This window comes from Mucilaginibacter polytrichastri (genome assembly GCF_001911425.1).
GTDB classification, from domain to species: Bacteria; Bacteroidota; Bacteroidia; order Sphingobacteriales; family Sphingobacteriaceae; genus Mucilaginibacter; species Mucilaginibacter polytrichastri.
In genome coordinates this window covers 1,380,318-1,437,473 of record NZ_MPPL01000001.1, presented here as the reverse complement: position 1 = coordinate 1,437,473, position 57,156 = coordinate 1,380,318, and the positions used below count along the sequence as shown (strand labels likewise).

Here is a 57,156-nt window from a genome sequence, read left to right as displayed (position 1 = left end):
AGAAAGACCCGGAGGCGGGGCTGCGCCGGATGTAGTAAAGATTGGTGATAGATACCTTATGGCCTATGGCGCAACTGGTGGTGGCTTAGGGGGCGGGCATAACGGAAGAATACTTACCATGTGGAATAAAACGCTTGACCCAAAATCTCCTGATTTTAAATATTCAGAAGCCGTTGTAGTTGCGTCGTCTGATGGGGTTGAGGATAATGACGCCATAGATCCGGGGCTTCTTCTGGACCCAAACGACGGACGATTATGGCTATCCTACGGAACCTATTTTGGGTTCATTTGCCTCGTTGAACTTAACCCCCAAACAGGAAAACGTGTACCGGGTAATAAGGCAATAAATATAGCCATTGATTGTGAAGCCACAGATTTGATGTATCAGGACGGATGGTATTACTTATTAGGTACACACGGAACATGTTGCGATGGCCCCAATTCGACCTATAATATTGTGGTTGGCCGCTCCCGGAAAGTAACTGGCCCATACCTTGATAATATGGGAAGAGACATGTTAAAAGGCGGTGGTAAGATGGTAGTTGCAGCTGGTGAAAGAGTTACAGGTCCCGGACATTTTGGGCGCCTGATAGTTGGCGATGGTGTTCAAAAAATGTCTTGTCATTATGAAGCAGATTTAGATCAAGGTGGCTTTAGCGTATTAGGTATTCGTCCATTACTGTGGAAAAATGGATGGCCCGTTGCAGGAGATAATTTCAAAGAAGGAATATATGAAATTGAATCTGAGAGAAGAGGATATGCCTTAGAATTGGTAGTTGACTTTGTACGGATGGCAGGCGGTATGCGTTGGTTTAATCGTAAAAATGATGAGCCGGTAAAACCCGTTCCATCTCAGGAATTAACAGATATAGTAAAAACCTGGCCAGCCGGAAACATTGGTGTAAGAATAGGAGATTACATGTTTCGGCCGCATCAGAAATGGACAATTACAGCAGCTCCCGAAGGAGACGGATATATTGGCGGCCCATATTACAAAATAGTAATAACAGGAACAGATAGGGCATTAGCAGCAACAGCAGAAGCAGAAGTAATAACCGTTCCAAAATTTACCGGCGCGCCGGAACAATTATGGCGAATAGATCAATTTACCGATGGAACATATAGAATAATGCCTAAGGTGGTTCCAAATTCAAAAGAGAAGTTAGCATTAGTATCTTCAGGAGATAGTACACCAACACTTGCAATATATGATGCGAATAGTGACAACTCCAAATGGAATTTTAAGGCTCATTAATATATTTTATGTGAATACGCACCTTTAGTTAGCTGCTTTTTCGCTTTAATTACGCCATTTTTGGTATTTTTAATGACCTAAATAGAATGTTAAAACTAAACTTTTTTATGAAAAAATACTTGCTGACTTTATTTGCATCCCTCATTTTGAATGCAACTTCTGCACAGAACCTGCCCGTTAGTTTAACGCCATTTGCACCGTCTTCGCCGCGTATTAACGGGCCGGCTGTTTTTGGCGTAAGGCCGGGTTCGCCGGTAATTTATAATATACCAGCTACAGGTATCCGCCCAATTAAATTTGAAATTGAAAACCTGCCTAAAGAGCTAACTGTGGATGTTGCTACCGGCATGATAACCGGTACGCTAAAAGCCCGTGGTGAATACGCCCTCACATTAAAAGCCACCAACCAGTTTGGCAGTGCTCAAAAAAAGTTTAGTATAATTGTTGGCGACCGGATTGCGCTTACCCCACCAATGGGATGGAGCAGCTGGAACGCCTTTGGTGAAACCATTACCCAGGAAAAAATTGAGCAAACAGCCCGCGCAATGGTAAAAAGCGGCTTAAGCCAGCACGGTTTCGCCTACATAAATATGGATGATGGATGGCAGGGCAAAAGAGCAGGGAAATACATGGGTTTGCAGGGAAACGAAAAGTTTCCAAACATGGGGGCATTGGTTGATACTATTCACAAATTAGGCTTAAAGGCTGGGATTTATTCAACCCCATGGGAAACATCTTACGCCAAATTTGCAGGCGGAAGTGCCGAGACAACAACTGGCGAATGGAAAAAAGCAGGTAATAAGTTTGGGGCAATTTCATTCGCGAAAAACGATGCAATGCAATGGGCCGCCTGGGGTATTGATTACTTAAAATACGATTGGCCAATAGATGTAATACATACCGAAGAAATGAGCAAGGCATTGCACGCTAACAAACGCGATATTGTTTTCAGCTTATCAAACAGTGGTAAAATAGCGGATGCGGAAGCTTATGGCAAACTTGCAGAAAGCTGGCGTACAACCGGCGATATTTATGATTCCTGGCAGCAAGGAGAAGCATTTTGGCATTTTTCGGTATCTGAAATAGGTTTTTCACAGGATAAATGGGCACCTTATGCTGCACCCGGCCATTGGAATGATCCGGACATGCTGGTAGTAGGCCAATTAGGTTGGGGGCCTAAGATAAAACCTACACGTTTAACAGCCGATGAACAATATAGCCATATTTCGCTTTGGTGTATGCTTTCTGCGCCATTGATATTAGGTTGCGACCTTGATAAACTGGATGATTTTACGATCGGCCTGCTTACTAACGATGAAGTTTTAGATATCAATCAGGATAAATTGGGCAAACAAGCTATACGGACGGGCAGTAATGGCCCGATAGATTTTTTTCTAAAACCCCTTTTCGACGGAGCCTTTGCACTCGCTGCGTTTAACCGGGGCGATGTTGCCAAAACTACTACTTTGAATAAGGTAAGCTTCTTTGGTGTATCAGGCAAAATAACCAGGATGCGTGACCTATGGCGGCAACAGGATATCGCCGAATTTAACATTGATAAATCTACCCTTACCATACCGCCGCACGGTGTTATATTGTTAAAAGTTTGGGCAAGCAACTAAAAAAAGAGCCATAACATTTACCTTCTTCCCAAAAAAGGTAAATGTTATGGCTCTTTAAGCTGTCGGTCTGATTAAAGGTTTGGTACACGGCTGAATCAGTAAAAAAAAATTGCACCTATAACGTATATGTAAAATTGAAAGCTATTTACTTATTCAATCCCTTTATACCCTTTACCGTTGGTATTACGCGTTTTATACTTCCATCTGCATTAAATTCCAGTTTATCAATGCAAACCTCCCGGTGATAGCCGGCAGTATTACCCATAGTTATGCCCTTGGGGCGGTTAAAACGATGATAAATTATATACCATTCGTCTTTACCAGGGATTTGTAGTACAGCATTATGGCCGGTTCCATAAATGGCATTTTCAGGATCTTTGGCCACCACAAGGTTATCTGCCGGAACCGAGATCGGCCCAAGCGGCGAGTTAGAGGTACCATACCTCACTTTATAGTTTTCACTACCGGTGTCATCTTCCGACCACATAAAATAATATTTGCCTTGTCGATAGAAAACTTCGGTGCCTTCCCTAAAAGACTGGTTAGGCGTCATTACTTTAATCGAAGTGGTATCAATAGAAAGCATATCTTTATTAAGCCGTGCACCTGCCATATAGCCATTACCCCAGTATAAATAACTTTCATTGGTTTGCGGATCGGTAAACACGTCCGGATCTATCTGCTGGCCGCCGCTTACACCAGCCGGGCGCTTGTAAATAAGCGGAGTGCCGCTATCTTTAAACGGGCCTACCGGACTATCAGCCGTAGCCACCCCTATTTTTTGAGCAGCACAGAAATAATAATAGTATTTATATTGACCATTAATTTTTTGCTCAGTTATGGTTGGTGCCCAGGCATTGTTTTTGGCCCAACTCACATCCTTCGGCAAGTCGAGAATCACACCCTCATCTTTCCAGTTAACCAGATCGCCCGATGAAAAGGCTTTAAAGTAAGTACCACTCCAACCTGTAAAGCCGTCGCTGGTTGGATAAATATAATACTTGCCGGTTTGCCTGGCATATAATATTTCCGGATCAGCATATTCTCCCTTTAAAACCGGGTTATGGTCGCCTGCCCCACCCCATTGAGCCAATAAACGGTTCTCTTCTTTAGTAGTGATCGGTAATACCGTACCATGTCTTGGGTGAAAGTCCATTGTAACATCCTGATCGATCACTTTAAAATGTTCCAGATCACTGCTCCGGGTAAATTGGTAACGTCCCTTGGTGTACAGGTCATACATTAAAATATAATCATTGCCCACGTTCATTTTAAACACCCCAGATCCTTCTACCGGGTCGGCTGTTTGCTGCAAGTACTTATCCTGTAATATGTACCCACCAGTCAAATTTTCAGACACGGCCTTTCTGATCCCATTGCCCGCCCCTTCTGTTTTAAAGAACAAGTTATATTTTCCGTTTGCTAAAATAATGTCAGCATCAATACAAGAACCATTGGTTGGGCTGAAAAACAATTGTTTAGGTTCGCTATCGAGGCCGGTAAAATCTTTATTGGCATAAGCATAATAGATCATGTCGGGCTGGTTGCCAAACCGCATAGACCAGTACAACATGTACTTTTTTTGCTGCGGATCAAAAATGGTTTGCGGAGCCCATACTCTATTTACACCTGCAAATGGTTTAAACAGAGCAGGTATATCAACAATTGCCGAGGTCCAGCTAATCAAGTCGACAGATTTGAGCATCACCATAGCGGTATTTGGTCCCCAGCCATTTTTTGCAACCTGCATATCAGTTGCAACCATAAAAAATGTTTTACCATCTACGCCTCTCAAAATATGAGGGTCGCGCACCCCGCCGGTAGAACTTATTTTGGCCGAATTAATTACCGGCGCGTCGTGATTTAATGCTTTATAATGATAACCATCATTACTTATAGCGAAATGAATAGCTTCTTCTGACTTACCATTACCCGTGAAATAAGTAAAGAGGTAAGCGGTTGGCTTTTGCGCCAGGGCGATTGGGATTAACAGCGTAGTTATTAATGCGGTTAGCAATAACCGGCACTGGAGATATGGCTTTTTTTTCATCTAATTAAGTAGTACATTTTTTATCGGAACTGATATTCCATGAGTTTATAATTATATCGAAGTGGAAGCTGGCTTTTTATGCTTCAGCTTAAATATTAAATTCTACCATCGCCTTAATTACCCCATTGGCAGGGTTTAGCCAGCTTTCAAATTCAGCTTTCACGTCATCAAACTGTACCCGGTGGGTTATGTAATTGGTAGGGTCAACCAAGCCTTTTTTCATAGATGCTATTACATGTTCAAAATCGGCCCGTGTAGCGTTACGGCTACTCATTAGCGTAGCTTCACGTTTATGAAACTCGGGATGTATAAAGCTAATCTCGCCTTTTTGCAGGCCCACCAATACATACCTGGCACCATGCGCCATATACTGAAATCCGTTATTTATAGCGCGCAAACTGCCTGTACAATCTATCACAACAGTTGGCATATCGCCATTAGTAATTTCGCTTAGCCTGGCCATTACATCATCGGTGGTTACATTAATGATGTGGTTTACCTTCAATTTATCTTTACAAAAAGCCAAACGGCCTTCGTTCATATCCATCGCTATTACTTCCCCACCGGCTATGCGGGCAAATTCCATTGTGCCTAAGCCAATAGGCCCGGCACCTATTACCAGCACAAATTCGCCGGGTTGCACCGCAGCCCTGCGCACGCCATGCGCGCCAATAGCCAAAGGTTCAACCAATGCCAGTTCATCATAGCTTAAGCCTTCGCCATGCACTAATGCATAGCTGGGTACAGCCAGGTATTCAACCATGCCGCCATCAACATGTACGCCACATACTTTAATACTTGTACAGCAATTTGGTTTACCACTACGGCAAGCAATACAATGCCCGCAATTAAAATAAGGTATAAAAGTTACTGCTTCTCCTTGTTTAAAGCCTTCGGCCCCATTAGGATCAACCAAATCGCCGGCTAGTTCGTGCCCTAAAATACGAGGATAAGTAAAAAATGGCTGCGTGCCTTCAAATGCATGCAAATCTGTACCACAAATACCAATGCGTTTTATTTGTATCAGCGATTCGCCGGGTTGTGCTATTGACGTTTCTTTTTCGCCATAAACTAATAAACCCGGTTCTGCGCAAGCTAATATTTTCATTATCGTTTTTTAAAGATCAAAAATTTTATCCATTAAAACCCATTTTTCCCCTTCGGCTGCCCAGGGCAGCGGCTGTTGAAATTTCGACATCAACTTTTCCCATTCTAACACTTTAGGATTTTCTGCATCCATTTTAGCTTTTTTCAGCAGATCAAATTGTTCCCCAACCTCCATAATCATAAATAAACGGTTGCCGGTACGATAAATCTGCATATCGGTAACATTTGCATCCAATATGCTTTGCCTTATCTCGGGCCAACCGTTTTCGGCTTTATGCCAGTGCTCATATTCCGCTATCAGGGTAGGATCATTCTTCAAGTCTAATGCTAAACAATATCTATCCATCCTTTGTAATCCCTTGTTCATCTATAAATATTTATAAGCGTAATTTTCATCTATTAATCCTTGCTCCTTCATGTCTTTCCAGAAACCTGATGGCACTTTTACTGATGCCATGACAATATTGTCAACCACCCTGTCCGGATTAGTTGTACTGAGGGCGATACTGGTTACCCCTGGCGAGTTTAAGCCAAATTGAGCACAAACCTGAGCTGGTTTAAGCTGATATTGCGCACATAAAATGAAAAAACGGGCACGCCACTGGTAAAGCTCAGAATGGCTTTCAGGACTAACTGCCTGATAATTATAAAAATCTGAACCGATTAAAAACCCCCCATTAAAAACAGCTGAATTAATAATATCGATGCCTTTTTTTTCTAATTGCTCCATAAATACCACCAGTTCCGGCGGATGGCTGTGCACCGTCATGCTGTTAGCTATCATTACCCAGTCCAATGGCACCTCCAGGCTAACCCGCTCAATCATTCGCCAGTCTTTTGAACCGATGCCTATCCCTTTTACTTTACCCGAGCTCTTTAACTCGTTAAGCGCTACGTAAGCACCCAAAATATCCTGAAACCGTTCTTCTTTTTGTACCTTGTTAACCGCGCCGGCCATATATTCATCCGGGTCATGTACAGATACCAGACTGGCATCATACCCATTCAATAATTCGTTGCCCTGGTTATAGCATTCCAGTATCCCATGGTAACTGATTTTTTGAATAGCGTCGTATTTCAAATCTTTCCAAACCCCGGGCTCAAATGTGGGTTCTGGCGTTTTTAGTTCGGTACGTAACCAACCCAATTTATTGCTGATAAGTACGTTTGACGGATGGGCAGCCAAATCTTTCAAACACTGACCTAAAGATTCCAGCGCTAAGCCAGCACCATATTTGCCGGCCGAGTCAAAAACAACCGGCAGTTCTGCATGCCGAAGGCATTGGGCTACGATGGCACGTTTTTCCGTGTAGCTTTGGACTACATACAAATTACCCAATCCGCTGGTACCAAATATAACTTTGGGCAGTTTAACGTTTTGCATTATATAAAAGTTAATATATAGTTGATACGGGTAAATCTTCTGCTGTAACGCTTCGTACTTTGTGCCCTTTAAATCCAAAATAAGCAACCACCGCGAAACAGGCAGCGGGTACTATGTAGCCATGCTGGATATTACCAGTTACATCGCTGATGTAACCAAAGGCCCGTGGTAATATTGCACCGCCTACAATAGACATGATGATCAAACTGCTACCGTATTCGGTATCGCCTTTTAAATTTTTAATACCTAAGGCAAAAATGGTGGGAAACATAATTGACATAAAAAAGCAGATGCCAACCACCGTATAAATAGTGATAATACCGTGTGCGGTAATAGCGACTACACAAAGCAGGATATTAATAACGGCGTAAATGGCCAGTAAGGTTCCTGATGATACATAACGCATGAGGAACGTACTGATAAACCGGCCGATTAAAAAAGCCAGGCCGCAAATACCTAAATAATCTGCCGCTTTTACCTCACCTATTGCTGCTGATTTGGTGGCGTACAAAATGAAAAGACTAAATACACATACCTGGGCACCAACGTAAAAAAACTGAGCTGCAACGCCCCAGGCCAGGTGCCGGTGCTTAAAGGCGTGAAGGATATTTTTACTGGCCACATGGCCGTCGGCATGTTGAATTTTAGGTAAACGTGTAAACGCGAAAAGTGCCGCAATAGCTACCAAAACGCAACCTAAAATAAAATAAGGGGTTTTAACGGAGGAAGCCTCTGCCGCTAAAGCAAACTTACGGGCGCTCTCTGTCATGCTGCTTAATTGCGCAGCGCTATACCCCTTGGTAAGTATCATCCGGGCACCGATAACAGGTGCCAGAAAGGTAGCCAAGCCATTAAAAGCCTGGGCAAAATTCAGCCTTTGCGTGCTGGTAGCTGGGTCGCCCAGGGCTGTGGCATAGGGGTTTGCAGCGGTTTCTAATATGGTTAAACCGCAGGCAATAATAAACAAGGCTACCAGGAAAAAGGCATATTGCTGCGTATTAGCAGCCGGGATAAATAAAAAACAACCCGAAGCAAACAAGAGTAAACCCGTAATAATTCCGGTTTTGTAGCCATATTTTTTCATGATAAAACCAGCGGGGAGCGCCATCATAAAATAGGCAATAAACACAGCCGAATCTACCAATGTAGCTTGTACAGTGGTTAAAGTGAATGATTTTTTTAAATGTGGTATCAGTATCGGATCAAGATTATGGGCAAATCCCCATAAAAAGAACAAACTGGTGATCAATATAAATGGGAATACCTTACTGCCGTTTGATGTTAGTGTTTTTTTAACCATGATTTATTAAAGTTCAAAGATTTGCTTTGCCGCCCTTTCACTTAAGTAAAGCAAATGCTATAATTGGGTTGCCGCTATGCAATGCATAAATTAACTGATTATAAGTTAAATAATAGCTCCTTCTATCCTAAAAACATAGGCATCCTTGCAAGGCGCCTCGTCTGGTAGTTGAATTTTTATACCTTCGGCTGTTTGTTGGAAATTTAATTTGGTTTGATGTCCTAATAAACTAATGGCCTCAATTTTTCCTACAGCAGCACCTGTAGCCAATTTCTTTATCAAGGCTGTTTTATTAGTCGGCCAGCCTAAAATAAAGGCATATAAGGTTTTGCCTTTGGTTGTAAAGCGAATGTCTGCCGAAGTAAATGGTTTGCCTTTACCTTCATTAAAACCCTGCGCACTCAACGGCGCAGCTGATTCCGAAGCCGGGCCTTCGCCAAATGTAGTCCACGGGCGTGTGCTGTAAATTCCCTCGCTGTTAATATGCATCCAGGCTGCGATGTCTTCTACCACCGCCCGTTCTTTTTCATCAATACTACCATCTCCCCTCACCGGGATATTTAGCAATAGGTTACCATTTTTGCTAACTACATCAATTAGTGTGTGAATAACCGTTTTGGCTGTTTTATAATTGTTGTTATCATATATCCGGCGGTCATAATGCCAATCGCCTATACAAGTATCCGTTTGCCATGGCAAAGTTTCTATTTGGTTGCTTTGCCCGCGCTCTATATCCCATACCATAGTTTTGCGTTGTTGCTCATCCAGTATCTTGCCGTTAATCACTGCGCGTAGTTTTCCATGTTTTTTGATACTGCTGTTATACAGGTAGGCTGCTACCCTAAGGCCTGCATCACTAACCGGCCAAAGTGGTAACGCGGTGTCGTCAAAATACATCAGTTCGGGCTCGTATTGATCAATCAGTTGTACCATGCGGTTATAAAACTTTTCGCAATAGGCTTTAGATGGCGGCGTTACGCCATTCCCCCAGTTCCATTGCTTGTGTATCATGCCGTTGTCTAAACTATTTTCACTTAAAGGGTGATTTTGAGCATAAAGCTCCTGCGGATCGTAATCGTCCCACCACTTACCGTTACCATCTGCTTTAGTGATCTTGCCGTCATACGGTATGCCGGCCAGCGATCCATTTTTATCAGCGCGTTGTGCCGTTTCCATCCAGCTCCAGGTATGTGCAGCATGTACGCTTACGCCAAATGCCAGCCCCTGATGTTTGGCTGCTTTGGCCCATCCACCTATCAAATCCTTTTTAGGCCCTATTTTAGTAGCATTCCAGCTTTGATACTTACTGTCAAACAGGTCGAAATTATCGTGGTGGTTTGCCAGTGCTACAAAATATTTGGCCCCGGCTTTTTTGTATAATGCTACCAACTCTTCCGGGTTCCAGTTTTCGGCTTTCCAATCGTTAATTACATCTTTAAAGCCAAACTTAGAGGGATGCCCATACTTTTGACAATGGTATTTATATTGATCGCTACCCTCCTGATACATGCCTCGGGCATACCAATCACCACGTTCTGGCTGGCATTGGGGGCTCCAATGTGCCCATAACCCAAACTTAGCATCCCTAAACCACTCCGGAACCTGGTATTGCGTCAACGAATCCCAGTTGGGTTTAAAAGGGCCGGATACGCTACCGGCCACATTATCATAAGGCCGTAATAAGCCCTGGCCAGCTAACCGGGACAGGTACAAAGAGGAGAATCCTGTTAATGCGCCTTTAATTAATATTCTTCTTTTCATATATATTATAATTACAGATAATAGAGCTTAAAATAAACCGTGAGACAGTAATCCCTCCAGCACCTTATTAATAGGCGGGTATTAATACCTTAAAGGGATTAGAAGCTTGCGTGATACAACCACGCTCGCTATCGTTAAATAGGTCTTTGCGTTTTTATTTCTTCATACTGAATATGTTTTAGGTTTAACAATAATTGGTAAATGTACTTTGTAACTTAATTTCCCCATCTGTTACAGGACATTTTAGTTTATTAATTATTTGTTGGTATGTATCACAAAATCAGGCAAGTTATTGCATGGTTTTACATTCATTATATAATTAGCTTTTCGTCTGATTAATAAAATATAAACTTTAAATTGGTTGGTTAGCAACCAGAAGTACTGATATGTTAACATCCAAATTTAGATGCATTTTGCAGCTAAACATTAACCTAAAGAGACTTTCTTTTATACAAAACCGATTTTTTTAAAAATCTTTGGTACTCAAACAACATAAAATTATGCTGACTATTGTAGAACTGTTAACGTTGCGCGATGATAAAAAGAGTTTTAAAGCACAATTTCTCCTTGCTGAATGCAGATCATGTACATCTCGGCATAAAGTGGAACTACCAAAACGTGATAAGCCCTTATTACAGGCTATATTACATTGATAAGGGTGCTGGAGAGATTTCGGATGTAAAAACAATATTGCAACTGGAGCCCGGTTATTTGTACATTATCCCAAGTTTTACCTTTTGCAATCTCAGTTGCCAAAGTTACATGAGTCAATATTTTATACAGTTTTTTGAGGAGTCGTTCGATGGGATTTCTTTATTCGCAGGTAACCGGTCCGTCATGAAAACGAAAGCGAAGCCAGTAGATGTGATTAACTTCGCCCGTTTACTCGAAATTAATCCTGGAAGAGGGATCAACAGGTCTGACAATCCTAAGATCTACGAGAAAGACATTTTTTATAAAGAATACCAGGAACTCAATAACAAGCAAAATGTTGCTACCTATTTGGAAACCCAAGGTATAATACTGCAACTGATTGCGCGTTTTTTAACCGCCGATATATTTAAACATCAGGAAATTAATCATATCCCGGTTAAAATTATGGAAGCGATCAGTTTTATATCCTTAAATCTTAAACAAGATTTATCCATAAAATTTCTGGCTGAAAGAGCAAATCAGAATACGGACTACTTTTCAAGGCAATTCCAGCAATTTACCGGGGAGCGGCCTATTAATTACATTCATGAAAAACGGATAGAAAGAGCGCAATACTTAATGGTGGCTACTCAAATGACTTTTTCCCAAATTGCAGCCCATACCGGCTTCGAAAACGTATTTTATTTCTCTAAAATATTTAAAAAAATAACAGGTATCTCCCCAGGCAATTACAGGAAACAATTGGATTTACAAATTCGTTAACCAAGTCTTTAATAAAAGTCCGGGCGTTACTCAAACACAAAACCAACAATCGTTTGCTGTTCTGACTTAAAGATTGCGCTTCTTAAATCTATTTAATATCAATTACCACTGCATGCATATCTTTAACTGACGCAGCCATCCGTTTAATAAATAAGTAATTGGCCGAGCCGCCAATAATTGCGCCCACAACCGGCACCAACCGCTCTGCTGTTTTTGAGCCGATGTTAATCAGCAACTTTTCGGCCACCTCTTCCATAATGGTTTTAGTAACGGTTATACCGGCATCTACCTTAAGCGAGGTTGCAATTATTTTAATAAACTCATCAAACGGGATACGATAATCGCCACGATTATAGTAGTTAATAGCCAGCGTAACCCTAAATTGCTGGGTAATAAGGTTAATCAAATCTACAGGCACACCAACCAGCATAGTTGTTATACCACCGGCACCTGTTACCACGCCAGAGCCGGCTGCCATTAAGGCACATTGGTTAATAAACCTATCGATACCCACACGGTCAACCCCTCTTTTTATACCTAGTTGGTCTATATTGTTAAATATCTTTTCAAATCCATCTTTAGAAAGCCTTTCAAAGTTTGCTCTGAAGCCAGATTTTAGCTTATTGAAATTTATTTGGGGTAGTGTTAACTTACGCATTTGCTATATAATTATTACTTAAATAAGTACTATTATCGTGCCATTGTTTGCATGTAATTTACACAGGCCGTAACGCCAATTTCTGGCATATCAACAACCCGATATACGCATCCAACATGCTAAAAATAAATATTTTACATTTTTTTTATTATACTATAAGGCGTATATTGGTTCTATATTTCAGAAAAAAGCAGATGACAAAATCTAAAAAATCTTTCTTAACTTTTACCTGTTATGCTTTAAGCCTGCTTCTTGTTTCGCTATGTGAGCTACTGTTTGTAGATCATGTAACCCCACTTAAACTTATATTGCCAATTGTTTTAATACTGCCCGTTTATTCCGTTTTAATTTACCGGATACAAAACGTAAAAAATACAAACCATTTGTCATAAACCTATCTTAGCTAAGAAAACACCCCCTGCTGTATCTAATCTTTACAGGATTAATTTCGGGCTAATACAACACCCCCTCCCGGAATTCCGAAATGATAACTATATTGGCCGCATGAAAAAAGGGTTACTTTTCACCATTTGCATCGCCTTTTCCTCGGCGGCCGTTTTCGCACAAAAAGTTCAAAAACTAAACGATTATTTCCCGGCTCCAAATATCTGGCAGCAAAAAACACCGTCGCAATCGGGTTTGGATGATGTTGGCATTCAAAAAGCTGTAAGTTTTGCGCTGGCTAACGAAGCAAAATCATCGCACGATGGTTTGATAGCTCAATACCAAAGCTTTGGTAAAGAACCCATGAGCGAGGCTGCCGGCCCGCTTACATACCGCGCTGCTGCAACCGGACTTATCATTTACAAAGGCTACGTGGTTGCCCAATGGGGCGAACCCAATAAGGTTGATATTGTAAACAGCGTAACCAAAAGCCTGCTTTCTACAGTAATTGGTGTAGCGGTTGATCGCGGCCTGATCCGTAGCACGGCAGACACGGTAGCCAGTTATGTGCCCTTTGTAGAAATTTACTCACCCGGCAGTAGCAACGGCTCTGACAGTAATCAGAACGACATTATATATCCTTTTGCTTCTGCACATAACCGCAGGCTCACCTGGGAAGTTATGCTGCGCCAAACCAGCGACTGGGAAGGCACGCTTTGGGGCAAACCAGACTGGGCCGACCGCCCCGAGGGCGACCTGGAAGAATATAAAAACCGTAAACGTAACGAACCAGGCACCACCTGGAAATATAATGATGTACGCGTAAACGCACTTGCCCTTGCAGCCACTAATGTATGGCGCAGGCCACTGCCACAGGTTTTAAAAGAAACTATTATGGACCCTATTGGCGCGTCAACAACATGGCGCTGGTACGGTTACCGAAATTCGTGGATAGTGCTGGATGGCCAACCCGTACAATCTGTAAGCGGTGGCGGCCACTGGGGTGGCGGCATGTTTATGAATGCCTATGATATGGCCCGTTTTGGCTTGCTTACCCTGCATGGCGGCAACTGGAAAGGTAAACAACTCATTAGCAAACAATGGGTTGAACAAGCCCTTACCCCTACCACCGCTAATACCGGCTATGGCTATATGAATTGGTTTTTAAACACCGACAAAAAACTGCTGCCATCTGCCCCCGAAAAAGCTTGGGTACACATAGGCAACGGCACAAACATGATTTATTGCGATACCGACCACGATTTAATTATCGTAGCCCGCTGGATTGACAATAAAGCCATGGATGGTTTGGTAAGTGCGGTACTGAAATCAATAGTGCAGTAAGGAAGATGCAAGAAACAAGAACCAAGAGACAAGAAAGTTGATTTGTACAACAGTTGTTCAGCTGCGGTAAGTTACCTGTTTTTCAGGCTTCCAGCCTGTTGCAAACAAGATTTTGTATCTTGTCTCTCGATTCTTGTTTCTTGTTTCTACCCCCCTACTGGCTTGGCAGAAACGGGTTAAAATTCCTCGTGCCTATTTCCATCCCGGCGGCGCGGCAAACGGTTTTGTCGCCATATTTAAAGTTAATGTTATCCATGGCCTGGTATAGCTTAATCTGCTCTTCGTTATCTTCAAACAGGTTAATCTGGTAACTGCCCCGTGTAAGCTGGCTCAATTTTACGCCGATAAGCCGGATGGGGTTATTTTTACTCCATGCTTTTTTTAGCAGGTTTTTAATACCGGGAATCAAGATATGTTCTGCTGCTGTCAGGCTGATCTTTTCTTGCAGGGTATGGGTTTCAAAATCGCTGTAACGAAGCTTAACAGCCATACAACCTGCTACCTTACCTTCTTTGCGTAGCTTAAAGGCCAGCTCTTCTGTCATCGATACCAGGATGGTTTCTAAGGTACGCTGGTCGGCAGTATCTGCATCAAAAGTGTGCTCGGTAGAGATGGATTTCCGTTCGGATGCCGGTTCTATTTCACTGTGATCAATCCCCCTGGCCTTTTCCCAAATATATAATCCGGCACGGCCGAAAACAGTTTCCAAAAAACGAAGCTCTACCTTTTGCAGGTCGCCTATTTTTTCGATGCCGTAACTATATAGTCGCTCGCAGGTTTTTTCGCCCAGCATGGGTATTTTGCGGATGGGCAGCGGAGCCATAAACTCCATTTCTTTGCCGTGCTCAATATAAAGCTGCCCGTTGGGCTTGGCTTGGTTGGTAGCCATTTTAGCTACTGTTTTGGTTGATGCCATCCCGAACGAAATAGGCAAGCCGGTTTCGCGGATCACCCTTTGCCGCAGTTCTGTAGCCAGCTGATAGGCATCATAAAAGCGATCCATACCTGTGTAGTCAATATAAAACTCATCAACAGAAGTTTTTTGGTAAAGCGGTACAGCATCATGGATAATCTGCGTTACCTCCCGCGATGCTTCCCCATATCGCCCATGCGTACCCCTTACCAGTATAGCATCCGGACAAAGCTTCAAAGCCTGCCGGGTAGGCATGGCAGAGTGTACGCCAAACTTACGCGCTTCGTAACTGCACGATGCAACCACACCCCGATCTGCCGAGCCACCTATAATCACCGGCTTGCCAATTAGCGCGGGATTAAACTTTCGCTCTACAGATACGAAGAACGAATCGAGGTCAATATGAACAATATGCCGCTTCGGAATCACTATACAAATGTGGAAAAATTAAATGTAAAAATACTAATTATTTTAGCAATTTCGTTTATCTAATTTCATCGTTATGACTGGATATGCCGACTACATGCTACTGCTTAGACCCGACGACCGGATCTGTGCAGAAATTAGCAGTTACAAAAAATTTGCTGCCGGGTTAATAGGCGACTATCCTTCTATGGGGTCAACTGCGCATATCTCGGTATCTAAATATACCCGCAAAAAACCGTATATCATGCGGCCTGCTATAGAAACCCTGCAGCCAAAGCTTAAAGGTATGCCGGCTGTAACCTTACAGATCAATAACTTTAAGTTTTTTGTACATAAAAATAATACCTACACTATTTATGCCGCTATAGAAGCTACTTACCAAAGTGATAACTGGTTTGCAGCTTTAGGCAAGCAGTTGCACATTAGTAAAAGCCAGCTTACACCACATATCACTATTGCGCGCAGCATTAACGAAAACTGCTTTTACAAACTGTGGCCTCATTTTAAATATATCACTTTCCGCCAGCGTTTTATGATTAATAGTCTTACTGTACTGGAGCGCGAAACGCTGAACAGCCAATCTAAATGGAGTATATTTCACGAATTTATGTTTGAGCATAAAACGGCTGCGAGTTTTGCCTGAAATGCATTTTATTGGCCTCATTCTCAGCAGTTCAATGGTTAATCGCAATTTTGTTTCCCAAAACTTGATATTTTTCCTACATTTGCGGTGGGTAAGTCTTTTACGACCAGCTCCTCTTGAACTCCCCCAGGGTGGGAACGCAGCAAGGGTAGAGGGTTGTAGCGGTGCGATAAAAGTAGCTTACCCACTTTTTTTTCTTTTAGGTTCATCAGTTAACATGCCCGTTAACTATAAAGCCTTATCCCTCTGTTAAGTCAATATTAAATTGACAAAAAAGCTTTCAAACAGCAATTCAAATGTTAATTTCGCGCAGGTATTTAAAGTAGTCTTACTGTTTTATTATCTAATCGAATCATAATTAACAAATTACCTAATTAATAAATCAACAAATTAAAATAATGAAGTTTTTCATTGATACCGCCAACCTGGCACAAATACAAGAAGCACATGACCTTGGTGTTTTAGATGGTGTAACCACTAACCCATCACTGATGGCTAAAGAAGGCATCAGCGGACAAGAAAATGTTATTAAACATTACCTGGCCATCTGCGATATTATTGGCGATGGCGCTGTAAGTGCCGAAGTTATTGCCACCACTTTCGACGAAATTATTGTTGAAGGCGAGGCATTAGCCAAACTACACCCTAGTATTGTGGTTAAAGTGCCCATGATTAAAGATGGTGTTAAAGCCATTAAATACTTTACAGAAAAAGGCATCAAAACCAACTGCACACTGGTATTCTCTTCAGGTCAGGCTTTGTTGGCTGCTAAAGCAGGTGCTACTTATGTATCTCCGTTTGTTGGCCGTTTGGATGATATCTCTACCGATGGTATGCAACTGATTGAAGACATCCGCTTAATTTTTGATAACTATGGTTACGAAACCCAGATCCTTGCAGCATCGGTACGTACACCAATGCACATTATTACCTGCGCTAAAATAGGCTCAGATGTAATTACTGCACCACTGTCTGCCATTACTGCTTTATTAAAGCACCCATTAACAGATAGCGGTTTGGCTACGTTTTTAGCTGACCATGCTAAGGCAGCTGCTGCAAAAGTATAAGTTGCTAAACATTGTGTTGCCTTTATTGCTTTATTAAGCAGCAATGGAAATACAACATAAACTAAAAGACACGGAGGGCTTGTTTTACATAACTCAAGGCGACCACCATGTGGCCGAAATGCGGTATAGTATGACAAGCCCTTCTATTATGGATATCTATCACACCGAAGTATCCGAAGATTTACAAGGCAAGCACATAGGCCGCCAATTGGTTGAGGCTGGCGTAAACTTCGCCCGCAAACATCACTACAAAATTCATCCATCCTGTAGTTTCGCACAAAATGTGTTTGAAATGGTGAAGGAGTTTGACGATGTACTGGCTTAAATCATACATTTGATATTAATATGCTCGATATTTTAATTATAGGCGGCGGCCCTATTGGTTTGGCTTGCGGCTTGGCTGCGCAAAAAGCAGGTTTAAGTTTTGTAATTGTAGAAAAAGGCACGCTGGTTAACTCGTTGTACAACTACCCTTCTACCATGACCTTCTTCTCCACCTCAGAGAAATTAGAAATTGGCGGCGTACCTTTTGTAACCACCCACACCAAGCCCAACCGTGCCGATGCATTAGAATATTACCGCCGTGTAGCACTATCAAACACACTCCCGCTTCATTTATTTGAAGAAGTAACTGAGGTTAAACCTATTAATAAACATTACAAGGTAACCACTAATAAAGCCGTTTATGAAGCCAAATATGTTATCGTATCAACCGGTTTTTATGACGTTGCGGTAAACCTGGATATCCCCGGCGAGCATTTGCCTAAAGTAAAACACTATTACCAAGACCCCGCATTTTTCACCCTGCAAAAGGTTATTGTAGTAGGTTCAAGCAATTCGGCCATCGATGTTGCGCTCGAAACCTACCGTAAAGGTGCCGAGGTAACCCTGGTGGTTCGCGGCAGCGAGATTAGCGACCGGGTTAAATACTGGGTAAGGCCGGATATTATTAACAGGATAAAAGAGGGCAGCATTAAAGCTTATTTCAACGCTAACTTAAAAGCCATCCGCGAAACCGAGGCTGATATAGAAACGCCCGAAGGGACGATTACCATCCCCAATGATTTTGTAATGGCCATGACCGGTTATAAACCTAATTTCATTTTCTTGAAAAACATAGGCATTGCCCTGTCAGACGATGACCGCTTTATCCCCCAATACAATAAAGATACGATGGAAACCAACTTGCCCGGCATGTATTTAGCTGGTGTTGTTTGCGGCGGTATGGATACCCATTTATGGTTTATTGAAAACTCGCGCATCCATGCAGATATGATCTTAAGCGATATAATAACCAAGCGTGAAGAAAGTAAATAACTTTTTTTTTCAAATTAAGAAAACAAGTGCTAAATTGCTAATTCTTAACCTTTATCAAACACAACCAATTTAACGCCTGCGCTGTATATTAAACATGAATACCGTTGATAATGACCCCATCGAACAGATAAAATTACTGCTGGATGAAGCCTACAAAACGCGTATCTATGACCTAAAAAAAAGCACACTACTTGCCAACAACGCTTTAATACAAAGCCGTGAAATTAATAATACTGCATTAACGGGACAGAGCCTTAACCGGTTGTCGTTGTTTTACATGATTATGGGCGAGTACACAGCCGCCATTGAATATGCCCAGGAAGCCATTAAACACTTTGAACTACTAAACGATGAGCGCGGTATTGCCGATGCCAAATACAGCATTGCAGGCGTTTATTATAAAACCGATAATTACCATCTGGGCCTCGTATATTTAATGGATTGCCTGGTTATTTACCGCAAATATCAGGACTATCATAACCAGGCCAGGGCGCAAAAATCATTAGGCACTATATACGAGTACATTGGCGATATCCGCAATGCGGTTAGGGCTTACGAAAGCTCTATAGAAGCCGCAGAAATAATTAAGGACAATAACCTCATTTCTAATGCTTATAACCCACTTTCGGGCATCTACCTGAAACAAGGCGATATCAACAAAGCAATGCAGCTCATTGAAGATGCTATCGAACTAAAAAACGAATCGGGCGATATCCGTGGGCTGGCCTTTTCTATTTACGGGCGCGGGAAGGTATACACCAAAACAGGCGAGTATCAGAAAGCCGAACGCGATTTTAAAGAAGCCATGGTTATTCATAACCGCGAAAATGATAAACTGGGTAATGCTATGGCCCTGTATAAAATGGGGGTACTGTATGTAGAGATGGGGCGAAATGATGAAGCAAAGGAAATTTTGCAAAACGCCCTTTCACTTAGCAGCGAATATAATATTACCATCATTAAGTTTAAATCAAACCACCTGCTTTACCAGGTTTATAAAAAAGAACACAATACCGAGAAATCGCTCGAATACCTGGAACTTTATTTACAGCAAAAAGAAGGCGTAATTAATACCCAAACCTTGCAAGTGATTGAAAATTATGAGTTGATCACTAAAATGGAGGCGCTTAAAAATGATGCACGGGTGCAGATGGAAAAAGCTGAGATTATGGAGAAAAAGGAACTTGCTGAGCGAACTGCTAAAATGAAACAGGAATTCCTTTCTACCATGAGCCACGAGATCCGCACACCGCTAAATGCTGTGATCACCATTACTTCGCTGCTTAGCGAACGCTCTGAACCGGGTGAAAAAGACCTGTTCGATTCGCTGAAGTTTGCCTCCAACAACCTGTTGCTTATTATTAACGACATCCTGGATTTTACTAAGCTGGATGCGGACAAAGTACAGTTAGAGTTACACCCATGCGAATTTAGCTCATTAATAAACCGCATAACGCGCACATACGATAGTATGGCCCTTGAAAAAGGCCTTAAACCGTCGGTAAAGCTCGACCGGAATATTTGGGAGAGCTATGAAATGGATGAAACCAAAATTGTACAAATTTTGGGCAACCTGATTAGTAATGCCATTAAATACACCGAAAAAGGCACAGTAAAACTGGAAGTAAAAAAACTGGATGGTGATGAATTTACAGACACCCTGCAGTTCATTATTTCGGATACCGGTTCAGGTATCCCGCCGGAATATTTTGACAAAATGTTCCAGAGTTTTTCGCAGCCAAAATCAATTACCACGCGTAAGCAGGGCGGCTCTGGCCTTGGGCTGGCTATTGTAAAAAAGTTAATAGAACTCCATGAAAGCCAGGTAGTTGTTAAAAGCGAAATGGGTAAAGGTTCGGTTTTTCATTTTAGCCTTAAACTGCGCAAATGCTTAACCACCTCCAAACCGCCTGTTAAAAATTTTTACGATCTTAATAATTGTAATATCCTATTAGCCGAAGATAATATGATTAATGCCCTGGTAGCCCGTAAGCTATTATCTAAATGGGGCATCACTGCAGAGCACGCCAAAAATGGCATCGAAGCTATAGCCATGTCGCAATCAAAAACCTACGATTTTATTTTGATGGACATACACATGCCCGAAATGAATGGATTTGATGCCACGGCGCATATCCGCAATAATGATAACCCTAATTTAAATACCCCCATATTTGCCCTCACTGCCGATATTACAGCCGAACACCAGGCCGAATACATAAACTACTTTAGCGGCTTTTTACGAAAACCCATAGAGATTGATAAACTGCATGCAGCTTTGGCTGGTGGTTAGTAATTGCAGCAACATTGCAGATGCTTATTTTAGCTTAATACTTATTAATAACAAATGAAAAAGGGCCGTTTAGAAGCATTTAGCGATGGGGTTATCGCCATTATTATCACCATTATGGTACTAGAGCTTAAAGTACCGCACAGTGCAGATCTGCACGCGCTTCTCCCCCTGATGCCTGTCTTTTTCTGCTACCTTTTAAGCTTTGTGTATGTTGGTATTTATTGGAATAACCATCACCATATGATTTACCTGGTAGACCGTATAGACGGCAAGATACTTTGGGCAAACCTTAACTTATTATTCTGGCTCTCTCTGATACCTTTTGTGACCGCCTGGATGGGCGAAAACCATTTTGCGCAATGGCCTGTATTTTTTTATGGTGGTATTTTAGCCATGAATGCGGGAGCCTATACCCTGCTTGCTTACTTACTCATTAAACGCTCTGGTAAAGATTCCATACTATCGCAAGCATTTGGGCACAACTGGAAAAGCATCACATCTGTAATTTTATATCTCGTTGGCATGGCAGTTGCTTTTTATAAACCATTGATAAGCATTGCCTTATATATAATTGTAGCTATGATATGGTTTATCCCGGATACCAGAGTAGAAAGAAAGATAACGGCTGAATAAAAATTGCAATAACTGTTAATATACTGTTATCTATTCAAGATTCATAACGCCTGCGGCATGATGTGGTTTTATTAATCCCTTATAAAATTGCCGGGCTGCGTTATTCTACACTGGTCTTTAAACCAGATAAATCACATTGCAGGCTTTTATCCCAATTACCTGTAACCGCGGCGGCATTATAAGTAGTTTGCAAAAACCCGAGGAGGCTGGCTTCCGGATCTGCAGCTTGCTGTACTACGTGATAGGGCAACAAATATTCCCCCATCTCTTTACTGTAAAAAGCGCCTTCCGGTGCTACTTTCTGCGCTCCAAAATCATTAGGCGTGGGATAGCAATAAGCATAAAATGCTGGGTTTGGGTATTGATCGCTGCCCGGCCAAAACCCGCATGAGCTTACTTCCTGAGAGTAAGCCTCCTGCATTACCGCAACCGGTATATTAGGTGCCCCACCAGGATGAAGCGGTGCCTTGCGACCAGAGAAACGGGTTACCGCCAAATCAAATGCACCCCAAAAGAAATGCACAGGGCTGCATTTACCATCAAACACGGCCCTGAATTTGGTAAACACGTTATTAATTTTCACCAGCGCCTGCCAATAGTTATGCATCACATCAGCATGGTAAGTACATGGTATATGGTTTTCTAAAAACGGGATAGCAGGCTCTACTTCGTTTGGTACAGCGTAAATCGCTGTATCTATGCCTACAGCTTTAAGGTTGTCCATCAGTTCGATATAAAAGCCGGCTATGGTTTTGGCACCTAACGAAAAAGAAGTTTTTTTACCTGCACTGGTAAAAATATGCAACTGGTGATCAATAAAATCAAGGTCGATCTGGAAACTTCCTTCGTGGTATGGTATGCTGCCCGTTGTTAAGCCTATTGGGCTAACATACAAGGTTACGTGCCACGAATGGTTAATCCATGGGGTTTGAATTAACCTGACTTTGCCTACCATCTGCGTCCACATGTGTACAGTTGCGATCGTCTCTTTCAACTGCTGGTAGTCTAATTGTGGCCAGAGATGTATTTTTTGCTCGTTCATAATAGTCATAGGTAATACTTTAGTAACGAATTAAATTGTATTTTAAGTTATGATCCCTCACTCCAGCGATAGCTCTGGTGATCTAAGCCAATCAGATCTACCACCCTGTTCACAACCGTTAAAGCCACATCTTCAATAGTTTTAGGTAAACTGTAAAACGACGGCACAGCGGGGCAAATAATACCGCCGGCCTCGGTTACGGTTTGCATGTTGCGGATATGGATGAGATTTAATGGGGTATCGCGCGCCACCAGAATCAACCGGCGGCGTTCTTTTAATATCACATCAGCAGCACGGCATATCAGATCATCTGATATACCTGCGGCTATACGGCCTAGTGTACCCATTGAGCAAGGCACTACCACCATAGTATCAAACCGGGCAGAACCCGAAGCGAAGGGCGCAAAAAAATCATTCTTCTGGTAAAAGTCGAAAGGATAATTCTTATAATCGTCGTTCTGCAATTCGTATTTCCAAACGTCTTTGGCGTTATCAGACATTACAACGGCCACCTTATCAACCTGATCTTTCAGCTTTATTAATTGATCAAATAATACTTTGGCATATATAGAACCACTGGCTCCCGTTACAGCAACAACAATCTTTTTCATGAAAAATAAACAGAATTTACAGGGACAATGTTACGGAATATAAATAAAAAAAGGGTCGAATAACTCGTACTCGACCCTACATCTACCTATGAAAAACATGCCCCTTGAGAGGGCAATACAAATGTAGAAACTAATTTTTAATTTATAAACAATTAGTTTAATTTATTTTAACCTTAAGTTCTAGGCATTTTTCTCAATCAGCGTCTGGATAATACCATCAACCATACCTACACTGGGCACATAAATATTTTTAATATCTGCCCATTTCATTACGGTTAGGTATATTTCGCAGGCAGGTATAATTACATCGGCCCTATCCGGGTTAAGGCCCAGAATATTGATCCTATCCTTTAACGAGTACGAATTGAGGTTGTTATACAAAGCTTTTAGCTTACTTAAACTCAAAGGCGAGCCTTCTTTTTCGTCAGACAGTTTGTATAATTTATTAATATTACCGCCTGTACCTATGCCAGATACATTTTTAAGCTTGCGGGTATGGTCTAAAATAAACTGCTTCATCTCGTTCCAGGTTTCATCTTTGTCCTGGTTATCAAGCATGCGGATGGTGCCAATGTTAAATGATTGTGAAGCAAATAAGCTGCCCGACGAAAACAGGGAAAGCTCGGTACTGCCACCGCCTACATCAATATACAGGTAGTTTTTCGTATTATCTATATCCTGCTCAATATGGCTGGCATAAATAATATTTGCTTCACGCTCGCCATGTACAATTTCGAGGGTAATGCCGGCTTCTTTCTTAATCCGCTTTACAATTTCCTGTCCGTTGGTAGCCTCACGCATGGCCGATGTAGCACAGGCCATATAATCATCAACCTTGTAAACATCAATCAGATTTTTAAAAGCGCTCATGGTTTTAACAAGTTCATCTGCCTTTTTGGGCGATATCAGCTGCTTTTGAAAAGCATCATCACCAAGGCGTAACGGCACCCGTATTAGCGTGTTTTTTTTAAAAGAGGCAGTAGTGCTGTGTTTGGTAACATCAGCAATTAGCAAGCGTACTGCGTTTGATCCGATGTCAATGGCGGCGTATCTCAATTTTGTATATTTTTAGCTTTCAGATAATTATAGATCTCTATTTGCGCCCGATGCAACACATCCGACTTTGTTTTGTGGTACTTATTAGTGCCGATACCATTAAGGTCTCGGGCTTTGGTATTATCCTGTAATTGTATGTCAATAATATCCCTGATCTGCTGTTTTAAAGCCTCATCATAAATAGGGAAACCAACCTCTACGCGGTTATCAATATTGCGCGTCATCAAATCGGCCGAAGTAAGGTATACCTTTTCTTTGCCCTCGTTACCAAATATCAATACCCGTGCATGCTCCAGGTACTTATCAACGATGCTGATTACCTTAATATTTTCGCTGTACCCTTTTACCTGTGGGATTAAGCAGCACATCCCCCTTACAATTAAGCTAATTTTTACACCGGCACCGCTGGCCTGGTATAATTTAGTGATCAATTGCTCGTCAGACAGGCTATTCATTTTCAGGATCATGTAAGCCGGTTTTCCCGCTTTGGCTGTCTTAATTTCCTGGTCAATCATTTTATAAATTGCCGGGCGCGAATCAACCGGCGATACAATCAGGTTTCTAAGCCCTTTGGGCAACGCACCTCTTTGCAGATCTTTAAAAACCAGGATCAGGTCGTCTGTTATTTTCTTATTACAGGTAAACAGCGTATGGTCGGCATAAATATTAGCCGTTTTTTCATTGAAGTTACCGGTAGACAGGCAGGCATAATAAGCAGGTTTGCTTTTCTCAATGCGCATAACCAGGCAGGTTTTGGCATGCACCTTATAATTCGGGATGCCATATATTACGTTCACCCCTTCTTCTTCGAGGCGGTTGCTCCAATAAATATTGTTCTGCTCATCAAAACGGGCGCGCAGTTCTATCAGGCAATTCACCTTCTTGCCATTTTTAGCCGCATTAATTAAAGCGTGGATCACGCTCGAATTTTCGGCCAGGCGATACAGGCTGATGCTGATCTCCTTTACCTTGGGGTCAATGGCGGCTTCGCGTAAAAAGTGAATGGTATAATCGAACGACTGGTAAGGTGTGCTTACCAGGTAGTCTTTCACCATAATCTGGTTAATCAAACTTTTACCGAACGACAGATCTTTTACTGGCAAAGGTTTGTAGCGCGGATACTCCAGTTGGGGTTTATTGGTATTAGGAAACTTAATAAAATCCTTAAAATTATGGTAGCGATTACCCGGTATCAGGTTTTCGCTGTGCAGGTTGAGCTTTAAGGTAAGGTTATTTACCATATCTGCAGGCATCTCGGCATCATAGAGTAAGCGCATGGGCTTACCTTTGCGGCGCTTTTGCAGGCTTTTACTCAGGGCATCTATAAACTTTTCGCTTACTTCTTTGTCCAAATCAAGTTCGGCATCACGGGTAAGCTGTATCGAGTATGCTTCGATACTGTCGTATTCAAAAATAAAGAAGATCTCATCCAAACTGTACCTGATCACATCATCCAGCAGGATGATAAAATTAAGATCATTAGTTTGCGGCAGTACCATAAAACGCGGCAAATTATCGGGGAACTCGATCAGGGCCAGCCGTGTTTTCTTTTTGGTGGTTAGCTTTACAAAAAAGTAAATGGCCCGGTCGCGCAGTTCTGGTATGGGCGAATCTTCATCCAGCATAATAGGTACCAGCGTAGGCAATATCTTATTTCTAAAATACTCATTTACCGATGCACCACGGGTAACGTTCAGTTGCTTTTCGTTCAGGATAAAGATCTTTTCGGCGGCAAGCTGCTTAATAATAATGTTCTCGTACAGGTTATTAAACTTACGTTCCTGCTTAATTACAATGCTTTTAATTTGGGTTAAAACCTTTTTGGGGTTATAACCAAGCAGGTTTTTAGCCTTCTCGTTCAAATTGGCAAGGCGGGTAAGCGTAGCTACCCTTACCCGGTAAAATTCATCCAGGTTTGATGAGAAAATAGCCAGAAAACGTATGCGGTCTATCAGCGGTACGGTAGGGTCTGCAGCTTCCTGCAAAACCCGGTCGTTAAAGTATAACCAACTAATTTCTCTGTTTACTAAAGGTATCCGTTTGTCATGGGGCATATCGAGGAGCTTCGGCAATTAGGCGCTGTATGCAAAACTGCTCATTTATTTGTTAATTTAATATTAACTTAATTTAAATAAGTAGGTTTTATTTAACGTCAAAAAACAAATAATTTTGGCCCCCGTTATTATTAAACTAGTATCATTACATTTAAATTAAATATACATTGTATGCCTTCATTTGATATTGTGAGCAAGATAGACGGACAAACCCTTGATAACGCCATTAACGTAGCAAAAAAGGACATTTTAAACCGTTACGATTTCAACGACTCTAAAAGCACCGTTGAACTGGATAAAAAAACCAACGAACTAACCATAGTTACCGAGAATGATATGCGCCTGAAAGCCATAGAAGACTCGATCATCAGCCGCATGATGAAGCAGGGACTTGACCCCAAAGCGCTTGACTTTGGCGAAGAGCAGGCAGCATCGGGCAATATGATCCGCAAGGGTATTAAAATTAAGGAAGGCCTTGATAAAGAAGCTGCTAAAAAGGTAGTAAAGAAAATTAAAGACAGCGGCCTAAAAGTACAGGCAGCCATAATGGACGACCAGGTACGCGTAACTGCCAAAAAAATTGATGACCTGCAGGCTGTAATAAGCCTTTGCCGCACCGAAGATTTTGGGCAGCCATTACAGTACATTAACATGCGTAACTAATTTGCAACCATGAAAGCTTTTTCCGTTTGGATTACTTTCATTGTAATATGCGCCTTAATCATGTCATGTAAAGAAATAAAACAAAAAGACATTCCTGGAACTTATGCATCTGATAATCGAGAAAGAAATGGGCCTCATGGCTTAGACACCCTTATAGTAACGAATGACCATAACTATTTTTATAAAAATTATTACGGCCATTTTAAAGGTACCTGGCAACTGAAGGGCTCTACAGTCAACTTTAACAACTTTGGCGACAATAATGGCATTTGGTCCGCTGGCGTAGAATATCACAATGATACCATCAGAATTATCTATGCCGACGAAGAGGGCATATACTACAATAAAATAAAGAAATAACCTTCTCACATTTTGGCATAAAAAAGGCAGCTCCCAATTAAGGGAGCTGCCTTTAAACTAAACCAACACTGTTATGAAAACAAACTTTAATTACTTTACAGCTATTTCTCTTGCCTGAAGTTTAGCTTCTTCTTTTTTGGCTACATTCAATTTCAGAATCCCATCAACATATTCGGCATCAATTTTTGAATGATCTGCACTTTCGGGCAAAGTAAATGATCTTACAAATGAATTGTAAGATCATTCTTTTTTACTGTATTTTTTACCTTCTTCAGCATTTTCTGCTTTCTTTTCGGCAGAAACACTTAAAATATTCTTATCCAGGTTAATTTTAAAGTCTTCATTGCTTAAACCAGGGGCAGCTAATTCAATTTGAAACTGATTTTCTGTTTCGGCAATGTTAACTGCAGGTGTTTTGTTAATTAAACGGTCGCTTATTTGCGAATCGTTTATTAATGATTGAAAAACGTCGTTAAAAAATGGATTAACTGCATTTCTGTGTCCGTTGTTAAATTTTACTAATGTCATTTTATGTTCCTCCAGAATTTTCTTTTATTATCTTCGTTACCTATATGTCAACTCTTATACCAACAACATTAAAGTTAGCAATGACTGACTTTTTGTCTGTATAAAACAAAGACACAAGACAAACTGACGCAACATGCCTGAAATAATAGCTGATTATAACTTTAAGACGCCCATATCTATCCGTTTCTCTGATATAGACGCCTACGGAAATGTGAGCAACACCATATATTTAACCTATTTTGAAATAGCAAGGCTAAGCTACTGGAAAGAAGTGGCCGATTGGGATTTCTCTAAAGCAGGCGTAATACTGGGCCGTTCAGAAATTAATTATTTAAAACCGATCAGCATCAACGATGCTATTTTTTGTTATGTGCGTACATCGCGCATTGGCAACAGCAGTTTCGATATGGTATACCTGCTTACCCGTCAAACAGAAGACGGCGAAGAAATTTGCACCGTAGGTAAATCGGTATGCATAAGTTATGATTACGAAAGCAATAAATCAATCCCTATCCCATCAAGAGAGCGCGAAAGTATGATTAAATATGATGAGCCGGGCTTGATTACGAATACGCATTAGATGAGAGAGGCAAGAAACAAGACTTATCAAATTTGTCATTGATGCGAGGGTTACAAAGCAATCATCGCCAATCCTATTTAATTTGCGTAGCTATGCCTAATTCATATATAAATCAATATATGCCTTCTAAAATTCAGTCATTTCTGTATTGATTGTTTTTCCATTAGATAAGTGCAAAACAATAGATTTGATAGCCGTAATCTCTGTACTGCCTTCATAATATTGGTAGAAAAATTTATTATCATGCTCACCACTCACCCCAATTGTATTAAATTTTACTGTGATGGATTTCATTTCTGACGCATTCAATACCATTGGTCCTAATTTCTCTGACTCTAAATCTACCATAGAAGATTTACTGTCGTCTAAGTATTTAGCTCTTCGAAAAGCAAATTTCACAATAGCAATGGGTCTTTTACCTATATTTTCGACTATTAAGTTAAGTTGGAGTCCAAGATATGTGATTACACCCGCCGTAGAATTCATTAAAAAATTTTTGCTTACTGCATTTGCATTAACCCTTACATCATAATCTGGAATAATATTTTTCCTGTCATAGTACATCAGTTCAAGATCATTCTTATTTGCTATAGCTGTTGTAGTACCCTTTCTTACAAAAATTCTTTGTAGATGGTCTGTTATTTTATCTTGCTTAAATCGTTTATAGTTTTTTATTACATGAGGTTTATACAAAGAAGGAGGGATATGTATAACGCTTAATTTATGATCTTCAAACATAATGTCATAAACATTTACTGTATAAACGGATTCAACATGCCTGGCGATAATCCCCATGATTTCTGATTCATCTTTTAAATTAGAGTCTTTAACATATGAATCCGTAAAATTTTGGCTTTTAGTGTCATACCCAATAATAATATATCCGTCAAGGCCGAATGTATTTGCAATTGCTGAAGTATCTTTTAAAAATTCATGGATTTGTGATTCTTGTTTTAAATCATACCATTTAGCCTTACAGTCAATTTTAGGATTTTCAGCCTCAGATCCTGCCAATGATTTTAAGATAGTATTTTTCACCTCTAATTCTATCGTTTTAATATCCATACACTTCTATGTTAAATAATATCTACTCAAATATCTTCGCCGGGTTCAAGATCCCATTAGGGTCAAAAACTTGTTTTATCCCGCGCCATAGCACAAAATGCACATCGGTATACTTAATAGACATATAATCCTTTTGTACCAGGCCGATACCATGCTCGCCGGAAAGCGTGCCGCCTAGCCCAACAGTAAGTTCAAAAACTTCGCGGATGCCATCTTTAAGTTTAGTGTTCCAGTCGGTATCGCTCATATCGCCTTTAATTATATTAACATGCAGGTTGCCATCTCCGGCGTGGCCATAACATACCGACTCGAAACCATAACGGGTACCTATTTCTTTAATACCTTTTATAAGTTGAGGCAATGCCGCACGCGGCACCACGGTATCTTCTTCTTTATAGACAGAGTTTGATTTTACAGAAACGGGCATTGTTCGCCTGATGCGCCACAGTTCTTCTTTTTGGGCATTAGTATCAGCAAAAAGCACATCCTTACAATTAAAAGCTTCGAGCACGGTATTAATCTGTTCGCAATTTTCTAAAATTACATCCTGGTTATTACCATCGACTTCGATAAGCAAAAATGCCTGGATATTATCTTTGAGATCAAAAGCAAGGCCGTCATATTTAATTACCCACTCTATCCCTTTGCGTTCCATAAACTCCAGGGTTGATGGAATTACGCCCGCCCTAAATATGGCCGAAACAGCACCACATGCAGCTTCATTAGTTTCAAAAGACGCCAGCAGCAGCGCATTATATTTAGGCTGAGGAATAAGCTTCACCACAATAGCCGTAACAATACCCAGCGTACCTTCCGAGCCTATCATCAATTGGGTAAGGTTATAGCCCGATGCATATTTAAGTGTATTGGCACCGGTCCAGATAATATCACCCGATGTTAATACCACCTGCAAATTCAACACATACTCGCGAATGGTACCATACTTAACCACCCTGGGCCCGCCCGACCCATGCGATACATTGCCGCCAATAAAGCAACTCCCCTTACTGGCCGGGTCAACCGGGTAAAGCAAGCCCTTTTCGGCAACTGCATCCATCAAAACTTCGGTAATTACACCAGGTTCTACAGTGGCCTGCAGGTTTTCTTCATCTATTTGAGTGATTTTATTAAACCGTTCCATGGCAATTACCAGTCCCTGCTTAACAGGTAATGCACCACCGCTTAGCCCCGTACCTGCGCCGCGTGGCGTAACCGGGATGTGGTTTGCATTGCATAGCTTTAACAAAGCAGCAACCTCTTCGGCCATTTGTGGCCTGGCTACTACCTGTGGGTAGTAAACCAGGTCTTCGGTTTCGTCGTGGCTATATTTTTCCAGATCTTCTGCAGCGGTTAAAATATACGCGTCGCCAACTATAGTTTTAAATTGCTGTAGCAATTGGGGCGTGATGGTCTGGTAATCCATATCGGTTACTTATGATAAGTAATGGTAACAGATGAAGCCTCTACTTGGCCTCTTAAAGGCGGGTTCAATTTTTTCAACCTCACCTTTATGGTTTCCACAAAATCATAGTCGGCTTTAATACGGTCTACCATAGCCTGCACTACGGTTTCCAGCAGTTGGCGGTTAATTTTCATTTCTTCGCAGGCAATGAGGTATAACTGCTCATAATTAAGCGTATTAGACAGCTTATCATCATTAAAATTACCAGCCGGATTAAAGGCTACCTCAATATCAACTATAAATTGGTTACCCAATTGCTGCTCTTGCGGATAATAACCATGCCTGGCAAAAAACTCGGCACCGTGTAATGCAACTTCTATCATTTTCAAAAGTAAATTAATGCATACAATATACCCATATGAATGTATGCTTTGATTAGATTTGTTAAACTGATATCCTAAAATTATGCCAAGAACCGACTTATTTGAATCGCCGGACTACTACCTGCTTGATGAGCTTTTAAGCGACGAACATAAACTTATTCGACAATCGGTGCGCGATTGGGTAAAAAAAGAACTCAGCCCCATTATTGACACCCATGCGCAAAATGCCACCTTCCCTAAACAATTATTAAAAGGGCTGGCCGAGATCGGTGCTTTTGGCCCAACCATACCCGAGGAATATGGCGGTGCCGGGCTCGATTATACAGCCTATGGCATTATTATGCAGGAACTGGAACGCGGCGATTCAGGCATCCGCTCCACAGCATCGGTACAGGGCTCGTTGGTAATGTACCCGATATATGCTTATGGGTCTGAAGAGCAGAAACATAAATACCTGCCCAAACTGGCATCGGGCGAGTTGATGGGGTGTTTCGGATTAACCGAACCCGACCATGGCTCTAATCCCGGCGGTATGGTTACTAATATTAAAGATACGGGCGACCATTACCTATTAAATGGCGCTAAAATGTGGATCTCTAATGCCCCATTTGCAGATATTGCCGTGGTTTGGGCAAAAGACGAAAGCGGTAAAATTCGCGGGCTGATCGCCGAGCGTGGCATGAAAGGTTTTACAACGCCCGAAACGCACAATAAATGGTCGTTACGCGCATCTGCCACCGGCGAACTGGTGTTTGATAACGTTAAAATACCGAAAGAAAATATATTGCCTAATGTAGCCGGACTAAAAGGACCATTAGGATGCCTAAACCAAGCCCGTTACGGCATTGCATGGGGCGCTATTGGCGCTGCTATGGATTGTTATGATACTGCCCTACGCTATGCCAAAGAGCGTGTACAATTTGGCAAGCCGATAGCAGGCTTTCAGCTGCAGCAAAAAAAGCTGGCCGAAATGATCACCGAGATCACCAAGGCACAATTACTGGCCTGGCGACTGGGTACCTTAAAAAGTGAGAACCGGGCTACAGCGGCACAAATATCGATGTCCAAGCGCAACAACGTAGATATGGCGCTGCACATTGCCCGCGAGGCCCGACAGATACTGGGCGGCATGGGCATCACCGGCGAATATTCGATTATGCGCCACATGATGAACCTCGAATCTGTAATTACCTATGAAGGCACACATGATATCCATTTATTGATTACTGGCATGGATATAACAGGCTTAGATGCTTTTAAGTAAATATTTGTTAAATTAATATTACTAACTTAAAATGCCGAATATTATATTTACAGAGTAACCTTAATCCATACATTGGTTTATACCAAAATATACAATAGCTTAATTATTAAGCACAGCCGCCAAGTGTTGCTGTGCTTTGTTGCTTTATTCTTTTTTGCATCCTGTAACCAGCAAGGTAAAAAATCTGTTAATTATTCGGCAGCTTTTAAACCAATCTCCGACACTGTTAATAGATTAAGCGATAAAGACCCGGCATGGGGAGTAAAATACCTTGACTCGGCCTATGCTAAAATTGCGCACCCTTCTTTTTATGACAATTTCAGGCGCTTAGCGTACCATTTTGTGCTGGTGGGTAAATACCAGAACAATTATAAAAAAGCGCTGGTTTACGCCGATAGCATGCTGGCAGTGGTTAATCAAAACGGGGGGCAGCAAAAATACCCTTCACTTTATGCAGAGGCTAATTTTGCCAAGGGCGATGCTTATTTCGAGCTGCATAATTATGCAGAGGCCTACGAATGTTATTTTACCGGCCACCATATAGGCAAAAGCTACCTTGATAATGTTGTATTATCAAGCTATGAATATCGCTTGGGGATGATAACCTACCAGCAAGCGCATTATAATTTATCAATTAATTACTTTAAAGAAAGTTTCAGCAAAACACTGCCTCACGATGCCGATTTCGTATTATTTTATCGTAATCAGGAAGTACTCGACAATATAGCACTGGCTTATAAACATATTAATAAGCCGGATAGCGCCTTAATTTATTTTCAGAAAGGGGTTGACTACATTAACCAAAAAGGCCCGGGCTTTAAACTCAAAACACACTTGCTGGATGTTGCCCTCGCTGTTATATATGGCAACCAGGCCGATATTTATATTAAACGCCACCAATATGATACAGCAAAGCATTTACTTACAGCAAGCATTGCCATTAACCTGAAAAAGGGCAATGACAATGCCGATGCCTTGCTATCAGAAATTAAACTGGCCAAAATATACGCCGATGAAAAGCAAGAGCAGCCAATGATAAGTTTGTTAGATAGCGTACATAAGCAACTATCGGTTATTTCTAATAAAAATGCAGAGTCTGACTGGTACCGGTTAATGAGCGATTATTACGCAAGCAAAAACCAACCGGTTATAGCCTTAAATTATAACAGGCGCTATAATGTGCTAAAGGATTCGCTGCTTGAAAGCACCCGTTTACTTAAAGAAACCAATGTAAACGACCAGCTGGAAAACTATGAAAAAGAGTACGAAATTACCAGCCTTACCAACAATAACAAAATGCAACGTGCCTACTTAATTGTAGCCGCAATTTTTGTAATAATGGCCCTGGTTATTATTTTGTTAATTTACAGAAACTGGAAGCGATCTAAAAATGAATTATTTACCGTTAATACTTTAAATGAGCAGGTAAACCAACAAAAGATAAATCTCGAAAAAACGCTGGAAAAACTAAATGACAGCAGCCGGGAAAAAGACCGAATTTTGCACACCGTTGCACATGACTTGCGTAACCCGCTGGGAGGTATCTCCTCATTAACCAATGCCATGGTAACCGACAATGATTTTAACGAGGAACAAACGCAATACATCAATATAATTAAAGACACTGCCGACAATTCGCTGGAGTTAATCAACGAAATATTTGAAGCTACCGATAGCACCATCGGCGAATCGAAAATGCAACTGGTAGATATTAATACGCTATTAAATAACAGTATAGAACTATTACGTTTTAAAGCCGCCGAAAAGAACCAGAAAATAGAGCTTACCACACTGGATTCGCCCGAAATGCTGCTTATAAGCAGGGAGAAAATTTGGCGCGTAGTTAGTAACCTGATTATTAACGCTATTAAATTTAGCCCGGTGGGCGGTACCATACAGGTTAAAGCACTGCGCAATGCACATACTTTATGCATTGCCATTACAGACCATGGCATTGGCATACCCGAGGAAAACAAGACTAAAGTATTTAACATGTTTACCGAGGCCAAAAGACCAGGTACCATGGGCGAGAAATCTTTTGGATTAGGCCTCTCTATTTGCAAGCAGATTATAGAGAAGCACCATGGTAAAATATGGTTTGATAGCAGTGAGAATGGAACTACTTTTTATGTGGAACTGAACAGAGCTCCTTTGTCATCCTGAGTATAACGAAGGATCTGCTTCGATATAAGAAATTCTTTCTGATGTTTTGAATGACAATAATGAATACAATTATTTCGACAGCAAATCTCTAAACCAATATCCGGAGTTTTTCACCGTCCGTTTTAGGGTATCAAAATCAATATGCACCAAGCCAAACCGTGGATGATAGCCCTCGGCCCATTCAAAGTTATCGGTTAGTGTCCACACAAAATAACCTTCTACATTATAACCTTCATTTTTTGCTCTTAATACCTGCTGCAAATAATCGTCCAGGTAAGCAATACGTTGCTGGTCATCAACTTGTCCTTCAACTAGGCTATCTTTAAAAGCTGCGCCGTTTTCTGTAATAATGATCTTTTTAACCTGCGGGTAAGCGTTAAACTTTTTAATCATCTCATAGATAGAAGCCGGGTACACCTCCCACCCCATTTCAGTGGTCGGCACGTTGCGCTTGGTGGCCTTAACCAGGCTTGCGCCTACATAGGGTGTAAAAAACGAATACTCAACCAGTTCGCGGGTATAATTCTGGATGCCGATAAAATCGAAATCAAAGCTCATATTTTCAGCATCGCCGGGCAGTATAAATTTATCGATCCGTTTTAAAGCGGTAATCTCGGTTGTGGGATAGCCCAAACCCAGTATGGGCTCAATAAACAAACGGTTAATTAAGGCATCGGCACGGTTGGCTGCGGCAATATCTTTATCAGACTGCGAAACAGGTTCGATATAGGAACATGAAAATGTAGTACCAATTTGCCTGTCTGCAGGTAACTTATCACGTAGTATCTTCGCCCCGGCAACAATACTTAATACGGTATGGTGTACGGCGGGCACAAAGTTCCTTAACCCGCTTTTACCCGGTGCATGGATGCCCAAAAAGTAACCCGCCCCGGTAAATACCGATGGTTCATTCATTACCATCCAGTGCTTTACTTTGCTGCCAAAGGCATCGGCACATATGCTAACATAGGCAGAAAACCACACCACAACGTCGCGGTTGGTCCAGCCGCCTTTGGCTTCCAGGGCTTGCGGCAAATCCCAATGGTAAAGTGTTATCCAGGGTTCAACCCCCTGTTGCAGGCAATAATCTATCACCCGGTTGTAGTAGTCAATACCGGCCTGGTTAACCTCACCGGTGCCTTCCGGTAAAATCCTTGTCCACGAAATAGAGAACCGGAAATTGGGAATGTTAAGGCTTTTGACAATATCGATATCTTCCTGGTAGCGGTTATAAAAATCGCAGGCAATATGGTGGTGATCGCCGTTTAAGATCTTCCCTTTTTTTGAAGAAAAAACATCCCAGATACTCTGGCCTTTTCCATCCACATCACAGGCACCCTCTGTTTGCAAAGCAGCAGCAGATACCCCCCACTGAAAATCATCACCGAAAAGACTTTTATTTAACTCACCCATCAGCTACTATGCTCCATTGTTTTTAGTTGCAACAAAGAAACAACAAACCGACGGACACCCGGTAAAGTTTCAGGAAAATATAAATAGCTTACAGAAAAAATCACAGGGGTAGAAAAGCAGGCAGCCTGTAAACAGGCTTTAGAATTTTTACAAAACAATACCATTAATGCATGTAGACCGACTTAATGCGTTGCAGCATTACCCTTTCGCGGATGCTGTTAAACAGGCTGTATATTTTATTGAGCAAATTCATATCTATTGAATTTTGTTTATACTAAGTTACTGGTTACCAGTTAAGTTAATGCGCTATTTAGATGAAGTTTCTGTTAAGCGAATTATCATTTAATACGCCCTCTATTGTCATCGACGTAAGAGAAATCTTCTGCATTACAAATCAAGCTGTACAAGATTCTTCCCACGCCAGGATGATAATAGGATAATACAGGAAAAAGTCTTGATTCCTGGTTCTTGTATCTTAATTCTCTCCCGGGCGTTGCCTTCGGCCCGCGCTATCCGTTGCAAGTCCTCGTTTCGCTACGCTTCACTCCGGGCTTTTCACTGCAATCGCTAACGCGGCCACCTGTATAAATAAAAAAGAGGCACAAAGTATTGTGCCTCTACATATCATAAACTCCCTCCCCTTCGGGGAGGGCTGGGGAGGGATTATTCGCTGTAAACACTCTGTACCTGGTCGCGCAGGTTGTAATGCGAGGCCATTACTTCGCCGTACGCACCTGCCGTACGCACTGCGATCAGATCGCCGCGGAATGATTCGGGCAGTTCTACATCCTTGCGAAAACAATCGGTACTCTCGCAAATCGGGCCTACCACATCGTATATAATAGCTTTGTCTGACAACTGAGAACCGGCAACAGATAACCGGCTTATGTTTTCTATTTGATGGTAAGCCTGGTACAACATCGGGCGAATCAGCTCCGTCATACCGGCATCCAGTATCAGGAAATTCTTTTTCAAACCATTCTTTACATACAGCACCCGTGCAATTAGCGATGCCGACTGCGCTACCAGGGCACGGCCTAATTCGAAATGTACTTCCTGGTTGGGCTTAACATTCAGAAAATCACTGAATACTTTAAAATAAGCCTCAAAATCGGCAATATTATCATGATCCGGCGAATAATAGTTTACACCAAAACCACCACCTACATTCAGTACTTTAATATTAAAGCCTTTTTGTTCAAACCACTCGCTGAGTTCGTTAACGCGGGTACACAAGGTTTTAAACGTCTCCAGATCGGTAATTTGCGAGCCGATATGAAAATGGATACCCAGCAGATTCAGGTTTTTGCAGTTGCGCAAAGTATCGGCCACATCCGGCAATTGCCAAACGTTTACGCCAAATTTATTCTCTTCTAACCCGGTGGTAATAAAGTGGTGGGTATGCGCATCAACATTGGGGTTGATACGGATAGCTACATTAGCCTTTTGGCCTTTAGCACCTGCCAGATCGTTAATCACCAGCAATTCCTGAACAGACTCTACATTGAAGCAGAAAATACCCGCATCAAGCGCCAGGTTAATCTCTTTATCAGATTTACCTACGCCTGCAAAAACAACTTTATCCTTGTTAAAGCCATATTCAATAGCCGCTTTAACCTCGTTACCGCTCACGCAATCGGCACCAAAACCGTACGACTGGATAGTTTGCAGCACTTTAGGATTAAAGTTAGCCTTCATGGCGTAGTGTACGTGGTAGCCATACTTTTGGGCCGCGTTTTGGCACGCCTGCAGCGTATCGCGCAGTACATCGAGGTTATAGTAATAAAACGGTGTTTCTATTTCCCCGAAACGGGTTGTAATATCTTTGGTAAACATTAATTAATGCTTTAAAAAATCTAATTAAAATAATCTGCTGTGTAAACTTCTCAGGGCTTCTACCTTATCTTCTGTTTTTACCAGTAAAGATAAATTATGGTCGCTGCCCCCATAGGAAATCATCCGGATGGGAATGTGCTTTACCGATTCGAGCACCCTGGCTGCATAGCCATGTTTCTCGGCACCAAAATCGCCCACTACACAAATAATGGTTTGGTTTACATCCAGCTCTACCGATCCGAAAGCGTTTAGTTCTTTGGTGATCTCGCCCAGATGGGTGGTATCATCAATGGTTAATGATACGCCAACTTCCGACGTAGTTATCATATCTATCGAAGTTTTATAACGCTCGAAAACTTCGAACAGGCGGCGCAAAAAGCCATGCGCCAGCAACATACGGCTCGACTGAACTTTAATGGCCGTAATATCATCTTTAGCTGCGATAGACTTGATCTTGTTCTTCTCGCTATCATTAGTGATCAGCGTGCCTGCGGCTTGCGGGTCCATGGTATTTAACAACCGCACCGGGATCTTATATTTCTGTGCCGGGAACACACTTTGCGGGTGTAAAATTTTGGCACCGAAATAGGCCAACTCAGCAGCCTCATCAAATGAAAGCTGGCTGATGGGCTGTGTACCCTTTACTATTCGCGGGTCGTTATTGTGCATACCGTCAATATCCGTCCAAATCTGCACCTCTTCGCTGCGAATAGCCGCACCTATTAATGACGCAGTATAATCGCTGCCGCCACGGCGCAGGTTATCAATCTCGCCGAATGAGTTTTTACAGATATAACCCTGGGTAATAAACAGTTTATTATCCGGGTTTTTGTTTAATAAGGGGGTAATGTGGTCGGTAATGTAATCAACCAGCGGCTCGTGGTCTTCATCAACCTTCATAAAATCCAACGCGGGCAGCAATACCGATGGTACGCCAATCTCCTGCAGGTAAACATGATATAATGTGGTCGACAATAGTTCGCCCTGCGCCAAAATGATCTTGTCCTCAATTGGCGTAAACAGGTCGTTTGATAGCATAGTCAGCAAACCGAAATGATAATCAATTACCTCCTTACCCCTGTTTAAATATTTTTCTTCTTTAAAAAGTTCCTTAATAAACAGTTCATACTTACCCTTTAACGCTTTAATTAGCGCAGCTGCCTTGGGCTTATCGCCCTTTAGATAGGCCTGCCCAATTTCTACCAGGTTATTGGTTGTACCAGAAACAGCCGACAGTACCACAATCTGGCGCTCATCGGCATTGATAATATTCAGCAGCTTTTTCATCCGCTCGGGGCTACCTACAGATGTTCCGCCAAATTTTAAAACTTTCATTGTTGTGCTGTTTAAAAAGACAAATATTGTTATTCTGCTGCATTAAGCGGGTTTTGGGTGCCCGGAGAAGTACTAGATTATTGATCAGCAGTAATTTAACGCAGCACCCGCTTTAGCGGCATTAAAAATAAGATTTTAAACAGGATTTAGCTAATAAAATTTGAGAAGAGCCTCACCCAACCCTCTCCAAAAGGAGAGGTCTTAAGTATATTATGCTTTTGCTCCCTTTCCTTTGGAGAGGGCCGGGGTGAAGTTATCTTGTTTCTTGGCTCTTGTATCTTGGCTCTTGATCTACTTACTGTGCTCGCCAATAGCTTTACCCAAATGCTGGATATGGCTTTCATCAAGCAATAACGCTGCATGCAAATGTGGTTTATAGATCCATACATTATGCTCATTGCAATACATGTAGCCGCACAGGCCGTCGGCATAATACAGGTCATATACACTGGCGTTAGCTTCGGCACGGTGTTTAACAGTGATCACCAATGGGCGATCTATCATCGGGATTTCTACTTCAAAGGGATTCATATCGTAATAACTCATTTTAAGGTAACTGGTTTCTAAAAACCGCTGAAAGGGCGTAATTTAGTCATAGTTTTTAACACCTCAATTATTAAACACCGGTCAGTATTTTCTTAAACTCCCTGGCAGTGATAATTACGCTGATGAAACTAATAAATAATGATTTTAAACTGTATTAACTTTTAAGTTGAAATGATGCTTAAGTATTAACTTTGGCAGCACAACATTCAATACCCATGAAAAAAATCTGGTTAGCCGCTTTTGCATGCCTTACCGTAGTAGCATGCAGCAATGATAAAGCCGAGGAGAAAAAATTAATGGACGATATTTTAGCAACACACGATAAAGTGATGGCTGCCGAAGATAAAGCCATGACCAACAAAATTGTGATCGACAGCCTGTTGAAGATCAACCAATTTATTCCCCTTGATTCTGCTGCTCAAAAGGCTGCATTTAAAACCCAAAGTGCCAACCTTAACGCTGCCGATGAGGCTATGGAAAACTGGATGCACAAGTTTGACCCGGAATATAAAGGCAAGTCGCATGCTGATGTAATGCAGTATCTCAACAATCAGAAAAAACAGATTATGCAGATAGATTCGCAGTTAAATTCATCAATAGCACAATCGAGCCAGGTGCTATCTAAATATAAAAAATAATGAAGAACCTATTTTACGCAGTAATATGTGTATTAAGCATAAGCGCATGCAGTAACAATGCAAGCCAAAAGGTATTGCCCATACTAGGCAACCGCGAAGCCGATACCAAAACGGTAAACGGCAAAACGATAACCGATACTGTTTACCAAACCATACCTAAATTTAAATTTATAAACCAGTACGGCGATAGCGTAAGCAACAAAACACTGGATGGTAACATTTATGTGGCCGATTTCTTTTTTACCACCTGCCCCAGCATTTGCCCGGTAATGCACCGCAACATGCTTAACGTGTATAAAGAATTTAAAAATGCAGGGAACTTCAAGATCGTATCTTACACCATAGACCCTAAACACGATAGCGTTGCCGTATTGAAAAAGTATGCCGATAATTTAGGCATCACCGGTAAAAACTGGTTGTTTTTACAAGGCCAGAAAGAAGAAACTTACAAACTGGCCAAAAGCTACATGGTTGAAGCCCGCGAAGGCAACGTACACGATGGTTATTTTATATTGATAGATAAGCAAAAACGCATCCGTGGCTCGTACCTGGGTACAGACCCTGCCGAGGTAGCCAAAATGATAGCAGATATTAAAACTTTACAAGCAGACCCGGAACAAAACATAGTGCAATGAAGCGGCCAATAAGTGCTGTATTACTGTTTATCGTTTCATTGCTCATTGCCTCCTGTATTAACGACCAGGATATTGAATTTAAGCGCGCTTATACCGCAGGTGCAATAGTTTACCAAACCCATTGCCAAAACTGCCACGGCAGCAACGGCGAGGGGCTTTCTGCACTGATGCCCCCGCTTACAGATTCCGTATATCTGAAACAAAATAAAACTCAACTGGCCTGCATCCTCAAATACGGCCTTAAAGGCAACCTTATTATTGTACATGGCAAGCCGTACCAAAACCAGATGCCGGCAGCTGAGTTAGCCCCTATTGAAATTGCACAGGTACTAACCTATGTCAAAAATTCATTTGGAAATAAATTGGGTGTTGTAAAAGTTGATGAGGTAAACAAAGACCTGTCTGGCTGTAAGTAGTTGCGAAGTGATTGATCTACCAGATTTCATGAACCCTTTAAAAACACCCAAAGGTTATTTAACAAAAAATGAGATAATAAAAATCCCCAGCACAATCCCCACAATCATAATTACGTACAACAATATTTCGTTGCCGGCAAACTGCTTATACTTGGTCCAAAAACTTATGTCTAATTTTTCTTTCTCTTTCATCGGGTATCAATCAAAACAATAACACCGCTAAATTGCACTTAATTCTGCTAAGTTTTGGGCTCAATCGTTAATCTTCATAAGGCATGCCTATCAAGCATTGTGGCTGTGTACAACTCAAATTTAGCCCTTTTAAAACCAGGCTTCAAACCGCAATAAATAGCTTTATATTACCGCTATGTTAAAATACCAATCGGTATTTTAATTATTTTGTACATTTGCCGAAATTTTAAAATAACAACATGTTAAAAAGAGTGGTAGTTACCGGCCTTGGCGCTTTAACCCCTATCGGTAACGACGTAAAATCATTCTGGCAAAATATAGTGTCAGGTAAAAGCGGTGCATCCCGAATCACCAAGTTTGATCCTAGTCTGTTTCGCAGCCAGGTTGCCTGTGAGCTTAAAGATTTTAATGCTGCCGACTTTATAGACCGTGCAGATCTTAAACGTACAGATTCATTTACCCAATATGCTTTTGTTGCTTCGGACGAAGCGATTAAAGATTCCGGCTTCGATTTTAACAAGATGGACCCGTTTGATGTGGGCGTGATCTGGGGATCTGGCCAGGGCGGTATGGAAACATTTGAAGAGCAGGTTACCAATTACGCCCTGGGCGATGGTCACCCGCGTTTCAATCCATTCTTTATCCCCAAAATGCTGGTAAACATGGCATCGGGTATGATCTCGTTACGTAATGGCTACATGGGCATTAACTACACTACAGTTTCGGCCTGTGCTACCTCCAACACAGCTATTATGGATGCCTTTAACTACATTCGTTTGGGCAAAGCCAAAATTATTGTAACCGGCGGTTCTGAAGCCCCTATTACGCAGGCTTCCTTCGGTGGTTTTAGTTCGATGAAAGCCATGTCGACCCGTAATGATGACCCAACACACGCATCCCGACCGTTTGATGTTGACCGCGATGGTTTTGTAATGGGCGAAGGCGCAGGCGCTTTAATTTTGGAAGAATACGAACACGCCAAAGCGCGCGGCGCACATATTTACGGCGAAGTTACCGGCGCAGCCATGACCGCTGACGCCTACCACATGACTGCCACCCACCCCGAAGGTTTGGGCGCAGCCAAAGCAATGGAACTGGCGCTTACAGAATCGGGCATAACCATTGCAGGTGTAGATTACCTGAACATGCACGCTACCTCTACCCCTGTTGGAGACCTATCTGAACTGAAAGCCATTTTAAAGCTCACCAACGGCGAGAAAAGCAATATGCAGATCAGTGCAACCAAATCTATGACCGGCCATTTACTCGGTGCTGCTGGTGCAATTGAAGCCATTGTTTGTTTAATGAGCATCAAAGACCAGGTAATTGCCCCCACTATTAACACCGAGGTGCTAGACCCTGCCATACCAGACAGCCTTAACATTATATTGAAAGAAGCCATTAGCCACAAAGTTGATGTAGCTATGAGCAATACCTTTGGCTTTGGCGGCCACAATGGTATTGCTGTTTTTAAGAAAGTGTAACTATTTTATGAGAATATTATTAATGGCCGGGCAGATAATCTGTCTGGCCATTTTTGTTTTATCTCATGTAATCACTTAATAATCATGCAACTCGTATTTATTATTATACCCAACTTTGTTGTGTATAATAAATTTTTCACTATATTCGTTTATGGGTAATAACGCGCTTTTAAAAGGCACATTGCAAACAATTATTCTGAAACTGCTGGAAGACAGGCACCGCATGTACGGTTATGAAATAAGCCAGAAGGTGAAGGAAATAACCAGCGGTGGTATTGTGCTGACGGAAGCTGCACTGTATGCAGCACTGCATAAGCTGGAAGCAGAGGGTATGCTGGAAACTACAACGGAAACGTCGGGCAATCGCCTGAGGAAATACTACAGCCTGACTGAAGAAGGTGGAAAAGAGGCTGTGAGCAAAGTACAGGAAGCAAAAGTATTTATAGAACAGCTTCATTTATTACTGAATTTAAAACCTGATTTTATATGACCCTGAAACCTGAAGAATACGAGATGATTCGCCAACGGATACTAAATTTCAAAATACCTTATCAGGAAATTTACAACGAGCTATTGGATCATATATCTACAGATATCGAAACTAAAAGAGCCGCCGGTGATTTTCGTGAAGTTTCATTACTCCTAGACGAACTAATCGACAGCAGCCTGGGTGGACAGGCGGGTATCGAAAATATGGCACGGGTACAGGAAAGATTATACCGGCTAAAAATTCATCGCCGTGCCTGGAAAATCTATTTCCACCACATCTGGTGGAAAACACTGGCCGTGGCGGTCGGTTGTGTTATCTTAAATAAATTTATACCTGCTAATTTGAAGTACACGGCGGGGATATATGGCCTTATTTTCTTGACGCTGTTCTCACTATACATTGCGGTGCTGATAAAAATGCGGTCGGTAAAACAAATTGACAATAAGCGATCATTGCTAAAAACCGATATCCTCAGAAAGGTATTTACGCTAATACCTTTGTTAAATATGGCCTTTGTTATTCCTAATATAATTAATACGCTTACGCATTACCACGCCAGGGAATTCACGAGGGTACATCCTATTATTCCGCTGGTGATTTTTTGTTATACGCTGTTGTACGCAGAAAGCTGTTACCGAATAATGCAGGAAGAAATGTATACTTTAAAGGCTAATTAAATTTTATTGCCATAATTTTAATTGGTCTTTGCAGAGCCAGAGCAACATCTTCAGTTTTGGTGGTGATAATCGTATTTCGGTGTTAAGAACTGAATAATTATTATATAACAAGAAGGCCTGCATTATTATGCAGGCCTTCTTGTTTAACCCATTTTGTCATCCTGAATGTAATGAAGAATCTTCTACGCAATGTACACGGTAATACAGATCGAAGAAGATACTTCGCTATCGCTCTGGACAAGTTGTTGAATTACTCTCTTCCCGAATTAAGCGTAAGCAATGCCTGCTCTGGTGATGAAAGATACAATTTATAAAAATCAGCCGTTTGGCCAACATGGATCTCGGCAACATCATTGGTCAGGCCATCCAATAACTCTTCTGCTACCTGTTGCGGCGGGATACCGTTATGGCCACCAATTTCTTTAGATAGTTCGGTATCTACCAGTGGCGGCATCAGCTCAAATACTTTAACACCTGTATCTTTAAGCGCATATCTCAATGAGCGGGTATAGGAGTGCAAAGCGGCCTTACTAGCTGCATAGGTTGGTAAGGTTGCACCTGGTGCAAATACTACTATCGATGTTACATTAATAACAGCTGCTTCTTTTTGTGCTTTTAATACAGGCAATAATTTCTCTGTGAGGCGGATGATGGCCAAATAATTAGTCATTATTTCATCACTCGCAATATCAAACGCTTTGGGGCTATCGGCCAGGTGGTGTATAATAGCTCGGCCTGCATTATTAATCAGCACATCCAGTTTAGGGAAGTTTTGGTTAATGTATTCAACCAGCTTAGCTGTATCGGCTTCACTGCTTACATCCCCTGTAAAAAAGCTTACGCCTTCTATTTTGGCGGCAGCTTCCTTCAATCTCTTTTCGTCGCGACCGGTGATGATTACTTTGTTACCTTTTGCGGTTAATAGTTTAGCGGTTTCAAATCCTATACCGGCACTACCGCCAATAATAAGGACTGTTTTATTAGTAATATTCATTTTAATTTGTTTTTATATTGTTTATAGATATTAATTCGATTGTAGTATAAATGCTCAGAAATTCACCACGCCCATAAGCAGCTTTATTCGTTATTGACAATGCAATATTAAAACATAAAATATACCAATTGGTATATTTTATGTCAAATTTTTTTACACTTTTAATTGGTTGATCATTACTTCTAAAGTACTCATGATCTGGTCGAGATTGTTTTGGCTATTGGTTACTTTGGCTATCATAATCCCCCCCTCTATCAAGGCAATCATCGACAGCGCGAACCGGCTGTCATCTACACCTACCTTAAATTCGCCTGCGGCAATACCATCTGTTATCAGATCCTGGATATTTTTTTTCCAACCCATTACAGCCTTTGCAGCTTTATCTTTTAATAAAGTATTGGTATCATCAGCCTCAATGGCGGTATTTAATATTGGGCATCCTCCTGTTGAAAAAGCAGCACTACGGGTAAATTGATCATAAATTTGTGCGTAAGCCAGTAGCTTATCATGGTATGTTTTGGCTTTATCTATTCGTTGCTTTATGGCATTTCTAACTTTTTCGTGGTTATAATCAAAAACAGCCAGCGCAACTTCTTCCTTATTTTCGAAGTTACCGTAGATACTGCCTTTGGTAAGTCCGGTGGCTTCTGTCAGATCAGACATGGATGTACCTGCATATCCCTTCATGTTAAATATACCCGAAGTGGTTTCAATAATGAACTGGCGGGTACGTTCTGCCTTTGACAATTGATTATCCATATTGCAAATATACCACTTGGTATTTTAACTGCCAATAATTTTATTAAATCTGACACTTGTTTTCAATCTACTAACCTACCATACCTTTGGCACCAGTAATTATTGACCTATCTTTTTTTTACTGTATTTGCAGCCAATGGTGCTTTTCTGTTTAATGTTATTTTACCTTTTTACCTGTGCCTAACCACACCAGGGCATTCATAATTAAATTACTTTCTTCGGGGCTCTCAAATGTGTGCGACAGATCTTTATTGGTATGGTGTTCGTAATCAATATCGTTATGCCCCATATTAAAATAAACCATTTTATAGTTTTTGTTAGTCCACACTACCGGGTAATAGCCGCTGTTCCATATTTCGCTTGGCTTAGGGCCGGTTCCCAAAGGAAAACTGGCTGAATCAATAGCCAGCAAAATCCTGATATTCGAGTTCTGCCGCAAATCCTTTTCCCAACGGTACCACTCATTGGGCGATGCCTTAATAGTATGCGGCATCCGTTTGGTAATTGGATGATCCTTGTCCTCTACCCGCAAAATAGCCGATGTTGGCCGCCAGGTATTACTGCCATACTGGCCCGAACCTAAAAATTCATTGTGGTACCAATCCCAATTTTGAGGATAGGTTGATGGGGTGAGTGCAAATGCCGAAAAATGGAATCCCATCCAGCCGCCGCCATTTTCCATATATTTCTGAAAAGCTTCGCGCTGGGCGGGCTCTTCGGGCCGGGTATCCAAAAACAGCACAACCTGGTAATGCGAAAGGTATTCGGCATTGAGGTTACTCCAGTTACTGGTAGAATCGTAGGCAAATTGATATTTCGCTGCCATTTGCGGAAACCATTTATTGGCCTCGTGCACAAAACTGATATGCGCCTGGTCATTTTTAGCAGTGTAAAATGCAATTACTTTAAACTTAGGCTTGTTGCTTTGTGCCGATAAATTGAGAATGGAAAAAAGCGCTATAACAAGTATAATAAGCCTTATAGCTGATTTAGAAATGCCACTTAACATGTTTATAAAGGTTAATGATGTTGCGCTAAAGCTAAAATATTTTTCTATAAATCAAACGGTATTATATAACCGAAGCAGAAGAAAAGATGCGCCAACCAACAAAAAGCACTAAGCAATCTTAAACACATCCTTCAAGGCACGTTTGGCTGCATAATAACCACACATGCCATGTACACCACCCCCCGGCGGTGTTGAAGCCGAACAGATGTAAAGCCCTTTAGCCGAAGTACGGTAGGGCGACAGCCTTAAAGCCGGTCGGGTAAATAGCTGTGCTATATTTTGTATGCCGCCGTTAATATCGCCACCAAAATAGTTAGGGTTATAAGCCTCCATTTGCTGCGAATCCATCCCATGTTTAGCCAAAATTCTTTCGCGAAAACCGGGAGCAAAACGCTCAATTTGCTTTTCTATCGCCTCGGTCATGTTTACTACCGATCCATTAGGTGTATGGCAATATCCCCATGCAGTATGTTGCCCGGACGGGGCACGGGTATTATCAAACAAACTTTGCTGTGCCAGCAACACAAATGGCTTGTCTGCAATTTCCCCTTGCCAGGCAGCTTGTTCGCTTGCGGCAACTTCGGCATAAGTGCCGCCAATATGTACGGTTCCGGCTTGCTTGCAGGCTTCTGCAGTAAAAGGAATTGGTTCGGCCAGGGCCCAATCTACCTTGTAAACCCCCATGCCATATTTATATCGATTAAGTTGCCATTGGTAAACAGCCGATAAACTATGCCCCGCTATCTGCAATAATTGCCTGGGGCCAACATCAAACAAAACGGCATGGCTACCCGGTAATTGCTTTAGCGAGCTCACCATTGTGCCGGTTTCTATCTTGCCACCCAAAGCCACAAAATGCGCAGCCAGGGCATCGGCAATTTGCTGCGAACCTCCTTTTGGTATAGGCCACCCTTTATCATGCGCAGCCAATAATAAAACCAACGCTACAGCAGCTGTTACAGGTTTATGAAGCGGTTGCATACCATGTGCTGCCATACCGGCCCACAAAGCCTGCGCCTGTGCTGTTTTAAAATATTGCCTGGCGATGCCCTCGGCAGAACGAAGTCCCTTCACCCCGAAACCGGCCAGTTTAAACGGATGGCGCGGCCACTGAAGCGGCGCTAAAACATCGGGCAAAATATCCGGCCATGATTTAAGCAGCGGCTGCAGTAATTGCAGGTAGGCGCTTTCATCATCGCCCAAACCTGCGGCAGTAGCCGTTAATGAATTTTGCAGTATAGCGGCCGTACCATCATCAAGCGGGTGCGCAGCGGCATAGGGCGAATAAATAAACTCCAACCCATATTGAGCCAGCGGCAAACTTTTAAAAAAAGGAGAACTTACTGCCAACGGATGGATAGCCGAACAGATATCATGTTTAAAACCGGGCAGGGTAAGTTCGGCAGTACGCAGGCCACCGCCTATAGTGTCTTTACCTTCCAGCAATAAAACAGCAAGCCCGGCCTGCTGCATGGTAATAGCAGCAGCCAATCCATTTGGCCCCGAGCCAACCACTACGGCATCATAATCGCGCTTGGTCAAGTTTTATTATTTGTGGGGATGAAGTTAAGCCATGCATTTTATATAACATAATTTGCCTTTACTTATGCGATGCCACACCCCAGTAACAACCGTTACGAATCCTTTTTAAGGCATTAGCATCTACAGTTTTCAGCTCGTCATACTTATTACTATTGTTAATGTAATACAGCTTGGCATCCTCGTTATTGTAAATGTATGAGCCTATTTTAAACTTGTCTTTCCCGGTATTTTCATTTACGGCAACCTCTATTCCATTAGTTATTTTAGTACCGTTTGTACATATTTTGGGTTCCTGGGCTTCCACCCAATTGATGGTATAATTAATATCCGCAGGTAATTTATCAGATGTAATTGCTTTAAAGCTATCACTGGCTTGTATATTTTGCAGTAATAACTTGGCACAAGGATCTGAAATGGTTGCGCTGCCATAATTTTTCTGCGGATTATTAATCACGCTGTCTTTTCTATCATTAACCATCACAGTGGTTTTGTTGATGTTGTTTGATATTGGTTTCGGCTTATTATTGTTGCAGGCTACAGTTAGTGTAACTGCAAATAATAGCAGGGATAAACTATGTATGTTCTTCATCATTATTGGTTTATGATTATACATATAGTTGCAAGATTTGTGTGATATGATGACAAGTAGGCGAAGAGCCGCCGCTGTTTTCTTTTATTACTTTCTGTACAGAAACAATACCGCAACTAAACAGGTTTTGGGTATTAAACGTTGTTTAAAAAATTTTAAAGCAACTTTATTGTAAAAATGCAAGCAATGTCATCAGCTCTGCAAATATTTTATTAATTATGCAAACCGATTGAATGTATATGTAACGTTCAAATATAAAATGAGTACCCAAACAGCTATAAAACAACAGGCCGACGTAATTTTAATTGGTGCAGGCATCATGAGCGCTACACTTGGCGCTATGCTTAAAACCCTGCAGCCCGATCTCAGTATCGAAATATTTGAACGACTTGACGTTATTGCGGCAGAAAGTTCGGACGCGATGAATAACGCAGGTACGGGGCACTCGGCTTTTTGCGAGTTAAATTATACGCCGCAGCTTCAGGACGGAACGGTTGATATCTCTAAGGCCATCAAAATTGCCGAGCAGTTTGAGATATCAAAAGAATTTTGGGCTTATTTAATTGAACAGGGCTTTATCAAATCTGCCGAAACCTTTATCAGTTCTGTGCCGCACATGAGTTTTGTTTGGGGCGAAGAAAATGTTGAGTACTTAAAAAAACGCCACGAAGCGCTTACAAAAAATCATCTGTTTAAGGGGATGCAGTACAGCGAAGACAGCGCACTATTGAAAGAATGGATTCCGTTGGTAATGGAAGGCCGCGACCCTAATGAAAAAGTATCAGCAACTAAAATGGACCTGGGCACCGATGTGAATTTCGGCACGTTAACCACCAGTTTGTTTAATTACCTTAAAGTACAGCCCGATGTAAACATGCATCTGCAGCATGATGTTACCGACATTAAACGCAAGGGCAGCAATTGGGTAGTAAAAGTTAAAGACCATGTAAGCGGCACCAGTCGTAAAATAACAACCAAATTTGTATTTGTTGGTGCCGGCGGCGGTGCATTGCCCCTGCTGCAAAAATCGGGCATACCAGAAAGCAAAGGCTTCGGCGGTTTCCCGGTAAGCGGCCAATGGCTGGTTTGTAAAGATCAAACTATTATTAAACGCCACCAGGCTAAAGTATATGGTAAGGCATCGGTTGGTTCGCCCCCAATGTCTGTGCCGCATTTAGATACCCGGATGATTAATGGCACCAAGGCCCTTTTATTTGGCCCTTATGCAGGTTTTTCTACCCGTTTCTTAAAAAAGGGATCGCTATTGGATCTTTTTAAATCCATCAAACTAAATAATTTACGCCCGCTGTTATCAGCAGGTATGGATAATATTCCGCTAACGCGATACCTCATCAGCCAGGTTCTGCAATCACCGGCAGATCGCTTAAACGCACTTAAAGACTACTACCCTAACGCCAAAGCCGAAGACTGGGAATTGGAATTTGCCGGCCAGCGTGTGCAGGTAATTAAAAAAGACCCGCGCCTGGGTGGTGTACTGGAGTTTGGTACCGAAGTAGTTACCGCCTCCGATGGCAGCATAGCGGCATTGTTGGGTGCCTCGCCAGGTGCTTCAACATCTGTACCTATTATGATCCACCTCATAGAGCGTTGTTTTAAAGCACAGGCCCAAACATCTGATTGGCAAGCCAAGCTGAAACAAATGATCCCATCTTATGGCCAATCATTAGCCAAGAATGCGACATTGGCTAACGCTACGCGCGAAAGAACCAGTAAGGTTTTGAAATTGGTAGAGTAATTACCAGTAAAAGTCTCATATAACCCTCTCCCTTGGAGAGGGCTTGATAACCTCCAACAATAAATCATTGCTCCACGCCGTTTACCACAACAAGCAAAGCCCCCTATAAATACGGCACCTAACATCCGTATTCCGAAATAAATTACCTTTGCCCATTATATGAAGATATTAGTTACAGGCACCGCCGGATTTATTGGTTTTTTTGTAGCCCAAAGGCTGGCTGCTTTACAGTATGAAGTAATAGGTGTTGATAATATTAACGACTATTACGATGTTAACCTCAAATACGGCCGCCTTAAGGCCAGTGGTATCAACATCAACATGCTTACCAGCAGTGCCCCTATCCAAAGCGATGTATATCCTAACTACAGCTTCATTAAAATAGATATTGCCGATAAAAACAAGGTTAAAGAACTTTTTGAAATTCACCAGTTTGATGTGGTATGCCATTTGGCAGCCCAGGCAGGTGTACGTTATTCTATCACCAATCCGTATGATTACGCTTTGAGTAACCTTTCGGGCTTTTTAAGCATATTAGAAGGTTGCCGCCACAGCCAGGTTAAGCATCTGGTTTTCGCCAGCAGTTCCAGTGTTTATGGCTTAAACGCCAACACGCCGTTTTCGGTACACCAGGGTGCCGACCACCCGGTGAGTTTATATGCAGCCAGCAAAAAAAGCAACGAAATGATGGCGCACAGCTATAGCCATTTATACAATATACCAACTACCGGCCTGCGTTTCTTTACCGTATACGGCCCATGGGGAAGACCTGATATGGCTTATTTTAGCTTTGCCGATGCCATTATTAAAGGCAAACCCATTAACGTTTATAACAACGGCGAAATGCAGCGCGATTTTACCTATATCGATGATATTGTAGAGGGTGTTATCCGTGTAATTAACAAGCCCGCAGCTGCCAACCCAAACTGGGACAACAAACACCCGGATCCGGCCACCTCGAGTGCGCCGTACCAATTGTACAATATTGGCAATTCTTCGCCTGTTAAACTGCTTAGCTTTATCGAGGCTATTGAAAATGCTGTTGGTAAAAAGGCCATTAAAAATATGCTGCCAATGCAACCCGGCGATGTACTCTCTACCGATGCCGATATGAGCGACCTCGAAAACGATTTTAATTATCACCCTAAAACAGATATACAAAGCGGTATTAATGAATTTGTGAAATGGTTTAAAGAGTTCTACAATTTAAAAGTGAAATAATTAGGTTGTGACGCCCGTTAATTAATTGGATTAAGCACATTGCTTTTCCATGCTCGTCATTGGTACGAAGCAATCGCGAACTTTACAGAGCGACTCTGTATATCGGGATTGCTTTGTTTCTAGCAATGACGGTGTTTTTTCATAGAACCATTACATAATATTCCTTTCTATTTCTGCCGATTGAATTATCAGCATACCCATTGTAATCTTATACTTTAAATGGACAGTACTAAGTTCAAACCTTATTTTCACATTTTTCGTGACACAAGTGTGTCAGTACAATTAATATTTTAATTTGACTGGAAGCAGTTTGTTAATTACCCTGTTACAGGCCCGGGCGAACTATTGAACCTATGAACTATTGAACACCAAAACAACCAAGCTTTTTTATATTTTTGCAGAAACTTTACATCTGCGAAATTCATAATCTAATGCAATTTTCGTGGTTGCTGCACGTCATACACTAAATGGATATATCTGTAGTAGTACCTTTATACAACGAGGTTGAATCGTTACCCGAGTTAACCGCATGGATAAGCCGTGTAATGGCCGAAAATAATTTCAGCTATGAGATCATCTTGGTTGATGATGGCAGCAAGGATGGTTCGTGGGAAATGATCTGCGAGCTTAATCAGGCCAATCCTGCTATCAGAGGCATCAAATTCAGACGTAATTATGGTAAATCTGCAGCGCTGAATACCGGCTTTGAGGCTGTTAAAGGCAATGTAGTAATCACCATGGATGCCGATTTGCAGGATAGCCCTGATGAGATCCCCGAACTGTACCGCCGCATTGTTGAAGAGAAATTTGATCTTATATCGGGTTGGAAAGCCAAGCGATACGATCCGATAAGCAAAACCATCCCTACCAAATTGTTTAATGCCGCAACCCGCAGCATGTCTGGCATTGATAACCTGCACGATTTTAACTGCGGATTGAAAGCCTACCGCAAAACCGTGGTAAAAAACATAGAGGTATATGGCGAAATGCACCGCTACATCCCCGTACTGGCCAAATGGGCCGGTTTCACCAAAATTGGTGAACAGGTGGTGGAGCACCGTGCCCGCAAATATGGCACCACAAAATTTGGGATGAGCCGCTTTGTTAACGGTTTTTTAGATCTGCTATCTATCTTCTTCGTGGGTAAGTTTGGTAAACGCCCTATGCACTTTTTTGGCGCAATGGGCACATTGAGCTTTTTGGCTGGTTTAATTATTACCGTTTGGATCATCAGCGAAAAACTTTATCATATTGCACACAATGAGAAATACCGCGATGCCACAGACAATCCACTATTCTACATCGCGCTGGTAGCAATTATATTGGGTTCGCAACTATTTTTAACCGGCTTCGTTTCAGAATTGGTTGCCCGCAGCTCCAATGACCGTAACAAATACCAGGTAGAAGAAACAGTCTGATTTCGGATTTCGAATGTTCGATTTCGGATGTCAGAAATTATGAAAACAAAAAATAATCAAGAAAAATAAATTCGAAATCGAACATCCGAAATTCGAAATATCTAAAAAATGCTTTTCTCCATCATCATACCGCTATACAATCGGCCGCAGGAAATTAAAGAACTGCTGGAAACGCTGGTATTGCAAACCTATAAACAATTTGAGGTATTGGTAATTGAGGATGGTTCTGTTAAGGATGCTGCCGCAATTGTTGATAGCTTTACAGATAAATTAAACGTTCGCTATTTTGTTAAACCTAATGAGGGCCAGGGCTTTGCCCGTAACTTCGGCTTTGAGCGTGCCGAAGGCGATTACTTTATTATTTTCGATTCGGATTGCCTTATCCCACCCGATTATTTAGAAACGGTTAACAACAGCCTGCAAAGCAACTGGCTGGATGCTTACGGCGGGCCAGATGATGCACACCCATCCTTTACCCCCATCCAAAAAGCCATCAGCTATTCCATGACGTCGCCTTTTACAACCGGCGGTATCAGGGGTAACAAAAAGGGCATCGGCCAGTTTCATCCGCGTAGCTTTAACATGGGCATATCGCGCCAGGTATGGGAAAAAGCAGGTGGCTTTATCATTACCCGTTTGGGCGAAGATATTGAATACAGTATCCGCATCCATTCCATGGGCTTCAAAATCGGGCTGATACCGGATGCAAAAGTTTACCATAAGCGCCGTACCAGTTTTTACCAGTTTTACAAGCAGCTGCACTTTTTTGGTAGGGCGCGTATTAATATTTACAAATTCTTTCCCGGCAGCTTAAAACTGGTGCATTTCTTTCCGGCCGGGTTCACGCTGTTATTGGCATTTACACTAGTTTCCAACATGCTAATGTGGCCTGTAGCCATACTTTGCAACTTTTTATTGGCTGTGTTAATTTTGTTGATATTTTTTCATGCCTGGAGTAAAAACAAATCGGTAAAAGTTGCATTTTTGAGCATAATAGCTGCCTTTATACAGTTAACCGCTTACGGGTTAGGATTTATACAGGATTTTTGGAAGCGCGTAATTTTTAAACAGTCATAACGGGTATGTATCATCCTTTTTCTATTGCAGAAACTATTAAAACGTCATGGAATATCCTGAAATCCAACCTTGTTACCATAGTGGTTTATTCGGCTATCATATTTCTCATACTTACTGTGGTGGGCTTTTTGGGCGAATTTGTTATTTCATCCATTGATAGTTTTTGGGCGCAGATGATGCTTTCAGTAGTTATTTTAATTGTACAGGGATACACAACGCTGGGGTTGTATAAACTTATATTCACACTAATTGACAGTGAGTTTTACGAATTTGAATTTAGCCAGATCATACCAACATTCCGGATGGTATTTAACTACATCATTGTAATATTTTTGCTGGCTGTTGTACTTATTACTTACTTAAAACTGCTAGATTACTGCTTTATAAATTACCCCATTGGTATTTACATTGGCCGTACCATTGGCTTACTGGCCGGTTTATATTTAGCTTTCCGCTGGATGTTTTACATAAGCTTTATTGTTGATGATAATTCTGGCCCCATAGAATCGCTTACCCAAAGTTTCAGGCTTAGCGATAACAACCTTTGGAAAATCATTGGCTTAATGCTTATTATATTGCTGTTTATTGCCATACCGGTACAAATAGCACAGTTTTTCCCGGCAGCAACCTTGGCTATTATTATTACTTATCCGTTTGTAAATATCGTTTTGATTGTGGCTTACCGTAAATTAATTTACAGCCACATGGATGTAGACGATGACGTTACCGAAACTATTTAACCATGGGCTTAAAAGCATTTATTGGCAAGCTATATGCAGGTATTGCGCAAAAGCAAATCGAGAACATGCGCAAAAACGGAATTGGGTTGCAGAATAAAACTTTTCAATACCTGGTAAATGAAGCTACCGCTACCGTTTTTGGTATCGACCATGGTTTTGCCAATATAAAAACTTACGAAGATTTTAAGGCACGCGTACCCATACGCGATTATGAAGAGCTTCGCCCCTATATAGACCGTATTATGCGTGGCGATGACGATGTGCTCTGGCCAGGCCAACCGGCGTACCTGGCAAAAACATCAGGTACCACATCGGGCGTAAAATATATCCCTATTTCTAAACAAAGCATGCCTGAGCACATTACTGCTGCGCGTAATGCCTTGTTAAATTACGCTTACGAAACCGGCAATACCAGTGCGCTGGACGGTAAAATGATATTCTTGCAGGGCAGCCCCGAAATGCATGAAGTGAGCAATATCCCGGTAGGCCGCTTATCGGGCATTGTAGCCCACCATGTACCCATATATTTACAGGGGAACCGCATGCCTACCTACAAAACCAATTGCATTGAAGACTGGGAAGAAAAGGTAGAAGCCATTGTTGATGAAACCATTAAGCAGGATATGCGCCTTATTTCGGGCATACCACCCTGGTGCCAGATGTATTTCGACAGGCTATCAGCCAAAACAGGCGGCAAAAAGATCAAAGACATTTTCCCCAATTTTAAACTGTTTGTGTACGGTGGTGTAAACTACGAGCCCTACCGCGCCCGGATTGAAGAAAGTATCGGTTTTGCCATTGATACCATCGAAACTTACCCTGCATCTGAGGGTTTTATTGCTTTCCAAAATTCGCAAAAAGATAAAAGCCTGCTGCTGCTGGTTGATGCCGGCATGTTTTATGAGTTTATCCCGGCCGAAGAATTTTTTAACGACAAGCCTACCCGCATCAGCTTAAAAGATGTGGAATTGAATAAAAACTACGCGCTTATTTTAAATACCAGCGCAGGTTTATGGGGCTATAATTTAGGTGATACCATTAAGTTTGTTTCTAAAAACCCCTACAAAATACTGGTTACCGGGCGTATTAAACATTATATCTCTGCCTTTGGCGAGCACGTGATAGGCGAAGAAGTGGAGCATGCATTGATGAAAATTGCCGCCGAAGAGGGCCTCGACGTGGTTGAATTTACCGTAGCCCCCCAAGTTAACGCGCCTGCCGGGCAACTACCTTACCACGAGTGGTTTATCGAATTTGGAAAGGCTCCTGCAGACCTTAAAGCATTCTCGCAAAAAGTAGATAAGGTACTTCAGATAAAAAATATTTACTATGCCGACCTTATTGAGGGTAACATTTTGCAGCCTTTAATAGTCAAAGTATTAAAAAAGAATGCATTTGTTGATTATATGCGTGCTGAAGGTAAACTGGGCGGGCAAAATAAAGTACCCCGGCTCTCTAACGACAGAAAGATTGCCGATCAGCTTACAGAATATATATTAAATTAATAACTTTAACCTTTAAGGCCCGTCCTTAAAATTTATATAATTAAAAAGAGTTCCGGCTTTAAACATGTCTGAAATAAATAATCGTCTGAAAAACATAGCCATTCTGGGCTCAACCGGTAGTATCGGTACACAGGCGTTGG

The 57,156-nt window shown here is 41.7% G+C and carries 52 protein-coding genes, 1 other RNA gene and 1 pseudogene; 29 read left to right on the top strand and 25 right to left on the bottom strand.

The genetic code is table 11. The features are described from left to right. Nucleotides 1–1,255, top strand: a 1,255-nt coding sequence (locus RG47T_RS06340; protein WP_216351013.1) for a family 43 glycosylhydrolase, incomplete at its 5' end; no start/stop codon positions are given. A gap of 107 nt (nt 1,256–1,362) precedes the next feature. Beyond that, a complete protein-coding gene (locus tag RG47T_RS06335) occupies nt 1,363–2,877 on the top strand; it encodes a putative Ig domain-containing protein (protein ID WP_074493181.1) in 1,515 nt (504 codons plus the stop codon). 145 nt (nt 2,878–3,022) lie between these two features. Here RG47T_RS06335 and RG47T_RS06330 read toward each other — a convergent pair whose 3' ends face one another. The 6 genes from RG47T_RS06330 to RG47T_RS06305 all read right to left on the bottom strand — a co-directional run bounded on the left by RG47T_RS06330 (nt 3,023) and on the right by RG47T_RS06305 (nt 10,479). Beyond that, nucleotides 3,023–4,927 carry a glycoside hydrolase family 43 protein gene (locus RG47T_RS06330; RefSeq protein WP_074488642.1) on the bottom strand — a complete coding sequence of 635 codons (1,905 nt, stop codon included), beginning with the start codon at nt 4,925–4,927 and terminating at the stop codon, nt 3,023–3,025. Nucleotides 4,928–5,015: 88 nt separating this feature from the next. Then, the gene (locus tag RG47T_RS06325) at nt 5,016–6,035 is read right to left on the bottom strand and encodes a zinc-binding alcohol dehydrogenase family protein (protein WP_074488641.1); all 1,020 of its coding nucleotides are present in this window, start codon (nt 6,033–6,035) and stop codon (nt 5,016–5,018) included. 9 nt (nt 6,036–6,044) lie between these two features. Continuing rightward, the gene (locus RG47T_RS06320) at nt 6,045–6,380 is read right to left on the bottom strand and encodes an L-rhamnose mutarotase (RefSeq protein ID WP_074493179.1); all 336 of its coding nucleotides are present in this window, start codon (nt 6,378–6,380) and stop codon (nt 6,045–6,047) included. 21 nt (nt 6,381–6,401) lie between these two features. Next, entirely contained in the window at nt 6,402–7,418 is a 1,017-nt protein-coding gene (locus RG47T_RS06315; RefSeq protein WP_074488640.1) for an aldo/keto reductase, read from the bottom strand. A 10-nt stretch (nt 7,419–7,428) separates the two neighbouring features. Beyond that, nucleotides 7,429–8,718 carry an L-fucose:H+ symporter permease gene (gene fucP, locus RG47T_RS06310; RefSeq protein WP_074488639.1) on the bottom strand — a complete coding sequence of 430 codons (1,290 nt, stop codon included), beginning with the start codon at nt 8,716–8,718 and terminating at the stop codon, nt 7,429–7,431. Between the two features lie 105 nt (nt 8,719–8,823). Beyond that, nucleotides 8,824–10,479 (bottom strand): alpha-L-fucosidase, encoded by a 1,656-nt coding sequence (locus tag RG47T_RS06305; RefSeq protein WP_074488638.1) that lies wholly within the window; start codon nt 10,477–10,479, stop codon nt 8,824–8,826. Nucleotides 10,480–11,013: 534 nt separating this feature from the next. Between RG47T_RS06305 and RG47T_RS06300 the strand changes: the two genes are divergently transcribed. Next, nucleotides 11,014–11,895, top strand: a complete 882-nt coding sequence (locus RG47T_RS06300; protein ID WP_074488637.1) for a helix-turn-helix domain-containing protein — start codon at nt 11,014–11,016, stop codon at nt 11,893–11,895. Nucleotides 11,896–11,983: 88 nt separating this feature from the next. On the opposite strand, the gene RG47T_RS06295 is transcribed toward RG47T_RS06300, so the two are convergent. Further along, entirely contained in the window at nt 11,984–12,553 is a 570-nt protein-coding gene (locus tag RG47T_RS06295) for a hypothetical protein (RefSeq protein WP_074488636.1), read from the bottom strand. Between the two features lie 504 nt (nt 12,554–13,057). On the opposite strand from RG47T_RS06295, the gene RG47T_RS06285 reads away from it, so the two are divergent. Beyond that, complete coding sequence (locus tag RG47T_RS06285; RefSeq protein WP_074488634.1) at nt 13,058–14,281, top strand: serine hydrolase domain-containing protein; 1,224 nt, start codon at nt 13,058–13,060, stop codon at nt 14,279–14,281. 154 nt (nt 14,282–14,435) lie between these two features. On the opposite strand, the gene dinB is transcribed toward RG47T_RS06285, so the two are convergent. Beyond that, nucleotides 14,436–15,623 (bottom strand): DNA polymerase IV, encoded by a 1,188-nt coding sequence (dinB, locus tag RG47T_RS06280; RefSeq protein ID WP_074488633.1) that lies wholly within the window; start codon nt 15,621–15,623, stop codon nt 14,436–14,438. Nucleotides 15,624–15,696: 73 nt separating this feature from the next. Here dinB and RG47T_RS06275 point away from each other — a divergent pair, with 73 nt between their 5' ends. The 7 genes from RG47T_RS06275 (at nt 15,697) to RG47T_RS06245 (ending at nt 21,573) form a co-directional block, all read left to right on the top strand. Beyond that, nucleotides 15,697–16,263, top strand: a complete 567-nt coding sequence (locus tag RG47T_RS06275) for a 2'-5' RNA ligase family protein (protein ID WP_074488632.1) — start codon at nt 15,697–15,699, stop codon at nt 16,261–16,263. A gap of 89 nt (nt 16,264–16,352) precedes the next feature. Further along, an RNA gene (gene ffs / locus RG47T_RS06270) (signal recognition particle sRNA small type) lies at nt 16,353–16,446 on the top strand. Nucleotides 16,447–16,661: 215 nt separating this feature from the next. Continuing rightward, nucleotides 16,662–17,330, top strand: coding sequence for a fructose-6-phosphate aldolase (fsa, locus tag RG47T_RS06265; RefSeq protein ID WP_074488631.1), 669 nt, complete (start codon nt 16,662–16,664; stop codon nt 17,328–17,330). A gap of 43 nt (nt 17,331–17,373) precedes the next feature. Further along, complete coding sequence (locus RG47T_RS06260; protein WP_074488630.1) at nt 17,374–17,655, top strand: GNAT family N-acetyltransferase; 282 nt, start codon at nt 17,374–17,376, stop codon at nt 17,653–17,655. 20 nt (nt 17,656–17,675) lie between these two features. Beyond that, complete coding sequence (locus tag RG47T_RS06255; RefSeq protein ID WP_074488629.1) at nt 17,676–18,647, top strand: YpdA family putative bacillithiol disulfide reductase; 972 nt, start codon at nt 17,676–17,678, stop codon at nt 18,645–18,647. Between the two features lie 94 nt (nt 18,648–18,741). Continuing rightward, the gene (locus RG47T_RS06250) at nt 18,742–20,940 is read left to right on the top strand and encodes an ATP-binding protein (protein ID WP_074488628.1); all 2,199 of its coding nucleotides are present in this window, start codon (nt 18,742–18,744) and stop codon (nt 20,938–20,940) included. A 54-nt stretch (nt 20,941–20,994) separates the two neighbouring features. Continuing rightward, nucleotides 20,995–21,573 carry a TMEM175 family protein gene (locus RG47T_RS06245; protein ID WP_074488627.1) on the top strand — a complete coding sequence of 193 codons (579 nt, stop codon included), beginning with the start codon at nt 20,995–20,997 and terminating at the stop codon, nt 21,571–21,573. 100 nt (nt 21,574–21,673) lie between these two features. Here RG47T_RS06245 and RG47T_RS06240 read toward each other — a convergent pair whose 3' ends face one another. The 4 genes from RG47T_RS06240 to ppk1 all read right to left on the bottom strand — a co-directional run bounded on the left by RG47T_RS06240 (nt 21,674) and on the right by ppk1 (nt 26,336). Next, a complete protein-coding gene (locus RG47T_RS06240; protein ID WP_074493177.1) occupies nt 21,674–22,615 on the bottom strand; it encodes a DUF5996 family protein in 942 nt (313 codons plus the stop codon). A gap of 47 nt (nt 22,616–22,662) precedes the next feature. Further along, a complete protein-coding gene (locus RG47T_RS06235; protein ID WP_074488626.1) occupies nt 22,663–23,226 on the bottom strand; it encodes a UbiX family flavin prenyltransferase in 564 nt (187 codons plus the stop codon). Between the two features lie 180 nt (nt 23,227–23,406). Next, nucleotides 23,407–24,282: a Ppx/GppA phosphatase family protein gene (locus RG47T_RS06230; RefSeq protein WP_074488625.1), complete on the bottom strand. Its 876-nt coding sequence runs from the start codon at nt 24,280–24,282 to the stop codon at nt 23,407–23,409. Continuing rightward, the gene (gene ppk1, locus RG47T_RS06225) at nt 24,279–26,336 is read right to left on the bottom strand and encodes a polyphosphate kinase 1 (RefSeq protein ID WP_074488624.1); all 2,058 of its coding nucleotides are present in this window, start codon (nt 26,334–26,336) and stop codon (nt 24,279–24,281) included. Before ppk1 ends, RG47T_RS06230 begins: the two co-directional genes overlap by 4 nt. A gap of 171 nt (nt 26,337–26,507) precedes the next feature. On the opposite strand from ppk1, the gene RG47T_RS06220 reads away from it, so the two are divergent. Next, entirely contained in the window at nt 26,508–26,999 is a 492-nt protein-coding gene (locus RG47T_RS06220) for a YajQ family cyclic di-GMP-binding protein (RefSeq protein ID WP_074488623.1), read from the top strand. A gap of 9 nt (nt 27,000–27,008) precedes the next feature. Beyond that, nucleotides 27,009–27,359 carry a hypothetical protein gene (locus RG47T_RS06215; protein ID WP_074488622.1) on the top strand — a complete coding sequence of 117 codons (351 nt, stop codon included), beginning with the start codon at nt 27,009–27,011 and terminating at the stop codon, nt 27,357–27,359. A 90-nt stretch (nt 27,360–27,449) separates the two neighbouring features. Here RG47T_RS06215 and RG47T_RS06210 read toward each other — a convergent pair. After that, a pseudogene (locus RG47T_RS06210) lies at nt 27,450–27,887 on the bottom strand (Hsp20/alpha crystallin family protein). Nucleotides 27,888–28,020: 133 nt separating this feature from the next. Here RG47T_RS06210 and RG47T_RS06205 point away from each other — a divergent pair. Next, nucleotides 28,021–28,467, top strand: coding sequence for an acyl-CoA thioesterase (locus RG47T_RS06205; protein ID WP_074488621.1), 447 nt, complete (start codon nt 28,021–28,023; stop codon nt 28,465–28,467). Between the two features lie 126 nt (nt 28,468–28,593). Here the strand turns inward: RG47T_RS06205 and RG47T_RS06200 are convergent, their stop codons facing one another. From RG47T_RS06200 to folB, 3 genes are read right to left on the bottom strand one after another with little or no spacing between them, the layout of a single operon-like run. Further along, nucleotides 28,594–29,532, bottom strand: coding sequence for an AlbA family DNA-binding domain-containing protein (locus RG47T_RS06200; RefSeq protein ID WP_074488620.1), 939 nt, complete (start codon nt 29,530–29,532; stop codon nt 28,594–28,596). A gap of 22 nt (nt 29,533–29,554) precedes the next feature. Then, on the bottom strand, nt 29,555–30,955 hold the full coding sequence (locus RG47T_RS06195) for an FAD-binding oxidoreductase (protein ID WP_074488619.1): 1,401 nt from the start codon (nt 30,953–30,955) through the stop codon (nt 29,555–29,557). A gap of 5 nt (nt 30,956–30,960) precedes the next feature. Continuing rightward, nucleotides 30,961–31,317 carry a dihydroneopterin aldolase gene (gene folB / locus RG47T_RS06190; RefSeq protein WP_074488618.1) on the bottom strand — a complete coding sequence of 119 codons (357 nt, stop codon included), beginning with the start codon at nt 31,315–31,317 and terminating at the stop codon, nt 30,961–30,963. 82 nt (nt 31,318–31,399) lie between these two features. Between folB and RG47T_RS06185 the strand changes: the two genes are divergently transcribed. Further along, nucleotides 31,400–32,581 (top strand): acyl-CoA dehydrogenase family protein, encoded by a 1,182-nt coding sequence (locus RG47T_RS06185; RefSeq protein WP_074488617.1) that lies wholly within the window; start codon nt 31,400–31,402, stop codon nt 32,579–32,581. A gap of 72 nt (nt 32,582–32,653) precedes the next feature. Beyond that, complete coding sequence (locus RG47T_RS06180) at nt 32,654–34,744, top strand: tetratricopeptide repeat-containing sensor histidine kinase (RefSeq protein ID WP_074488616.1); 2,091 nt, start codon at nt 32,654–32,656, stop codon at nt 34,742–34,744. Nucleotides 34,745–34,813: 69 nt separating this feature from the next. Here the strand turns inward: RG47T_RS06180 and RG47T_RS06175 are convergent, their stop codons facing one another. The 4 genes from RG47T_RS06175 to RG47T_RS06160 all read right to left on the bottom strand — a co-directional run bounded on the left by RG47T_RS06175 (nt 34,814) and on the right by RG47T_RS06160 (nt 39,859). Beyond that, nucleotides 34,814–36,157 carry a GH1 family beta-glucosidase gene (locus tag RG47T_RS06175; RefSeq protein WP_074488615.1) on the bottom strand — a complete coding sequence of 448 codons (1,344 nt, stop codon included), beginning with the start codon at nt 36,155–36,157 and terminating at the stop codon, nt 34,814–34,816. 663 nt (nt 36,158–36,820) lie between these two features. Beyond that, nucleotides 36,821–37,993, bottom strand: coding sequence for a diaminopimelate decarboxylase (lysA, locus tag RG47T_RS06170; protein WP_074488614.1), 1,173 nt, complete (start codon nt 37,991–37,993; stop codon nt 36,821–36,823). A gap of 24 nt (nt 37,994–38,017) precedes the next feature. Further along, nucleotides 38,018–39,328, bottom strand: a complete 1,311-nt coding sequence (locus RG47T_RS06165; RefSeq protein ID WP_074488613.1) for an aspartate kinase — start codon at nt 39,326–39,328, stop codon at nt 38,018–38,020. 291 nt (nt 39,329–39,619) lie between these two features. Next, complete coding sequence (locus tag RG47T_RS06160; protein WP_139235648.1) at nt 39,620–39,859, bottom strand: hypothetical protein; 240 nt, start codon at nt 39,857–39,859, stop codon at nt 39,620–39,622. Nucleotides 39,860–40,089: 230 nt separating this feature from the next. Here RG47T_RS06160 and RG47T_RS06155 point away from each other — a divergent pair, with 230 nt between their 5' ends. The 6 genes from RG47T_RS06155 to RG47T_RS06130 all read left to right on the top strand — a co-directional run bounded on the left by RG47T_RS06155 (nt 40,090) and on the right by RG47T_RS06130 (nt 44,406). Beyond that, nucleotides 40,090–40,512 carry a hypothetical protein gene (locus RG47T_RS06155; RefSeq protein ID WP_074488611.1) on the top strand — a complete coding sequence of 141 codons (423 nt, stop codon included), beginning with the start codon at nt 40,090–40,092 and terminating at the stop codon, nt 40,510–40,512. Continuing rightward, nucleotides 40,512–41,147 carry an SCO family protein gene (locus RG47T_RS06150; protein WP_074488610.1) on the top strand — a complete coding sequence of 212 codons (636 nt, stop codon included), beginning with the start codon at nt 40,512–40,514 and terminating at the stop codon, nt 41,145–41,147. Before RG47T_RS06155 ends, RG47T_RS06150 begins: the two co-directional genes overlap by 1 nt. Continuing rightward, nucleotides 41,144–41,563, top strand: a complete 420-nt coding sequence (locus tag RG47T_RS06145) for a c-type cytochrome (RefSeq protein WP_074488609.1) — start codon at nt 41,144–41,146, stop codon at nt 41,561–41,563. Before RG47T_RS06150 ends, RG47T_RS06145 begins: the two co-directional genes overlap by 4 nt. A 431-nt stretch (nt 41,564–41,994) precedes the next feature. Next, nucleotides 41,995–43,239: a beta-ketoacyl-ACP synthase II gene (fabF, locus tag RG47T_RS06140; RefSeq protein ID WP_074488608.1), complete on the top strand. Its 1,245-nt coding sequence runs from the start codon at nt 41,995–41,997 to the stop codon at nt 43,237–43,239. Nucleotides 43,240–43,390: 151 nt separating this feature from the next. Then, a complete protein-coding gene (locus tag RG47T_RS06135; RefSeq protein ID WP_074488607.1) occupies nt 43,391–43,729 on the top strand; it encodes a PadR family transcriptional regulator in 339 nt (112 codons plus the stop codon). Beyond that, complete coding sequence (locus RG47T_RS06130) at nt 43,726–44,406, top strand: hypothetical protein (protein ID WP_074488606.1); 681 nt, start codon at nt 43,726–43,728, stop codon at nt 44,404–44,406. Before RG47T_RS06135 ends, RG47T_RS06130 begins: the two co-directional genes overlap by 4 nt. Before the next feature lie 250 nt (nt 44,407–44,656). On the opposite strand, the gene RG47T_RS06125 is transcribed toward RG47T_RS06130, so the two are convergent. The 5 genes from RG47T_RS06125 to RG47T_RS06105 all read right to left on the bottom strand — a co-directional run bounded on the left by RG47T_RS06125 (nt 44,657) and on the right by RG47T_RS06105 (nt 49,302). Then, a complete protein-coding gene (locus RG47T_RS06125; RefSeq protein ID WP_074488605.1) occupies nt 44,657–45,400 on the bottom strand; it encodes an SDR family oxidoreductase in 744 nt (247 codons plus the stop codon). A gap of 153 nt (nt 45,401–45,553) precedes the next feature. After that, entirely contained in the window at nt 45,554–46,159 is a 606-nt protein-coding gene (locus RG47T_RS06120) for a TetR/AcrR family transcriptional regulator (protein WP_074488604.1), read from the bottom strand. A gap of 157 nt (nt 46,160–46,316) precedes the next feature. Next, complete coding sequence (locus tag RG47T_RS06115; RefSeq protein ID WP_074488603.1) at nt 46,317–47,168, bottom strand: ThuA domain-containing protein; 852 nt, start codon at nt 47,166–47,168, stop codon at nt 46,317–46,319. A 108-nt stretch (nt 47,169–47,276) separates the two neighbouring features. Further along, complete coding sequence (locus tag RG47T_RS06110) at nt 47,277–48,710, bottom strand: phytoene desaturase family protein (RefSeq protein WP_074488602.1); 1,434 nt, start codon at nt 48,708–48,710, stop codon at nt 47,277–47,279. A gap of 58 nt (nt 48,711–48,768) precedes the next feature. After that, on the bottom strand, nt 48,769–49,302 hold the full coding sequence (locus tag RG47T_RS06105) for a hypothetical protein (protein WP_139235649.1): 534 nt from the start codon (nt 49,300–49,302) through the stop codon (nt 48,769–48,771). A gap of 226 nt (nt 49,303–49,528) precedes the next feature. Between RG47T_RS06105 and RG47T_RS06100 the strand changes: the two genes are divergently transcribed. From RG47T_RS06100 to RG47T_RS26640, 7 genes are all read left to right on the top strand, one after another. Continuing rightward, complete coding sequence (locus RG47T_RS06100) at nt 49,529–51,055, top strand: malate:quinone oxidoreductase (protein ID WP_262493246.1); 1,527 nt, start codon at nt 49,529–49,531, stop codon at nt 51,053–51,055. Nucleotides 51,056–51,214: 159 nt separating this feature from the next. Further along, on the top strand, nt 51,215–52,276 hold the full coding sequence (locus RG47T_RS06095) for an NAD-dependent epimerase (protein ID WP_074488599.1): 1,062 nt from the start codon (nt 51,215–51,217) through the stop codon (nt 52,274–52,276). 467 nt (nt 52,277–52,743) lie between these two features. Then, the gene (locus RG47T_RS06090; RefSeq protein ID WP_074488598.1) at nt 52,744–53,694 is read left to right on the top strand and encodes a glycosyltransferase family 2 protein; all 951 of its coding nucleotides are present in this window, start codon (nt 52,744–52,746) and stop codon (nt 53,692–53,694) included. Nucleotides 53,695–53,802: 108 nt separating this feature from the next. Beyond that, nucleotides 53,803–54,771 (top strand): glycosyltransferase family 2 protein, encoded by a 969-nt coding sequence (locus RG47T_RS06085; protein WP_074488597.1) that lies wholly within the window; start codon nt 53,803–53,805, stop codon nt 54,769–54,771. 5 nt (nt 54,772–54,776) lie between these two features. After that, nucleotides 54,777–55,511 (top strand): hypothetical protein, encoded by a 735-nt coding sequence (locus RG47T_RS06080; protein WP_074488596.1) that lies wholly within the window; start codon nt 54,777–54,779, stop codon nt 55,509–55,511. A 2-nt stretch (nt 55,512–55,513) separates the two neighbouring features. Continuing rightward, nucleotides 55,514–57,016, top strand: coding sequence for a GH3 auxin-responsive promoter family protein (locus RG47T_RS06075; protein ID WP_074488595.1), 1,503 nt, complete (start codon nt 55,514–55,516; stop codon nt 57,014–57,016). A 64-nt stretch (nt 57,017–57,080) separates the two neighbouring features. Continuing rightward, on the top strand, nt 57,081–57,156 hold a 76-nt coding region (locus tag RG47T_RS26640; protein ID WP_253187558.1), incomplete at its 3' end, for a hypothetical protein.

Coding starts and splice junctions, on each gene's coding strand:
- RG47T_RS06335 (WP_074493181.1), top strand. CDS start 1,363: ATGAAAAAATACTTGCTGACTTTATTTGCATCCCTCATTTTGAATGCA.
- RG47T_RS06330 (WP_074488642.1), bottom strand. CDS start 4,927: ATGAAAAAAAAGCCATATCTCCAGTGCCGGTTATTGCTAACCGCATTA.
- RG47T_RS06325 (WP_074488641.1), bottom strand. CDS start 6,035: ATGAAAATATTAGCTTGCGCAGAACCGGGTTTATTAGTTTATGGCGAA.
- RG47T_RS06320 (WP_074493179.1), bottom strand. CDS start 6,380: ATGGATAGATATTGTTTAGCATTAGACTTGAAGAATGATCCTACCCTG.
- RG47T_RS06315 (WP_074488640.1), bottom strand. CDS start 7,418: ATGCAAAACGTTAAACTGCCCAAAGTTATATTTGGTACCAGCGGATTG.
- fucP (WP_074488639.1), bottom strand. CDS start 8,718: ATGGTTAAAAAAACACTAACATCAAACGGCAGTAAGGTATTCCCATTT.
- RG47T_RS06305 (WP_074488638.1), bottom strand. CDS start 10,479: ATGAAAAGAAGAATATTAATTAAAGGCGCATTAACAGGATTCTCCTCT.
- RG47T_RS06300 (WP_074488637.1), top strand. CDS start 11,014: ATGATAAAAAGAGTTTTAAAGCACAATTTCTCCTTGCTGAATGCAGAT.
- RG47T_RS06295 (WP_074488636.1), bottom strand. CDS start 12,553: ATGCGTAAGTTAACACTACCCCAAATAAATTTCAATAAGCTAAAATCT.
- RG47T_RS06285 (WP_074488634.1), top strand. CDS start 13,058: ATGAAAAAAGGGTTACTTTTCACCATTTGCATCGCCTTTTCCTCGGCG.
- RG47T_RS06275 (WP_074488632.1), top strand. CDS start 15,697: ATGACTGGATATGCCGACTACATGCTACTGCTTAGACCCGACGACCGG.
- fsa (WP_074488631.1), top strand. CDS start 16,662: ATGAAGTTTTTCATTGATACCGCCAACCTGGCACAAATACAAGAAGCA.
- RG47T_RS06260 (WP_074488630.1), top strand. CDS start 17,374: ATGGAAATACAACATAAACTAAAAGACACGGAGGGCTTGTTTTACATA.
- RG47T_RS06255 (WP_074488629.1), top strand. CDS start 17,676: ATGCTCGATATTTTAATTATAGGCGGCGGCCCTATTGGTTTGGCTTGC.
- RG47T_RS06250 (WP_074488628.1), top strand. CDS start 18,742: ATGAATACCGTTGATAATGACCCCATCGAACAGATAAAATTACTGCTG.
- RG47T_RS06245 (WP_074488627.1), top strand. CDS start 20,995: ATGAAAAAGGGCCGTTTAGAAGCATTTAGCGATGGGGTTATCGCCATT.
- RG47T_RS06240 (WP_074493177.1), bottom strand. CDS start 22,615: ATGAACGAGCAAAAAATACATCTCTGGCCACAATTAGACTACCAGCAG.
- RG47T_RS06235 (WP_074488626.1), bottom strand. CDS start 23,226: ATGAAAAAGATTGTTGTTGCTGTAACGGGAGCCAGTGGTTCTATATAT.
- ppk1 (WP_074488624.1), bottom strand. CDS start 26,336: ATGCCCCATGACAAACGGATACCTTTAGTAAACAGAGAAATTAGTTGG.
- RG47T_RS06220 (WP_074488623.1), top strand. CDS start 26,508: ATGCCTTCATTTGATATTGTGAGCAAGATAGACGGACAAACCCTTGAT.
- RG47T_RS06215 (WP_074488622.1), top strand. CDS start 27,009: ATGAAAGCTTTTTCCGTTTGGATTACTTTCATTGTAATATGCGCCTTA.
- RG47T_RS06205 (WP_074488621.1), top strand. CDS start 28,021: ATGCCTGAAATAATAGCTGATTATAACTTTAAGACGCCCATATCTATC.
- RG47T_RS06200 (WP_074488620.1), bottom strand. CDS start 29,532: ATGGATATTAAAACGATAGAATTAGAGGTGAAAAATACTATCTTAAAA.
- RG47T_RS06195 (WP_074488619.1), bottom strand. CDS start 30,955: ATGGATTACCAGACCATCACGCCCCAATTGCTACAGCAATTTAAAACT.
- folB (WP_074488618.1), bottom strand. CDS start 31,317: ATGATAGAAGTTGCATTACACGGTGCCGAGTTTTTTGCCAGGCATGGT.
- RG47T_RS06185 (WP_074488617.1), top strand. CDS start 31,400: ATGCCAAGAACCGACTTATTTGAATCGCCGGACTACTACCTGCTTGAT.
- RG47T_RS06175 (WP_074488615.1), bottom strand. CDS start 36,157: ATGGGTGAGTTAAATAAAAGTCTTTTCGGTGATGATTTTCAGTGGGGG.
- lysA (WP_074488614.1), bottom strand. CDS start 37,993: ATGTTTACCAAAGATATTACAACCCGTTTCGGGGAAATAGAAACACCG.
- RG47T_RS06165 (WP_074488613.1), bottom strand. CDS start 39,328: ATGAAAGTTTTAAAATTTGGCGGAACATCTGTAGGTAGCCCCGAGCGG.
- RG47T_RS06160 (WP_139235648.1), bottom strand. CDS start 39,859: ATGAATCCCTTTGAAGTAGAAATCCCGATGATAGATCGCCCATTGGTG.
- RG47T_RS06155 (WP_074488611.1), top strand. CDS start 40,090: ATGAAAAAAATCTGGTTAGCCGCTTTTGCATGCCTTACCGTAGTAGCA.
- RG47T_RS06150 (WP_074488610.1), top strand. CDS start 40,512: ATGAAGAACCTATTTTACGCAGTAATATGTGTATTAAGCATAAGCGCA.
- RG47T_RS06145 (WP_074488609.1), top strand. CDS start 41,144: ATGAAGCGGCCAATAAGTGCTGTATTACTGTTTATCGTTTCATTGCTC.
- fabF (WP_074488608.1), top strand. CDS start 41,995: ATGTTAAAAAGAGTGGTAGTTACCGGCCTTGGCGCTTTAACCCCTATC.
- RG47T_RS06135 (WP_074488607.1), top strand. CDS start 43,391: ATGGGTAATAACGCGCTTTTAAAAGGCACATTGCAAACAATTATTCTG.
- RG47T_RS06130 (WP_074488606.1), top strand. CDS start 43,726: ATGACCCTGAAACCTGAAGAATACGAGATGATTCGCCAACGGATACTA.
- RG47T_RS06125 (WP_074488605.1), bottom strand. CDS start 45,400: ATGAATATTACTAATAAAACAGTCCTTATTATTGGCGGTAGTGCCGGT.
- RG47T_RS06120 (WP_074488604.1), bottom strand. CDS start 46,159: ATGGATAATCAATTGTCAAAGGCAGAACGTACCCGCCAGTTCATTATT.
- RG47T_RS06115 (WP_074488603.1), bottom strand. CDS start 47,168: ATGTTAAGTGGCATTTCTAAATCAGCTATAAGGCTTATTATACTTGTT.
- RG47T_RS06105 (WP_139235649.1), bottom strand. CDS start 49,302: ATGATGAAGAACATACATAGTTTATCCCTGCTATTATTTGCAGTTACA.
- RG47T_RS06095 (WP_074488599.1), top strand. CDS start 51,215: ATGAAGATATTAGTTACAGGCACCGCCGGATTTATTGGTTTTTTTGTA.
- RG47T_RS06090 (WP_074488598.1), top strand. CDS start 52,744: ATGGATATATCTGTAGTAGTACCTTTATACAACGAGGTTGAATCGTTA.
- RG47T_RS06085 (WP_074488597.1), top strand. CDS start 53,803: ATGCTTTTCTCCATCATCATACCGCTATACAATCGGCCGCAGGAAATT.
- RG47T_RS06080 (WP_074488596.1), top strand. CDS start 54,777: ATGTATCATCCTTTTTCTATTGCAGAAACTATTAAAACGTCATGGAAT.
- RG47T_RS06075 (WP_074488595.1), top strand. CDS start 55,514: ATGGGCTTAAAAGCATTTATTGGCAAGCTATATGCAGGTATTGCGCAA.